Origin of the sequence: Sphaerisporangium sp. NPDC051011 (assembly GCF_040653595.1) — a bacterium.
Classification (GTDB): domain Bacteria; phylum Actinomycetota; class Actinomycetes; order Streptosporangiales; family Streptosporangiaceae; genus Sphaerisporangium.
The window spans coordinates 57672-114518 of record NZ_JBFAGG010000015.1; the positions used below are offsets into that span (position 1 = coordinate 57672).

The window sequence follows — 56847 nt, forward strand, 5'->3', positions numbered from 1 at the left end:
ACACCCACCGGCTGATGATGGCGGCGCTGGACGTGGTGTTCGACCAGATCGACGAGGTCAGATCCGGCGCCGAGGACCGCTGGCCCATGATCATCCTGCGTACTCCCAAGGGGTGGACGGGGCCCAGGGAGGTCGACGGGCTGCCGGTGGAGGGCACCTGGCGCTCCCACCAGGTCCCGCTCAGCGCGGTACGCGACAACCCCGAGCACCTGGCGCAGCTGGAGGAGTGGATGCGCTCCTACCGGCCCGGCGAGCTGTTCGACGACCAGGGCGGCCCGGTGCCCGAGGTGCGCGCGTGCGCGCCGCGGGGCACGCGCCGGATGAGCGCCAACCCGCACGCCAACGGCGGCGAGCTGCTCAAGCCGCTGGCGATGCCCGACTTCCGCGACTACGCCGCCGAGGTCAAGGCCCCGGCCGCATCCACCAGCGAACCCACCCGCCTGCTGGGCGCGTTCCTGCGCGACATCACCGCCGCCAACCCCCGCGACTTCCGCCTGATGGGGCCGGACGAGGTGGCCTCCAACCGGCTGTCGGCGGTGTTCGAGGTCACCGGCCGCGCCTGGCAGGCCGAGCGGCTGCCCACCGACGAGGGGCTGTCGCCGGACGGCCGGGTGATGGAGGTGCTGAGCGAGCACCTGTGCCAGGGCTGGCTGGAGGGCTACCTGCTGACCGGCCGTCACGGCCTGTTCACCTCCTACGAGGCGTTCATCCACATCGTGGATGCGATGTTCAACCAGCACGCCAAGTGGCTGGAGTCCTCCCGGAAGATCCCCTGGCGGCGGCCGGTGGCGTCGCTGAACTACCTGCTGTCCTCGCACGTGTGGCGCCAGGACCACAACGGGTTCAGCCACCAGGACCCGGGCTTTCTGGACGTGGTGGTCAACAAGAAGGCCACGGTGGTGCGGGTGTACCTGCCGCCGGACGCCAACTGCCTGCTGTCGGTGGCCGACCACTGCCTGCGCTCACGCGACTACGTCAACGTGGTGATCGCGGGCAAGCAGCCGGTGCTGGACCTGATGCCGATGCCCGAGGCCGTCGTCCACTGCGCCCGGGGGGTGGGCATCCTGCCGTGGGCCTCCACCGACGAGGGCGCCGAGCCGGACGTGGTGCTGGCCTGCGCCGGGGACGTGCCCACCCTGGAGGTGCTGGCCGCCGCCGACCTGCTGCGCCGCCACCTGCCCGAGCTGAAGGTCCGCGTGGTCAACGTCGTCGACCTGATGCGCCTGCAACCGCCGTCGGAGCACCCGCACGGCATGCCCGACGCCGAGTACGACGCGCTGTTCACCACCCACAAACCGGTGATCTTCAACTTCCACGGCTACCCGTGGCTGATCCACCGCCTCACCTACCGGCGCACCGGCCACGACAACCTGCACGTGCGCGGCTACAAGGAGGAGGGGACGACCACCACCCCGTTCGACATGGCCATGCTCAACGACATCGACCGCTACCACCTGGTGATGGACGTGATCGACCGCGTCCCGGGTCTTGGGGAGCGGTGCGCGCACCTGCGCCAGCGGATGGCCGACGACCGGTTGCGCGCCCGCGCGTACACCCGCGAGCACGGGGAGGACCCGCCGCACATCCGCGACTGGACCTGGCCGCACGCCGAGCCGCCCGTCAGCCCGGCGCCCGGCCGGGAGGGGTAGGGGCGAGCGGGGCCGAGTACGGGGTCAGCCGCCGCTGCCGTAGGGGCGGGTGATGACCTCCAGGGCGTGGCCGTCGGGGTCGTCGAAGTACACCCCGCGGCCACCGTCGTTGTGGTTGATCCGCCCGGGGCCCTGGTGCAGCGGCCCGGCCCAGTAGTCCAGGCCTGCCTCGCGCAGCCGGGCGAAGACGGCGTCGAACTCCTGCTCGCTCACCAGGAACGCGTAGTGCTGGGGGGTGATCGAGCCGGCGGGGGAGTCGGCGAAGTCCAGTGTCACGCCGTTGGAGGTCTCCACCGGCAGGAACGGGCCGAAGGGGTCGCCGACCTGCAGGCCGAGGATGCCGGCCAGGAACGCGGCCGAGGCCCGCTTGTCGGTGGCGTGGACGATGGTGTGGTTGAGCTGGACGGACACGACCGGATGCCTCCCTTGCGGACGATCCTCGCGGACGTCCCTTGCGGACAACGGACCGGTGACGCGCGGTACCGGGCGCCGGGGGCGTGCCGGCGCCGCGCGACCGTCCGGGCCCGCGACGCCCCCTGCCATTTCGACTATAGGCCGCCTGCGGGCCGCCTACCGGAGGCCGATTCGTCGCAGCGGCGAATCGGCTGTTCTGGCTGCGCTACGTGGGAGGGTCCGCTTCACCCCGGGCCCTGAAGGCCGCGACACCGCGGATGAGTCCGGTGGGTCAGGCGCGGCGGGCCACCAGCGCGATCAACGGCTCCACCAGCCGCGCCGCCAGCGGCCCGAACGCCGCCAGGATCAGCACGTACCCCGCCGCCAGCGGCCCGAGATCCGGGTGCGCCCCCGCAGCCACGGCCAGCCCCGCGATGACGATGTTGAACTCCCCGCGCGGGACCAGCGCGATGCCCGCCCGCGCCTGCCCGGCCCGCGCCACCCCCGCCCGCCGCGCGGCGTACATGCCGGTGGCCAGCTTGGTCGCCATGCTCACCACCGCCAAAAGCCCCGCCACCCCGGCCATCGGCCAGATCGCCGCCGGGTCGGTCTGCAGGCCGAAGAACACGAAGAACACCGCCGCGAACAGATCCCGCAGCGGGATCAGCAGCGCCCGCGCCTCGTGCGCCAGCTCCCCCGACAGGGCGATCCCGACGAGAAAGGCCCCGACCGCGGCCGAGACCTGAAGCTGCTGGGCGACCCCCGCGACGGCCAGCGCCAGGCCCACCACCTTCAGCAGCAGCACCTCGGAGTTGGGGGAGGCCACGAACGCCTCGATGAACCGCCCGAACCGCAGCGCCACCACCAGCACGACCCCGACCGTGGCCAGCGCGATCGCCACCGTCACCGCGCCCATGGCAAGGCTCACCCCCGCCAGGATCGCCGTCAGCACCGGCAGGTACAGCGCCATCGTCAGGTCCTCGAACACCAGCAGCGACAGCACCACCGGCGTCTCGCGGTTGCCGATCCACCCCAGATCCGACAGCACCTTGGCGGTGATGCCCGAGGAGGTCGCGTACGTCACCCCGGCCATCGCCACCGCCGCCACCGGCCCCCACCCGAGCAGCAGCGCCGCCACCGCCCCCGGGGCCGCGTTCAGCACCAGGTCCACCAGCCCGCCGCGGGCGTTGCCCCGCAGGCTGGTCATCAGTTCGTCGGCGTTGTACTCGAGACCGAGGGTGAGCAGGAGCAGCACCACGCCGAGTTCGGCGCCGACCGCGATGAAATCCTCGCTGGTGGCCAGCGGCAGGATGCCTCCCTGCCCGAACGCCAGCCCCGCCAGCAGGTACAGGGGGATGGGGGAGATGCCGACGCGCAGCGCGAGCGCGCCGAGCACGCCGAGAGCCAGAACGATTCCGCCGAGTTCGATGAAGATTATCGCCGTGTGCACGCGAGCTTATCCATGGGTCAGGATGTCGGCGACCGCGGTCGTGCTCTCGGGGCTTCCCACCACGACCACCACGTCCCCCGCATCCAGCCCGAAGTCGGGGGCGGGGCTGGCGTGCACCTGCCCGCCGCGCACCACCGCCACGATCGAGGCGCCGGTACGGGTGCGGGCGCGGGTGTCGCCCATCGGCCGCCCGGCGTAGGGCGAGCCGCCGGCGATGGGAAGCTGGACGCTGACCAGGCCCTCCACCTCGCGGTGCAGGGCGTTGAGCCGCTGGACGATGCGCGGGGCGCCCAGCAGTTCCACCAGCGCGTCGGCTTCCTCGTCGTTGAGCTGGACCGCCTCGCACGCCCGGTCGGGATCATGCTTGTCGTAGATCACCACGTCCCGGCGGCCACTGCGGTGCGACACCACCGCGATCCGGCGCCCCGACTGGGTGGTGAACTCGTGTTTTAACCCGATGCCCGGCAGCGCGGTCTGTTCGATCTCCACCGAGCCCTCGCCCCATCCTCGACGACCACGTCCGATCCGCCCACACAAGACGGGAATATGTCCATTTTTGGGGCGGTGTTTCCCTGAGGCTAGCACGACCGCCCCGCCCCCGGCGCACCTCAGAACAGGTCAGAACAGGGGACCCGTCAACGCGCCGACGCCGAAGCCGCCGTCAAGCAGCCGGCCGCCGAGGCTTTCCCGTCACCGACGAGCTGATCGCCCGCCTCCCCGCTCCAGTACGACCACATCAACTTCCTCGGCCGCTACGCCTTCACCCGCCCCCGGCTCCGGGACCGCGGCAGCCGCGCGACCCGCACAGCGACGACAAGACGGACGATGGCGAGGACGGACAGCCGCAGGCCCGTACAGTCGAAAGCGGTACGGTCCGGAGCCACCTATGACTCCGGACGCCTCTCGCTGGTGTCTCGTGCCGGCGGCGGCGAACGTTGAGCCGGCCCCCATCGGGATTCGGCGAGCTGGGAGGTTCCGGGCCAGATCGCTTGGCTCGTGTCGAAGCGGAGAGGAATCTCATGCGCCCATTGCCTGATCCCGTGGTCGAGCTGGTACACGCGCTCGCTGCGTCTCCTGGCGTGGTCGGGATTGTGCTGGGCGGTTCTCGCGCCCGCGGGCGAGAACGCGAGGGATCGGACATCGATCTCGGGCTCTATTACAGCGCCGACGACTTCGACTGGGACGCCCTGGTGGAGGTTATGCGTCGGCACGACGATGCGGGCGCGCCGAGCGGACTCGCCTCGCCCGGCGAGTGGGGGCCGTGGATGAACGGGGGTGCCTGGCTCTGCGTCGGCGGGCTCGCCGTTGACGTATTGCTTCGGGACGCGGGGTTCGCCGAACAGACGGCGTGCGAGGCACGTGAGGGGCGTTTCTCCAGCAACTACCTCCCGGGGCACCCGCACGGGTGGCAGAGCTTCATGCTGGTGAGTGAGATCGCTCACAACGTGCCGCTCGCCGGCGACGAGGAGCGGCTGGGGAAGCTTCGCGCCCTGGCCGAGCCGTACCCCGAGCCGCTCAGGGCGGCGATCCTGGACCGATTCCTCTACGAGGCCCACTTCAGTGCTCTGCTGCTCGGCAAGCTGGCCGGTCGGAACGACCTTGCCCAGGAGATCGGGCTTGCCCACCGAGGCGTGCTGTGTCTCGTGCACGCGCTCTTCGCGCTCAACCGTGTCTACCTGGTCAACGAGAAGGGAAGCCTCGAGGTCGCCGCAGGATTCCCCGACCTCCCAGACGGTGGTGCGGAACGGATCACTGCAGTGCTCACGGCAGCGACCCCGGAACGCAGAGCCGAACTGCTGGCAGATCTCGCGCGGGAGACCGAAGCGCTGGTGAGAGAGCGGATGCCGTCCTGGTCGCCGAGCTGGAACCTCTCGTCGTTCCCCACGGCCTGACCGGATCACCCAGTGTCCGCTGGAGGGTGTGGGGGGCCGGACGTCCCGCTGGAACCGCTCCCTTGCTACCGCTGATTTCCGTAAACGGCGGCGCCGTCAGTGACACGCGACGCTCTCGCGGTCGCGGTGACAGCCGATCTGCCGGGTGCGGCCGGTCATGCCGTCGGCGCCGTCGGAGATATCGGCGGCGGTGACCGGCACCCTATCGGGCGCGCCGGTCACCGGGGGCGGGCAGGGACGGTGCCGGACCGCCGCGGGCGGCGGAGGACGCGGCCAGGTAGTCCTCCACCAGCTCCGGCACCCCGCGCCCGAGGTCGAGGACGATCCCGCGCTCGTCGGGGCCGAGCGGCTCCAGGGCCGCGAACTGCGAGGACACCAGCGAGGCCGGCATGAAATGCCCCGTACGCCCTGCCACCCGCCGCCGGACCTCCTCGACGTCGCCGTCCAGGTGGACGAAGACCACCCGCGGCGACGCCGCGCGCAGCACGTCCCGGTAGGACCGCTTGAGCGCCGAGCAGCTCGCCACCCCGCCCGCACCGTCGTGCGCGGCCAGCCAGCCGCCGATGGCGCGCAGCCACGGCAGCCGGTCGGCGTCGGTCAGCGCGATCCCCTTGGACATCTTGGCGATGTTCGCGGGGGTGTGGAAGTCGTCGGCGTCGGCGAACGCGACCCCGAGCCGCCGGCTCAGCGCCTGGCCCACCGTCGTCTTACCCGACCCGGACACCCCCATGACCACCAGCAGCGGCGCCGAGGTTCCCGCGCCGGCACCCGGGGGAGCGGGGCAACCCGAAGGCACGGCACCGGCGGGCACAAAGGGGTCGACGGAGGTCATCGGCGCTCCAATCCGGACGATGCGACCACAGCGTGTCACGAACCATCATCTCCATCCGCACCGGCCGCGGCTCCACCAGCGCACCCCACCCCGGACACCGCTCCTCCACCTCCCGCCACGCCTCCGCCGGCACGACCCTCCGGACGCACCACCACCTCACCCGTCACCTTCGCCCCCGCGATCCGGTCCACCCGAAACGTCCGCCGCCCCGGATCGGTGACTACCAGCACGAACTCGGCATCATCGACTCCGGCGGCAACCCCCGGCGTGATGCACGACCAGCACTACCTGGACGGCCTCGCCGCACACGGCGACCCCTGACGTCCTCACCCGACCGCCCCCGGCCGGTGAACACCAAGGACGCGGGGAGGGGCGCCGGTGAAAACGCTCAGCGCGGCGCGCGCCGGACGTGCACATGCCCCTCACGCGGAAACGGGGACCTGGCCGGAACGACCTCCTCCAGGACGTACCCGCACTTCTGCGCCACACGGCACGACGCCACGTTGTCCACCAGATGCAACAGACGCAGACACTCCAGCCCCCCAGCCGCGAACCTCCCGAACACCCACCCCGTCAACGCCTCCACGGCCCGCCCCGCGACCCCCCGGCCCCGCGCGGCGCGCGCCGTCCAGTACCCCACCTCCGCCGACGACGCCCCCGCGACCAGGCCCTTCACCGCCACATTGGCCACCAGACGCCGCACCTCGCCGCCCGCGTCCGGCTCGGTCACCGCGAAACTCAACCGGCCGCCGTCCTGCCAGCCCCGCCACTGCTTGTCCAGCCACCGCCGGGCGTCGGCCTCGTCCTCCACATGGAACCTGGTCCAGCGGCGCATCACCGGATCCCGGTAAGCCTCCACCAGCTCCGCGACGTCCCCCGCCGCCCACGCCCGCAACAACAGCGGCCCGCCGTCCCCCTGCGCGGGAACGCGCAGGACCAACGTCATGTCACTCACATCACCGGACGACGACACCCACGTCACCCACCGATCAAACAACACCGCACGTCCCGGCCGGCTCCCCGAGCCGCCCGCACGAAACCGCCCGCCGACCGGGACGCGACCCCCGCCGCGCAGCGCGACCGTCCCGCTGCCACCCCGCCAGACCCGCGTCCCGCCCCGCACCTCCGCGACGGCGGACACCGCGCCGTCCGCGACGATCCCGTCCAGCTCCGCCCGCAACTCCGCGCCGCTCGCCGTGGCCGCGCTCGCGGGAACGGCCACAGGCCCCGCCGACGCCACGCACAGACAGGCCACGGCCGCCACACGTCCCATCTTCACGTCTTCCTCCGAACCCGGAAACCACCCTCGTGGCCTCCCCGGAGAAAACGATCAACGATACGGCCGTGCCGGAGCATCAGAGGCATCACCCACACCGCCCCCGATCCACCAGCCCCGACTCAGAACAGAGGAGGAGGCCAACCGGCCGCCCAACTCACAGCAAGCGGAGGACCCTGAAGGGCTGTCACGGCGCCGCCGGGCGACGGCGACGGGCGACGAAGGCGAGCGCACCCCCAGCAGCAAGCGCCACCAGCCCGGTCAGGGCGAGCACTGTCGTCATCGAGGAGTCGAGCGCGGCGGGGCGTCCTTGGCCGCGCTTGGCCGGGAAGGTGAAGCTGCCCGACACGGTGTGCGTGGTGCGTCCGCTTTGCACGGTGAGCTGGAATTTCCATGGCCCATCGGGAAGCTGGTCACCCAGTGGGACGGTTATCGTGCCCGCCTGGCCGGGGGCCAGGGTCGTGCCGGGAGCGACCCGGTAGGGGCCCGCCCATACTCCGCCGGGGCCGTCGGACAGCGTGAGCGTTCCGACCAGGTCGATGGCCCGCTCGCCCATGTTACGCACGGCGGCTGCGACCGACGGCCGGCCGTCGTCCAGCCGCTGGGGCACCACCTCGCCGATCCGGAACCGCGACGGCGGTTCACCTTCGGGGCCGACGTCGAGATAGGTGCGGACCCCCACCCTGTTGACCAGTGCGATGTTGCGCTTCGCGGTCGGCTTGCCGGTGGAGACCTGGGCCCAGATGACGGCGTACCGCTCGCCCTTGATCGTCGGCTCCGGGACGCTGACGGTCGCCGTCACCTCGCCGCTGCCGTGCGGCGGCACATCGATGGCGGGACGATTGAGCGTGATCCACGAGGTCAGCTCGTTTGGGGTGCGGCCGGGCGCGAAGGTGAATCTGCCGTGCTTGATGTCAGCCGCGGCCGCATACAGCTGCACATGCTGCCGCTGCGGGGAGCTGTTGGTGACCTGCAGGCGCCGGCTGAAGGTCGTCCCCGGGTTGACGTGGTCGACGATGAAGGCACGCGCACGTGGGTCGTCCATCCGGCTTGCCGGCGCCTCAAGCAACCGGATCCCGATGGCGCCCCTGGCATCTGGGCGCCGTGGATCGGCGGCCGCGCCCGCGGCTACGCCGAGCACCCCGGACACGGGGAGGGCGAGCAGCGTGGCCAGCAGGCACGGCCGCAGGAGGGGGTGGTCAGGCGACAGAGTGATCCACCGTCCCGGTGTAGACACCGGCGACCGCACCGGCGGGGACGTTCACCACGATGGTCGGGTTCCAGGTGGCGGAGTTGACGCCGGACCCGGATGTCTTACTGAAGGCGGTGCGTGAGGTGTCGAGTGACTGCGCGGCGGCGGCGTTGGCCTGGCCGGGCACGAAGGTGCCGCTGCCGGTGGTGGCGGTGGCGGCACCCGACCAGTACAGGACATCGCTGTTGGGGATGGTCTCCGGCGCGGTGCCGCCGCCTGTGGTGAAACCGCCGGTGGCCGCGATGACCGACGCGGTCCAGGTGGCGGTGAGCGCGGCGCGCTCATCCGATACCGCGATCGAGCCGAGCTGGCCGCTGATCTGCCCTCCCGGGGCCCCGCTGCCGACGCTGACCGGCCCGTTGGGCACGCTGATCGTCAGCCCGTCGGGTGCGGTGACGGTGAAGTTCACCGTGGTGGGACATGTGGTCGACGCGGGACAGGTACCTGCCCGCGCCGGCAGCGCGGCCATCAAGACCGCCACCAGGCTCGCGACTCCCGAACAGGCTATGCCGAGACGGCGTGCGGACATGGCCGCTCCTCTTTTCATCCGATCCGGGCCCAGGCCCGGGTCTGCGTATGCGGCCTCATCCTGGCTGGCGTGATCGCCGGGGAGACGGGTTCAGGCGGGTGTCTGCCGACTCTTCATCACCACTTGTGCACTCTTGGTGGTCATCCAGTGCCGGGAGACCCCCGGTTCACGCCGGAGACCGGCCGAGCCGCCCGATCCGTTTCGCAACCGCAGCAAGGCTTTCAACCCGACTATTTTGATAGGCGATTACCTCCCCCGGAGAGCACAGGGGAACCAGGCCGGACGCCGATGATCTAGGCTGCCGATCGGTCCTCCCACCATCGGCGAACCGGTGCCCGACGCGCCTCGCCATGAGACATCTGTGAGGAATCACAATGCGCAAGGCCCGTACCGGCCTGGTCGCCGCGCGAACCCCTCTGGCGCTGCCGTACCTGGCCGGCTTGCTGCTCACCGGGGCCGCTCCGGCCGCCTCCGCCTCAGCCCCGGGCGCGCCGGCCCCCTGGACCGTCACGGTCGCCCTGCGCGCCGATCCGCTGGAGATCACCGTGCCCGGCTCGGTGAACCTCGGCAGCGGCACCGCCGGTGGCTCGATCAGCGCGTCCATGGGCACCGTGACCGTGACCGACACCCGCGGGGGAAACCCGCCCTGGACAGCGACCGTGACGGCCACGACCTTCACCACCGGCGCAGGATCACCATCACAGACGATCAGCAACAGCGACGTCGCGTACTGGTCCGGCCCGGCCACCGCCTCCTCCGGCGCCGGCGCCGGCACCCCCGGGCAGCCGACCGCCGCCCAGCAGGTCCCTCTGTCCTCGACGGTGACCGCGTTCAGCGGGCACAAGACGGGGGAGGACCCCTACTCCGTCAGCTGGGCGCCCACCCTCGTCGTCACCATCCCAGCCACCGCCGCCCCAGGCGTCTACACCGGGGTCGTCACCCACTCCGTCTCCTGAACACCGCCCCATGCTCGAACCGCAGGCGAGATGAGCGCATATCCGTCATCACTCCCTCACCCCGCCACCTCCACCCGGGACTCCGTCTCAAGCACCGCCCACACGATCGACGGGTACGCGCCGCAACGACACACGTTGCCACTCAGGCGCTCACGCACCTCCCCGGCGTCCAACTCCCGCGGCCGGCGAAACCAATTGACCGCCTGGAACACGCGGCGGCCTGCGGGCGGACTCCATCCACCAAGCTCGCGGCGTTCGACGACGCCGCCCTCCAGCAGGCACGGAGTGTGCCGGACCCCGGCATCCGGCACACCCATCCCACGGCCGCGCGTCGCGAGAACGGCCGGCCGCCCACGCGCTCAACACGGCGAGCGCAGCACCCGCTCCGGCACGACCGCGGACGCGGGCGGCGCCTGTGCACCGGAAGCGGAATCCAGGACACGGGCGAGCCAGTCCTTGCGCGCCCGGCGCGCCGCGACCGAAATCCTCACCTCTGGATACAGCGCGTCGAATCCATGGAAACCCCCCGCCCACACATGCAGCTCCGCCTGCCCGCCGGCCGCCCAGATCCTGGTGGCATAGTCGACGTCCTCATCACGGAAGACCTCGGCCGAACCCGCGTCGACATAAGTTGTCGGCAGCCCCGAAAGATCATCGGCCGCCGCCGGTGAGACGTAGACCGGCACGTCCCCGCCGGCGAGATCACCCAGCACCGACCGCCATCCGTACTCGTTCATCTCACGAGTCCAGACACCCGGCCCACCGGAGTACTGCCGGCTGGAGGTGGTGACGTTGCGATGGTCGAGCATGGGACAGATCAGCATCTGGGCGGCGACCCCCGGAGCGCCGAGGTCACGTGCCATCAGCGTCACTCCAGCGGCCAGGCCACCACCCGCGCTGGCACCCGCGACCACGATACGAGCCGGGTCGACGCCCAGTTCACCGGCATGCTCGGCGACCCAGACAAGGCCCTGGTAGCAGTCATCGACGAGAGTCGTACCGGTGACCTCCGGCGCCAGCCGGTAATCCACCGAGACGACGACGGCACCGAAAAGCTCGAGCCACTCCAGCGGGATGTCGATCTGCGAAAAGCGATCACCCATGACCATGCCGCCCCCGTGGATCCAGTAAACGCACGGCGCCGCCGCGGAACGACCCGCCCCGCCGGGACTGAAGATCGACATCGGAAGCCGCGCACCGTCCAGGGCGGGGATCACCAGCTCCCTACGGTCCACCGCGCGGCCGACGAGAAAGGCGTCGACCGGCGCCGACGCAAGCCGGCGCATCTGCTCGACCGCCTCAGGGCTGAGCTCGGACATGAGCGGCATCTCCGCGAGCAGCGCACGCAGCTCGGGATCGAATTCGGGACGTGCCGATGCCATGGTGGGTCTCTTTTCGCCGAGGTCGGCCGGGGTCTCAGAAAGCGGCCTTGCCACCGACGGGCACCTCATCGGTGTACCGGGAGTCACCGGCCAGCAGCGGCCGCAGCCTGGCGACCAATGCCTGCGCCTGCTCGGACGCGAAGAACCTGGCGTGAGCCTCCCGGCTGGTCCAGCCCTCGGTGACATGGACGGTGTCCGGGTCACCGGCCGAGCGGCCGACCAGGAAAACGACACAGTCCTCGCTCGACAGAGACGGCGCGTCGAGCAGGAACTCGACCAGTTCGTCACCCTTGCCGGGCTGCGCGGTCATGGTGGCATGGAAACCGTGGCCGACGACCATGGGCTCTCTCCTCATTCGTGGAGCGGATCACGCACTCCTGGGAAACCAACAAACCCATGAAAACACCACTACCAGCGCAAACGTTAGAACGATGCTGCTGACGTCTTGCCCGATCCTATCGTTGCAGCGAGTATCGGCTGATGCTTCAATCGGTTCATGGACCTCGACGAACTACGTTCCCTACTCGCGCGCCACGCCCGGCCCGACACGACCACCGCCATCAACGATGTCCTGATCTCGAAGGTCGAGCGGCGGGCTCCACCATCGCCCTCGATGTCCGGCACAGTGCTGGCACTCATCGCCCAAGGCGGAAAACGGATCGCACTAGGCGACCGCGTCTACGAGTACCACGCCGGGCAATACCTCATCGCCTCGGTCGACCTCCCGATCAACGGCCATTTCACCGAGGCCAGCCCCGAGCGGCCGGCCCTGGGCCTCGGCCTGACCCTGCACCCCGCCGCCGTGGCCGAGATACTGCTGCAAGCCGCCCCCGGAGACCTCCCACCCAGCACCGGCGGCGCACCCTCGGGCCTCGCCGTCAGCACCGCCTCCATCGAGCTCCTCGACGCCGTGATCAGGCTGGTACGCCTGCTCGACCGGCCACGCGACATCACAGTGCTCGCGCCCCTGATCAAACGCGAGATCCTCTGGCGGCTCATCACCGGAGAACAAGGCGCCGCCGTCCGCCAGCTCGGCCTGGCCGACAGCGGCCTCAACCACATCGCCCGCGCCGTCCAATGGATCCGCGACCACTACATGCGGTCCTTCCGCGTGGAGGACGTGGCACAGCTGTCCGGTATGAGCGTGTCCGCCTTCTACCGCAACTTCCAGGCGGTCACCGCGATGAGCCCCATCCAGTTCCAGAAACAGATCCGGCTACAGCAAGCCCGGCTCCTGCTCGCCACCGCCCCCAACGACGTCACCGGCATCAGCCGCCGCGTCGGCTACGACAGCCCCTCCCAGTTCAGCCGCGAATACCGCCGCCAATTCGGCACACCACCCAGCCAAGACGCCGCCCGCCTCCGAGGCTCGACACCCGGCACCGCAGCAACCCTGGCCTGACAGCCGAACCACGCCCGGAAGTCCGGCACGGAGGAGCGATTCGCCGCACACAGAGCACACAGAGAAGCGTCAGGAGGTCGCGCCGAAACCGCAGGCGCAGGCCAAGCAACCGGGACGTCGCATCTGGCGTGAGGCGAATCGGGGGAGTGGGCAGGATGCGCGCCCAGCAGCGACGCATCAGTGGTGTCGCACTCGTTCCTTGCGCCCGCGTATCGAGCACCCGCACAGTCAGGGGGTCCCCGTTCTTGGGGCGTCGGTAAGAAACGTGTCACCAGCCCCAAACGAGCGGGACTCCGCCCGAGCGGGCTCGCGATCGTGTCGGCCCCCAGGCCCGTAATTCATCGTGATCTTGTGAGGACGGGCATGCCGAGCTGGGCTGATCAACCGATCCCCGAGAGGGTGCTCCGGACCTGGGGGCGTTCCGCCTGGAGCTGGTGCTCGCCGATGCGGCTGCGCGGCGACCACCCGCACGCGCCGGGCGTCGTCTACCTGGTGGTGGTCGATGAGGCCGACACTCACGCAGTGGGCGACACGATCAACGCCGACGCCGAGCGCGTCAGCGAGCTCTACGGGCGCCTGCACATGAGGCTGATGAGGGACACCTGATGAGGCGAGTGCCGACGCAAAGACATAGAGCAGAAGGGCTGGCCAGAGGACTCAGGTCCAGTCGCCCGAGTCGTCGTCATTGTCGGCATACCACACGTTGGTGCATTGCCGGCCGCCGTTGTGCAGGATGCACACTCGCACGGCTCGATGGGCTCCGTCGATCCTAGGCGTCGAATAGGTGCCGTTCGAGGTGGCGGTGACCTCGCAGTAGTCCCATGTTCCGCGCGCTTCGACCTCGTGGGTGCGCAAAAAGTTGTGGTCGGAGCGCGGGCCTGTGACAGTGAAGTTGGAGCGGTCGATGCCCATCACGTCACCTTTGCTGAGCTTCGCCTTCGCGAAGGCGGAAGCGTTGGCCCGGTTGGTGTAGAGATGCACAGTTGTGCCGTGGAGGGTCGCCGGGTATTTGAGATCGCCGGTGGGGCCCTCGTCATATTTGACCTCTCCGTCGCCTTTGGCGTTCCAGGCTCCGGAGTGACAGGCCTTATCGGCGTGCGCGGCCGATGGGGCGCTCACCGAGACTGCGACCGATAAGGTGGCGCCGAGCAGAGCGGCCCAGGCAACGTGGCTGGCCGTCGTGGTCTTCGTGCGACGAGTCATTGGGGATCCCTCTATCTGTTCGATTCCTTGTGCAGTGCCTTGTATGGCCGCAACCGGACGAGTCAGGGAACAGGCTGAGGGGGCGGTACCCGCCCTGGCAAGAGCGGGGACGACTTCTGGGATGGTGGGATGACACCCGGCCGTTGAGCTGCGCTGATCCCGACCTCTGGGATGAGCTGTCGTGCCATCGGGCAGCTGGGGCGCGGGTGGCGGCTTTGGTTGCCAGCGCGGGGGTGGTAACCGCGGTTACCACCGGACATGCGACCGGCCCGCCTCCAGGAAACGGGAAACGGGCCGGTGATCTAGTTGGCTAGGGCGTCAGCTCTCCTGGTTCCAGGCCCTCCACTCGGGTCCGTGCGATGAGCCCCAAAGTAGCTGTTCGTAGTGGGAGTAACGACGCGTACAGCAGAGCGCCGCCCTCGATGCCGAGATCTCCGGAGCGGCCGAGCGCAAGGCGCACCGGGTCTACGCCGCCAGGGAGTGCGATAGGTTGCCCGCCAATGACTGAGCTTGGACCCGTCGCCTGGCCACCTGCCCCGATCAGGACCGAGCGGCTCGTGCTCCGTGAGCCCGAGGCCCGGGACCGTGCGGCGCTCATCGACCTGTTCACCTCGCCGGAGGTTGGCACCTACATCGGTGGCCCTCGACCGCGTGATGAGTTCGAGCGCGCGGTGCCCGAGGTGCCCAGGCGGCGCCCCGGCCTTTTCGTGGCCGATCTGGACGGAGCGGTGATCGGCATCATCACGCTCGACCGACGCGACGCGGAGCGTCCGGGGCACGTCCGTCCGGGCGGCGGTGAGGCCGAGCTCGGCTACATGTTCCTGCCGGAGGCGTGGGGACGCGGGTACGCCGCCGAGGCGTGCGCGGCGGTACTCGACTGGTTCACCGGCGCGCTTCCCAGCGAGCCGGTGGTGCTCTGCACCCAGACCGCCAACGACCGCTCGATGCGCCTCGCGGCGAAGCTGGGGTTCACCGAGGTGGAGCGGTTCGAGGAGTTCGGCGCCGAGCAGTGGTTCGGCGTGTGGTCCTCGGCCACGCCGTCTGGCTGACCTCGTGCTCTACAGGGCGTGTGCGTGCCCCGGCGTATCGTCGCGAAGTGGCGATACCTTAGCACTGAGTGGATCTTGGTTGATCTGGGGTGCTCGTCGTCCTGGCCGTGGTCCAGGAGTGCGCCGGCCCGCCGTGCACGTGCGGAAACCGAGGTGGGCGCGGATCTGGCTGCGGTGGTATTCGATCGTCGACCCGGACCACTCATAGGAGGCCAGGTCCGCAGCGATCACGCCGACCTGCTTGGCCACGTGCTCGACCGCCGCCTCCGGAAGTTCCCCGCGCCGGCGCGGGAACCGGCCGTAGCGGGTGTAGAACTTCAGCAAGATCACGAAAGCGAGGCGGGTGGCACCGCGCTTCCCGGCGATCAGATCTCCTCGTCCAGGATCGTCCAGTGCTCGACCAGTTCGTCGATCTTTCTGGTCGACGCTACGCGGCACGATCTTTGCTGGGTGATTCAGGCGGCGTGTGCTGCCTGCGGGGGAGGGGAGTGTCGGCTGCGTTGGATGGATGTGCCGAGAGGCTGGCCAGGCGACTGGGCGGAGGCGTACCAGCGGAGCCGGTGTGCGGAGACGCGGTCATGGGCGGGGCTACTTGGTGGGAAATGGGCGGAATCCTGAGGGTATTGGGCAGTCCGTTTGTGGGCGTTATATGCTTAATGTACTGTTACCCTGCTAACCAGTCAGAATCGAGCTTCTGTCCGGTTAAGTATTATTCGTACTGGTCAGGGCATTGTCAGTACATCCGTCCAGGCGTCTGTTCAGTGGACTTCACCTTCTCGTCCCCGCCGAGAACTCGTCGGCGCGCCGACGACGGGTACGCCGGGACGATCTGACCATGATCGATAGAACAAGATCGGAATATGGAGAGGTGCACACCTCGAGGGAGATCCGTACGGATCTCCAGGCCCGCCCAGTAGCCGGGCGCTCGAGGTGGTTGACGGGCGCGCGGCGACCGAGACGGCCATACGAAGGCATTCGGCCCGAAGCCGGCGCCTGACTACGAGCGACGCCGCCCGGGCCAGGCCGTTCGCCGCGCTTGTGGCCTTGGCCGGGGTTCGCCTGGGCGTGCGTCCAGTGGTCGCGCGTCGGTATGCAGGTCTCCGCGTGAGGCCGGAACGCCGGTGCGTCACGGGCCGCGCCGAGGCGTCTTCGGCGGCGGCGTGTGGCGGCGGCTGTCTGATGCGCGGCTCCGGTCGGGGCCTTTCGGAGCGTCTCTCGTCAGGCCGTTTCCGAGCGTTTGATGCATAATCGCACTTATGCATCAAACATGAGCGCCTCCCCTCGCAAGACTTATCGGCCGTCACGAGGCGTCCAGGTGCCCTCTGGCCCGGGCTTGGAGTTTGCACGCCGACAGCGCCCGGCCCTGGAGGTTGCGCTGCGGCGGCTGATGCCGGGCCGGGCGCTGTCGGCGAGGTGGTCGGATCGCTTGCGCTGGGATCGGGTGCACTCCCTCCGCTACCGCGAGGGCGGCTTCCGTCTTGCCTCCCCACGGGAAGCTCGATCACCATCCAACCGGCCGATCCCCTAGCACGAGCGAGCGACACCGTTCGCTTCACGCGCCGGCCGGTTGGCCGCCCGCAGCCTTGGGCGACGGCTGCGTCTACTGGTTCACCAGCGGGGGCCGGGGCCTGGACGGCGACGCGCTTTCGGCTCTCCCCTCCCTGGTTCTCCCCCGGTTCGCCCGTCGTCTTTCGCTCCCCTGCGCTGTGGGGCCGGCGGTGCGAGGAGGGTCTCGTGGCTGTCTGTGCGGGTGGGTGGCTGGGCGTGCGGGTGGGGCGGGGTGAGGGTGTTCGATCCGGCGGGGTGTGGTTTTAGGCCTTGTGAGGGGTCGGGGGTCGAAGCTACGATCACGACAACTCTTAGGAAACTTTCCTAAAAGAAAGTGTGACCCTGACACGCCACACCCACCCCCCACAGGCCGAGGACCCCCATGCGCCCCAAACGAAATCCCATCGTCCTGCTCCTGACCCTCGTGCTGGCAGCGGCGGCCGTGCTCCTCACGCCAGGGGCCGCGAGCGCGGCCTCCCCCACCGCGACCTTCGTCAAGACCTCCGAGTGGGGGTCGGCGTTCGAGGGCTCGTACACGATCAACAACGGCGGCACCACCTCCATCAACGGCTGGTCGGTCGCCTTCGACCTGCCGTCGGGCGCCTCGATCTCCTCCGCGTGGGACGCCACGATGTCCCGCAACGGCCAGCGGTTCACCTTCACCAACCTGGGCTGGAACGCCACCATCGCGCCGGGCGCCTCGGCCAAGTTCGGGTTCATCGCCAGCCCCGGCTCGGCCGTGCCGGCCAACTGCACGCTCAACGGCGCGTCCTGCGGCGGCACCACCGACCCGTCCGTCCCCGGCAAGCCGGGCACGCCCACCGCGACCACCACCAACTCGTCCATCGCCCTGTCGTGGGCCGCCTCGACCGGCACGGTGACCGGGTACCGGGTGTACGAGGGCACCACCGTCAAGGCCACCGTCACCGGCACCAGTGCGACGATCGCCTCCCTGGGCACCTGCGAAAGCCACACCTACACGGTGAAGGCGTACAACGCGCAGGGCGAGTCCCCCGCCAGCGACCCGGTGACCGCCACGACCACCGGGTGCACCAACCCCGTGCCGGGCAAGCCGGGTACGCCCACCGCCACCACCACCGGCTCCTCCATCGCCCTGTCCTGGGGCGCCTCCTCCGGCACGGTGACCGGATACCGCGTGTACGAGGGGACGACGGTCAAGGCCACCGTCACCGGGACGAGCGCCACGATCTCCTCCCTCGGCGCGTGCGAGACCCACACCTACACGGTGAAGGCGTACAACGCCCAGGGCGAGTCCCCCGCCAGCGACCCCGTGACCGCCACCACCACCGGATGCACCGGCGGCGGGCCGCTGCCCAAGCACTTCCTCACCGGGTACTGGCACAACTTCGTCAACCAGGCCGTCGCACTGAAGCTCAGCGCGGTGCCCGACGAGTACGACCTGGTCGCGGTGGCCTTCGCCGAGGCCACCGCGACCGCCGGACAGCTCTCCTTCCACCTCGACCCCGGGCTGGCCAGCGCGGTAGGCGGGTACACCGAGGCGCAGTTCAAGGCCGACATCCAGGCCCTGCACGCGCGCGGCAAGAAGGTGATCCTCTCGGTGGGCGGCGAACTCGGCCGCGTACAGGTGGCCAGTTCCCAGGCGGCGACGGCGTTCGCCGACAGCGCCTACGCCCTGATGCAGACCTACGGGTTCGACGGCGTGGACATCGACCTGGAGAACGGGCTCAACCCGACCTACATGGCCGAAGCGCTGCGCAACCTGCGTACCAAGGCCGGGGCCGACCTGATCATCACGATGGCGCCGCAGACGATCGACATGCAGTCGACCGGCGTGAGCTACTTCCAGCTTGCGCTGGCCATCAAGGACATCCTCACCGTCGTGCACACCCAGTTCTACAACTCCGGCTCGATGCTGGGCTGTGACCAGGCGCAGGCTTACAGCCAGGGCACCGTGAACTTCATGACCGCGCTGGCGTGCATCCAGCTGGAGAACGGGCTGCGTCCTGACCAGGTGGCCCTGGGCCTGCCGGCCGGGCCGGGCGCGGCCGGTGGCGGGGTCGTGGCGCCGTCCCTGGTCAACAGCGCGCTGGACTGCCTGGCCAAGCGCGTCAATTGCGGCACGTTCGTCCCCCCGCGCACCTACCCGGGCATCCGCGGCGCGATGACCTGGTCGATCAACTGGGACGCGTCCAACAACTGGAACTTCTCCCGCACCGTCAAGCCGCACCTGGCGACCCTGCCGTAGCCCCTGGCCGGCCGGGCGGTGGTGCGCCCGCGAGCGTCGAGGCCGTACCCGCGACCCCGGGTGCGGCCTCGGCCCATGCGCGGCGCGGGGTTCAGCCGGCGTCGGCCGGGGCGTGCCGCAGCAGGCGCTCCACCCGTGACAGGGTCTCGCGGACGTTGTCCTCGGATGTCGTCTCCATCGCCTGCTCCACCGGCAGCCAGCGCAGCGGCGCCGAGGCGTTCTCCGGCCGCGCCGCCTCGGGGGTGCCGGTGCGCAGGAGGTAGCGCAGGTCGGCGTGCTCGTGCGCCGGTTCGTGCCCTCCGGCGGCGACGGGGACGATGGCCAGGTGTATCAGGGAGGATCCCGGCCACAGGGCGAGGTCGGCCAGCCCGGTCTCCTCCTGCCCCTCGCGCAGCACGACCTCCAGCGGGTCGCTCTCCCCCGGGTCGGCGTGCCCGCCGACCTGCAGCCAGGTCTGCTGGCGGGCGTGCCAGCGCAGCAGCACCCGGCGCGTGGCCGGGTCGGCGATGACGGCTGACACCGTCACGTGCAGGGGTGTGGCGCGGCTCCATGGGTCACCGCCGGTGGCCAGCAGTGCCCGTAGGCGCTTCAGGTCGGCGGCCTCCTGCGGCGTGGACGGCCGGTACCCCGCCAGTGCCTCGTTCAGTGGTGTCCCGGCGGCCCCGGACATCTCGGCGTTCCGTACCACTCCCCCAGCCCCCGCTCTTCTCGTATCGGCGATCCGCCCGTGGCGGTCTCGGCCGAGAGACTTCCACACCGTGCCCGGCCCAGGCAACGCGATTACGCGCCGCCCGGGGCTGTCCGGCCCCCGGGGAGGGAACGGGGATTGGCGGTAGGCGCTGAGGAGGGGCAGACCAAGCAGGTCCGAAAGGGCAAGGGCCGGTGAGCAGGTGTTCGGCGGGGGCGGCACCGGTGCCACGGGGTCGTGCTCGGGAGTGCTGCGCCGCGGACGCCTCAGCGTGTCCGTGCTGAGGCGTCCGCGGGGAGATCTCAGGAGGCCGTTTCCATTCCGAAGAAGTGGAGATAGCCCGAGGCGGGCTTGGGCAGCTGGACGATGTCGATGGTCTTGTTCGGGTCGATGGGCACCGAGGTAGAGAAGAGGTAGGTGCTCACACGATCCAGGCCTGACGCGCTGTTGCGGTAGGTCATCTTCGCCACGACGCCGTTGCCCGGCAGCGCGCTGGCGCGGCCGCCGTTCAGCGTCCAGTCGCTGAAGGAGAGCGTGTACGTCTGGGTCGTGCCGTCGGTGTACGTGATCGTGCCCGTGCCGGTCGAGGGTCCGTTGGAGGACGAACCCAGGAAGGCGAGCTTCGAGCCCTTACCGGAGAACTCGACCTTCTGTCCGGTGGAGTTGACGTTGTCCTCGACACCGGCCGGCAGGTTCGGCCAGGTGAAAGTGGCTCCCTCTGCCGTGACGGTGGTTCCCGGGATCAGGCGCTGCGCCGCGAGCGCCTGAGCGGAGTAGCTGTGGCGGGTCGTGTCGAAGCCTCCCACGGAGGTGTTCTTGTCGTCGGTGGTACCGGGGTTGTTGAACGCCGCGGCGAGAGAGGCGTACGGAACGTCGATCGAACCGGTGCCCTCGTCGCTGACCTTCGCGTTCCTGAAGGTGGCTTCAGCGGACAGTGCGTACAGGCCGGACGTCGCGTCCGCCGGGGCGGTGACGGTCCAGGTGGTCTTCACCGACTGGCCGGGCTTGACCGAGCCGAACGTGGCGGGCGAGGTGGCTTCGGCCGTCCAGCCGCTCGGCACGGTGAGGTCGACGGAGGCCTTCGAAAGCGCCAGGGGGCTGCTGTCGTTGGTGTAGGTGGTGGTCACGGTGGCGGTGGCGCCGGGCTTGACGGTCGAGGGTGTGTCGACTGTGAGCGAGTGGGGCGCGTTGTAGCCGGGCACCAGCCACTTCTGATTGATCGTGCCGTCGCAGTTCCGGAGTTCCGCCGAGGTTCCGTTGGCGACCTTGGAGCCGGGGACGGTGAGGCATCGGCCGGATGCCGGGTTGAGCAGGGAACCGTCGGTGCCGGGCTGCCAGGTCTGCGCGGGGGTGCCGTCGCAGTCGGCGAGTTCGGCCTCGTTCCCGTTCGGGGTGGCGGCCAGGCACTTGCCGGACTGGCGGATCGTGCCGTCCGCGTGCCTGATCCACTGCTGGTCGGCGGCGGCTTCGCAGTGCCACAGGCCGAGCGTGTCCGCATGCCCCTGACCGGTCTGGTGGTTCTCCAGGCATCGCCCGGCGCCCTGCAGGCGCTCGGTCGTGGACAGGTCCCACACGTCGATGATCGTCGAGATGTCCGCGTCGGCCGTGTGGTTGATGTGCTCCAGGCCGTACATGTCCAAAAGCGTGCGCAGCACGCTGTAGTGGTTGATCTTCTCGCTGTAGTCGCCGGCCTTGGCCATCGGCCCGACGAAGATCGTCGCGATGCGGTTGAGCGGGGTGAAGTCGTCCTCGTCCCAGGTCAGCACGAAGAGGCTGTTGTTGGTCTTGGCCCACTGGATGTAGGGGTCGAAGGTGTCCTTGAGCCAGGCGTCGCCCTGCGCGATGGTGCCGTCATGCATGCTCTGCACGCCAGTGCCCACGTAGAAGGAGACGGTGGGCAGACCGGCGTAACCGGCCGGGGTGGTCGGGAACTCCTTCAGCCTCTTGTCCATCGGGTTCAGATTGCCCGGGGTGCCCGGAATGTTCTTGAAGCGGAGCCACTGCGTGGGGAGGCCCTGGTCGGCGTAGTCCGCGAAGCTGTACCCGTGGGTCACCAGCTGGTTGGGGAGGTTGTCGGTATCGACGGACTGCGGAGCCGGCCAGTCATTGGTGTTCACGATGTCAGAGGCGGACAGGAACGCGTAGTAGTTGGGCAGGCTCGGGTGCGTAATACCGTACGACTGGGTGAACGACGCGCCCTGGGCGGCCAGGGACTTGATGTACGGGGCCTGGTCCTGCGGCCTGGTCGACGGGTTCCGGAGGATCTGGTCGTATCCCTTGTTCTCCATGAACACGATGACCACGTGGTCCGGCTTGGGAACCGCGGTGGATCCCACGACGACCGAAGAGCTGGTGTCCGGACTCGGCGCGTCCGGACTCGCCTCGGCCGCTGAAACCGTGCCTGTAAGGGCGATGCATGCCAACAGGGCCGAGGCCATCACGCCTCGGATATTTGGGCGCGGTATGCGCACGGTGATCCTTCCTTGTGGCGACAGCACATGGCCGACACCGCGCGGCCGACACCGCGACCAAGACCACCGGAAAGGCATACGGCGGTGTCTCCTATGTGCTTCGCGTCCATTTCTGCCAGCGAGCAACCGTAGACACGGCCCACTTCGCACCCGGTAACGATCAGTGAACCTCCCCCGAACACGGGCAGACAGACATGTATTGCCATATGTATGTCCAAGTAGGGCGATCCGGTGGTAACGGAACGAATGGATGCGATGGGCGCTGGGCGATGACCGTCGCCGCGGTCACGCTCCGCTGCTGATCGTCGTGTTCATCCTCGTCCAGCCCCTGTCGGCGGCCAGGGCGAGCCGAAGCCCCTTGAGCACCTGACACAGGCCGGCTTCGAAAACGAACCACGACCCTCCCCGACCGGCGCACGCGACCCCTCCAACGACGACCACACCCACCGCTGGTGCGGCGCGGAGCGGATGATCGTGTCGACCTGTGCCGCGGTCGGCGGCTCGATTGAGAACATTGAAAGGGTCGTGTATCGCATCTTTGCTGTGCGACCGCCGGTGGGCGGCCGGCCCACTGCGCCCAGGGCTCGGCGATCAGTGTGATTCGTTGGTGTCGTTCTGGTTAGGTTTCGGTTCGGGCATTCGTAGGTAGAGGTTGGTAAGTACCTTTCCGGCTTTGAGCCAGTCGAGCTCTTGCGCCTCCAGCGCGGCGATCGCTTCCTGCTCACCGGCGAACTCACGGTCGAGCTGGGCGCCCTGGAGCCCGGTCGCCCAGCTGCTGCCCCACACTCCGACGGCGAACTCGCCGCTGTACTTGCGCATGACAGAGCCGCGTCTGGGGTCTGACCAGATCGGAACCCGCCGGAACGACCGCGGCAAGGAGGCGGCGAAGTCCTCGACCAGTCCGGCCGCTTCCTCAGCTGTCGACGGCGACAGCCAGACCGAGTAGTTCATCTCGGCCTCACCGCGAGACGTGTAGTAGGTGCCCTCCACGAGCAGCACGTGGCGCCCGTAGCGCTGCGCCGCTCGGTAGTTGTGCTTGCCGGAGAAGGCCACTATCTGCTGGTCACATCTGGTCGCGTCGGCGACGAAGTCGACGTCGCTGGCGGGGCTCAGGGTGAACGGCACGGGCGAGGCGGCGACGGACCGGCCGTCGAACACAACCACACTTGCGCGAAATAGGTCGATGTACCAGACCCGGTTGGCGGCACGCTGGGCGAACAGCCGAAAGAACGGATGGCGCTGTGCGGTGACCCACGCGACCAGCTTGACCGCCTGCTCCGGCCAGTCGGCGGCCGGACCACCCGCGTCGAGCAACTCGGCGGCGGCCCGGTCGAAACCGCCACCGGCGAGCCGGTCCATGTCGCCAACGCAGTCCGGGCAGTCGTCGACGCCGCCCTCCATGAACGTGTAGAACCCACGGTGCCTGCGAAGCGGCCCGCCGGTCTTGCACCGACGCCACAGCGCATACCACGCGGCCGCCCGGCCCCGGTCGTACCGACGCGCCGCGGCCTCGACCCCGTGCCCGAGGATGCGTACGGCCAGCTCTGAATCGGTCCCCTCCGCCCAGCGTTCAACCCAGTAATCGGTGGCCTCCATGACCTCCCGATCATTGCGCAACTCCGTCCGCCGTCCCGACCGATACGTCCCGGGCGTCTTGTGGATACCGAAGACGTACTCGTAAACGGTGCGCGTCCTCGGCCCGGACCCGGCCCGCAGCCGGGCCATCACGGACCTATGAAGCTCGGGCGTCCACACCCGACCCATGCCCGCCGGCACGTCGGCGTCGTCGTCGAACAGCGCATCAACGTAGCGGTCCAGATCGCTCATTGGCCCCTCCCGGCGCGACGCCCACGCCGGCGACCGCCAGGCGCGACAACAGCAGCGATGGTACGGCCGGGGAGCAAGGAATTCTTGCGGATGAATTTTCGACCATCCGCTCATCGGCATGTCCAGACGTTGCGCGGGCTCCGACGAGAAGATCAGCACCCGCCTGCGGGTCCGCCTTCCCCGCGATGGCGGAGACGGAGCGGGAGAACATCCGGGAGTCGACGCTGGAAAGGCTCGACACCGCGGCCCGCAAGGGCAAACACGACGGTCGGCCTCCGGTCATCACCGACGACATGCTGCACACCGTGCCGCGGCGCCGGGCCAACGGCGAGTCCGTCGAGCAGATCCAGCCCGACCTCATCATCCCCACCGGCAGGCGCAAGGGCCAGACCCCTTCCGTCGCCGGCATCTACATGGAGATCTCCAGTCCAAAGTAGATACGCGCCCCCTGAGGTTCCCCCTTCGATCCGAAGGCCGCCGACGGGTTACTTGTCACCTGGTTTGCCGCTCGTTAACGGCAGCCCTGTTCGTCGGTAGAGTCTTCAGTCCTTAAATGATCTTGGTTTTGGCCAATACCGATGGCCTTTACATTGTAGATCAATCCAGCGGGGTGGCCATCATCTGCTCGACCAGCGAGGTGGTGTGCTTGGCGTACCGGAACAGCGGGTGGGTGAGCACCTCCCGCAGGAACGCCACGTTGGTGCGCACCCCCGGCCCCCGGACGGCGAACTCCCCCAGTGCCCGGTCCGCCCGTGCCAGCGCCTGCGCCCGCGTGGGCGCCCAGACCGAGACCTTCGCCAGCAGCGGGTCGTAGTCGGCGGTGATCCGCGTTCCGGCGGCGGCGTGGGTGTCGACGCGGGTGAACGGCCCTCCGGGTGGCACGAACCCCTCGATGAGCCCGGGCGTGGGCAGGAAGCCGCGTGCGGGGTCCTCGGCGTTGACGCGGCACTCGATGGCCACCCCGGCGCCGGTGAGGTCCTCCTGCCGCAGGGACAGGCGCTGCCCGGCGGCGGCCAGCAGTTGCTCGCGGACCAGGTCGACGCCGGTGACCATCTCGGTGATGGGGTGCTCGACCTGCAGCCGGCAGTTGACCTCGATGAAGTGGCAGGCGCCGTGCTCGTCCAGTACGTACTCGAAGGTGCCGGCGCCGACGTATCCGGCGGCGCGGGCGGCCCGTACGCTCAGCTCGCCCAGGTGCTCGATGGTGGCGGCGGGCAGGCCGGGGGGCGGGGTCTCCTCGATGAGCTTCTGGCGGCGGCGCTGCACCGAGCAGTCGCGCGCGCCCAGGTGGACGACCTCGCCGTGGGCGTCGGCCAGGATCTGCACCTCGACGTGGCGGGCGGCGTCGAGGTACTTCTCGACGTAGACGCGCGGGTCGCCGAACAGGGCCGTGGCCTCCTGGCGGGTGGTGGCGTAGGCGCGGGCGAGGTCGCCGGGGTCGTGCACCACCGTCATGGCCCGTCCCCCGCCGCCCGCGGAGGCCTTGAGGACGACGGGGTAGCCGACGGCGTCGGCGGTGCGGGCGGCCTCGGAGACGCTTTCGGCCGGTCCGGGGCTGCCGGGCAGCAGCGGCAGGTGTGCCTCGGCGGCGAACGCACGGGCCGCGACCTTGTCGCCCAGGCGCGCGATGACGCCTGCCGGCGGGCCGATCAGGGTGATGCCGTGCGCGTGGCAGATCTCGGCGAACTCCGGGCTTTCCGACAGGAAGCCGTAGCCGGGGTGGATCGCGTCGGCGCCGGTCTGCTGGGCGGCGGCGATGATCGCGGCCGGGTTGAGGTAGCTGTGCCGCGGCGAGGCCGGTCCGATCTGAACGGACTCGTCGGCCTGGTGGACCGCCGGGGAGTCGCGGTCCACCGTGGAGTGGGCGACCACCGTGCGGACGCCCATCTCGCGGCACGTCCGAAGCACGCGCAGGGCGATCTCGCCCCGGTTGGCGATCAGAACTGTGGTGAACATCGCGCTCCAGGTTCCGGGCTTTCGAGGAAAACGATCAGATGGGATGGCCGGCGGCTGTGCCTATGGCCGAGCCTTCGACTCAGCGGTTCGGGAGTTCGGGGCGCTCCTGAGGCGGCGTTGACAGGTCAGGGGGCGTCGCCGGGCACCAGGGCCAGGAGCGGCTCCTCGTACTGCACGGGCGTGCCGTCCTCGGCGACGATCTCGCTGACGCGGCCGGCGTGCTCGGCCTGCACGGCGTTCATGAGTTTCATCGCCTCGATGACGCCGATCTGCTGGCCTGCCTCGACCAGGTCGCCGACCTGGACGAACGGCGGTGCTCCGGGTTCGCGGGCGCGGTAGAAGGTGCCGACCATGGGCGCGGTGACCAGCATCGTGCCCGTGCCGTCGGCCGTGCCCGCCGGATCGGCCGCGGTGCCCAGTGGTGTCGCGCCGGAGTGGGCCGGGAGGTGGGCGGCGTCCTGGGCGGGGCCGTGGCCGCCTGGGGCCGGTCCGGGTGGGGGTGACCACTGGACGTCGATGGCCAGGGTGGCGGTGGAGACGGTGATCCGGCGCAGGGGTGCCTGGCCGGCCGAGCCGAGCCGGGCGGCGTGCCGGACCACCCAGTCCAGCACCTGCTCGCGTTCGTCCTGGCCGGTGGTTTCGGGTGTCATGCACGTCCTCCTTCGACGCGGTGCCGGACGCGGTATCGGTCGCGGTGTCCGGGTGATGTCCGGCGCGATGTCACGGGTGCGGGGACGGGGACGGGGCCGGGCGCCGGGTCAGGCGCGCAGGCCGAAGCGGCGGAAGCGTGCCCGGCGGTCGGCCACCAGGCGGGCGGGGTCGGCCGGTACCAGTTCGTGCAGCGTGGCGGCGACCGCCTGGCCGACCAGGCGGGCGGTGAGGGCCGGGTGGCGGTGGGCTCCGCCCTCGGGTTCGGGGACGACGGCGTCGACGATGCCCTGGCGCAGCAGTTCGCGGGCGCCCAGGCGAAGCGCGGCGGCGGCCGTGGGCGCGGCGGCGGCGTCGCGCCACAGGATGGCGGCGCATCCTTCGGGGCTGATCACCGAGTAGACGGCGTTGCCCAGGGCCAGCACGCGGTCGGCGACGCCCAGGGCCAGGGCTCCGCCGCTGCCGCCCTCGCCGGTGATCACGGCGACGATGGGGACGGGCAGGCGGGACATCAGGCGCAGGTTCTCGGCGATGGCGTGGGCCTGTCCGCCTGCCTCGGCCTCGACGCCGGCGTGGGCGCCGGGGGTGTCGATGAGGGTGAGGATCGGCAGCCCGAGCTTGGCGGCCAGGCGCATCAGGCGGGCGGACTTGCGGAACCCGGCGGGTGATCCCATGCCGAAGTTACGGGCGACCAGTTCGCGGGTGTCGTGGCCTTTCTGGTGGCCGATGAGCATGACCGGGACGGGTCCGAGGCGTCCGATACCGCCGACGATGGCCGGGCAGTCGCCCGAGGCGCGGTCGCCGCGCAGTTCCTGGAAGTCCTCCAGCAGGTGGCCGGCGTAGTCCAGGGTGGTGGGGCGGCCGGGGTCGCGGGCCAGGGTCACGGTGGCCCAGGCGGCGGTGTCGTCCTCGGGCAGGTCCTCGGCGCGGCGTGCCAGCGGCGGGGCGTTGTCGCGCCATTCGGCGGGCATCGGGCGGCCGCGGCGGGCCCAGGAGGCCGCCGCCAGCAGGCGGGTCAGGGCGGCGGCCAGTTCGGGGCGGCGCAGGACGCCGTCCACCAGGCCGCCGGCCAGCAGGGTCTCGGCGGTCTGGAAGCACTCGGGGAGGGTCTGGCGGAGGGTTCCGGCGATGACGCGGGGCCCGGCGAAGCCCATGTGGGCGCCGGCCTCGGCGAGGATGACGTCGCCGAGGGTGGCGTAGGAGGCGGCGACGCCCCCGTAGGTGGGGTCGGTCACCACCGAGACGGTGAGCAGCCCGGCGTCGTCCAGGTCGGCGAGCGCCTGGCTGGTCTTGGCCATCTGCATCAGGGCGAGCGCGCCCTCCTGCATGCGGGCGCCGCCCGAGGCCGAGACGATCACCAGCGGGGTGCCGGTGGCCAGGGCGTGCTCGGCCGCGGCGGTGACCTGCTCGCCGACGGCGCAGCCCAGGCTGCCGCCCATGAACGCGAAGTCCATGACGGCCAGCACCAGCGGGTGGCCGTCCCGGGTGGCGGTGCCGCAGAGGACGGCCTCGCTCAGGCCGGTGTCGCGGCGGGCCTGCTCCAGGCGGTCGGGGTAGGGGCGGGTGTCGGTGAAGCCGAGCGGGTCACAGACGGTGGGCGCGGCGGCCAGGGGCCGGTAGGAGCCGGGGTCGGTGAGCTGGCCGACCCGCTCGGCGGCGCCGAGCCGGTCGTGGTGGGCGCAGGCCGGGCAGACGCGCAGGCCGCGGCGGAAGTGCTCGCCGTAGACGGGCGCGGCGCATCCGGGGCAGTGCACCCACAGCGGGGCGGGCTCGGCGGGCGCGGGAGGCGCGAAGGGTGTGGGAGTGCGGGACGCCGGGGCGGCGGAGGTGGCGGTCATGCGGGGCGCTCCGCGCGGGCCGCGGGTCGGGCGTGTGGTCGCATGGCATTCCTCCCGTCACTGCCGGAGGTACGCGGGCCGGCGGCGTGGTGGCGTATCTCCTTGTCCGCACACCCTCCCTCTGGGCGCTGGTCGGGTGCTCGCGGGGCGATGGAGGCGCCCTGGACCGGACCCCGCACCGGGCCGGGAACCGCGGGAAGACCGTGCGAAGACGGGGCGGGGACCGTGCGGGGACGGGGCCTGGCGGTGGGTCGGGACGGCAGGGGCGCGGCGGGGTCTCCCCCAACCCGACGGCCTTTATGCCGAAATTATGCGCTATTTCACATCAAAACGGGCAGCGATGCGGCGGCGAATCCGTACGAAGATCCGCTACTTCACTATTCGGGAAATAAGCGCGAGGTAAAGAATATAGTACCAGACCAGGACTTTTTCGCAGATTTTGTCCTCATGAGCCATCTCTCCGGAAGTTCCGATAAGCGAGTTCATCTAAATTCGAGAGGTCCACCAGCGCCGGGCGTGCACCGGCGCCGCGCACCGGTCGGGGCTCGCACGACTTCGACGATCATCAGGCGGAGATCACATGGAATTCCGGGTGCTGGGTTCGCTTCAGGTCGTCGACGAGGGCGCGGATCTGACTCCGAGCGCCGCCAAGGTGCGCGCGGTGCTGGCGATGCTCGTCCTGCGACACAACCAGATCGTGTCCACCCGCGAGCTGATCGACGAGCTGTGGGGCGAGCGGCCGCCGGCCACCGCGCTGCCCACGCTGCACACCTACGTCTACAAGCTGCGCAAGATGCTCGGCACCGGCGGTCCCGCCTCGGTGGTCACCCAGCCCTACGGCTACCTGCTGGCCACCACACCCGAGACCATCGACGTGTTCCGCTTCGACCGCCTGGTCGCCGAGGGGTGGAACGGCCTGGAGCACGGCGACCCGCAGCACGCCACCGACACGCTGACGCAGGCCCTGGCGCTGTGGCGCGGACCGGCGCTGGCCAACCTGGCGGCAGGGGAACTGCTGTCGGCGCAGATCACCCGGCTGGAGGAGGGCAGGCTGCGCGCCCTGCAGCTGCGCCTGGCCGCCGACCTGCGCCTGGGCCGCCACCGTGAGCTGATCAGCGAGCTGAAGGAGCTGATCGCGACCTACCCGCTCAACGAGGACTTCTACGCCAAGCTGATGACCGCCCTGTACCAGGTGGGGCGGCGCGGTGAGGCGCTGGAGGTGTTCCAGACCCTGCGCCAGGTGCTCATCGGCCAGCTCGGCCTGGAGCCCTCCCCCGCGCTGTGCCGCCTGCAGCAGCGGCTGCTGTCGGCCGACCCGGGGCTGGAGCAGCCGGGCCTGGACCATCCCGAGCTGGCCGACCCGCTGCCCGAGACCGCCTCCCCGGCGCCGTCCCCCTCCCCCGTGCTGTTCGCCGCGCCGGCGGCCAGGGCGATGGAGGTCAGGCCCGCCCAGCTCCCGCCCGACATCGCCGACTTCGTCGGGCGAGCCCAGGTGACCGACCGGATCGCCGCGGTGCTGGCCGGCGGCGGGGCGGGCGGCGAGCCCGGCACGGCCGTCCGGGTGCTGTGCCTCAGCGGGATGCCCGGCATCGGCCAGACGGCCCTTGCCGTGCACGCCGCACACCGCGCCCGGGCCGCGTTCCCCTCGGGCCAGCTGTTCGCGGGCCTGGGCGGCGGCTCGGCCCCGGCCGACCCCGGCGAGGTGCTGGCCGGGTTCCTGCGCGCCGCGGGCGTGGCGCCCGGCGACGTCCCGGCCGACCGCGACGAGCGCAGCAAGCTGTTCCGCACCTGGTGCAGCGACCGGCAGGTGCTCATCGTGCTGGACGACGCGAGCGGCGCCGCGCAGATCCAGCCGCTGCTGCCCGGGTCTGCCGGATGCGCGGTGATCGTCACCAGCCGCTTCTCGCTGCACGGCTTCGCCGGCGCCTGCATGGTGGAGGTGGACCCGCTCACCCAGGAGGAGGGGCTGGAGCTGCTGGGCCGCATCGTCGGCCCGGCCCGCACCAGCGCCGAGCGTCACGCGGCCGAGCGGATCGTCCGCCTGTGCGGGCGGCTGCCGCTGGCGCTGCGCTGCGCCGGGTCGCGGCTGGCCGCCGGGCAGGGGCTCACGCTGGGCACCTTCGCCGACCGGCTGGAGGACCCGCGCAGCCGCCTGGCCGACCTGTGCGTGGCCGACCTGGACGTGCGCACCGCCTTCCGCGGCACCTACGAACGGCTCGGCGACCCCGAGCGCAGCCTGTTCCGGCTGCTCGGCCTGCTGCAGACCCCCCACATCACCCCCCGGCAGACCAGCGCGCTGCTGGGCTGCGAGGACGACCACGCCGAACGGCTGCTGGCGCGCCTGGCCGGCTGTCACCTGCTGTCGGCCAGGCCCGGCCCGCCGGGCGAGGTGCGCTACGGCATCCACGAGCTGGTCCGGCTGTACGCGCGCGAGTGCCTGGAGCGGGAGCTGGACACCTTCGGCGAGCACGCCGGGGACACCCGGCAGGGCGAGGCGGGGCAGGTGGCGGCCGGTGCGCCGGTGGTACCGGGGCAGGCTCCGGGCCAGGGGCCGGCGGAGGCGCGCGGCGGGCGGGAGGGGGACGGCGGCGGGGAGGTCTCCCTGCCGGTGCTCGCGCGGCCCGCCGGGTGCGTCAACGGCGGCCCGGCGCGCGTCCTCGGCCCTTGACGTGCTCTTCGGCATGAATGCCGAAGATTCAGTACCGCACCTGCGCGGCACCTCTGCGGCTTCCTGCTTCACCGACCCGCGCCGCTGAAGTGGTCTTACCGGGTCTCCACAGGCTTCGAGTCCGCAAGGACCCCGTTCCCGCCCGTCCGGCGGTACCTGACACGGATCACCCGCCGGGACACCGAAGCGCCCCGGCGGCGAAATGGCTTTATCAACCGCTCGGCGCGGTGGTGCCAGGCCGGCACTAGCCCTGCATCAGCGGCACTCCAGATGTCCCGGACAGCATTGCCGTCTAAGGACGAAAGGAGACGTCTGGTGCATCGGACGCTAATCGTGGCACGGATGGAGCCCTCCGAGACGGAGGCCGTCGCCAAGATCTTCGCGGACTCTGACGCGAGCGACCTGCCCCACATCATCGGGGTGTCGCGGCGCACGCTCTTCCGCTTCCACGACCTCTACTTCCACCTCGTCGAGGCCGACCAGGACATCACGCCGAACCTGTACAAGGCGCGCAGCCACCCCCTGTACGGCGAGATCAACCAGCGGCTCGGCGAGCACATCCGCCCCTACGACCCGAACTGGCGCGAGCCCAAGGACGCCATGGCCGAGCCGTTCTACACCTGGGAGGCCGACGGCCGTGACTGAGATCCGCCTCAACAAGATCACCGCCGGGGACGTCGAGCCCAACCGCCGCCGCGGCGGCGACATCCGGGTCATGCTCAGCCCCAAGACCGTCGGCGCCGCCTCCGGCTTCATGGGCGCCGCCTACCTCAAGCCCGGCGAGCACTTCATCGAGCACTACCACCCGTACTCCGAGGAGTTCATGTACGTGGTGCGCGGGACGGTGCGGGTGCGCGTCGACGGCAGCCAGGAGATCGACCTGTCCCCCGGCGAGGCGCTGATGGTGCCGCGCAACGTCCGGCACCGGGTGGAGAACCACGGCCACGACGAGGTGTGCATGGTCTTCCACCTCAGCCCTCTGGCGCCGCGGCCCGAACTCGGGCACGTGGACACCGAGCCCAACCCGCACACCGGCAAGGAGCCCGAGGTCGGGCACGCGGGCCGGCCCGGCGGCGCCGGGGAGGCCGTGGCAGGGAGCCCGCGGTGAACGCCGCGGACGCCGCCGGCGCGCCGGGCACCGCACTTGCGGGGGACACCGGCCGCTCGGCGGGCGCAGTGAGCACGGTTGCCGCAGGGGGCCGGGCGGGCACGGCCGGCGCCGCGGAGCCCCGTCCGGGCGCCCGGCGCCGCACCCGTGCCCGCCCCGGCGCGCGGCGCTCACGCCACGCCCGCACCGGCCGCCGCGTGGTCATCACCGGGATCGGCGTCGCCGCGCCCGGCGGCATCGGCACCGGGCCGTTCTGGGACCTGCTCACCGCCGGGCGCACCGCCACGCGGGCGATCACCCTGTTCGACGCCACCGGGTTCCGCTCCCGCATCGCCGCCGAGTGCGACTTCGACCCGGCCGCGCACGGGCTGTCCCCGCAGGAGGTCCGCCGCATGGACCGCGCCGCGCAACTCGGCGTGGTCAGCGCCCGCCAGGCCCTGGCCGACAGCGGCCTGACACCCCGCGACGTGCCGCCCGAACGGCTCGGCGTCACCGTCGGCAGCGCCGTCGGCTGCACCATGGGCCTGGAACAGGAGTACGTCGTGCTCAGCGACGGCGGCCGCCAGTGGCTCGTCGACCCCGCCTACGGGGTGCCCCAGCTCTACGGGTACATGATCCCGAGCACCATCGCCACCGAGGTCGCCTGGGCCGGCGCCGCCGAGGGCCCGGTCGCGCTCATCTCCACCGGCTGCACCGCCGGCCTGGACTCGGTCGGCCACGGCTACCAGCTCGTCCGCGAGGGCGGCGCCGACGCCGTCCTGGCCGGGGCCTCCGACGCGCCGATCTCGCCGATCACCGTCGCCTGCTTCGACGCCATCAAGGCCACCTCGCCCAGCAACGACATCCCCGGCACCGCCTCACGCCCCTTCGACCTGGACCGCAACGGCTTCGTCCTCGGCGAGGGCTCGGCCATGATGGTCCTTGAGGAGCGCGACGCCGCCCTGGCCCGCGGGGCACGGGTGTACGCCGAGATCGTCGGCTTCGCCAGCCGCAGCAACGCCTACCACATGACCGGCCTCAAGCCCGACGGCCGTGAGATGGCCGAGGCGATCCGCACCGCCCTGCACCAGGCCCGGCTGCGCCCCGGCCAGGTCGACTACGTCAACGCCCACGGCTCGGGAACCCGCCAGAACGACCGCCACGAGACCGCCGCCTTCAAGGCGGCCCTCGGCGAGCACGCCTACCGGGTCCCCGTCAGCTCCATCAAGTCCATGATCGGGCACTCGCTCGGCGCCATCGGATCCATCGAGGTCGCCGCCTGCGCGCTCGCCATCACCCACAACGTCGTCCCGCCCACCGCCAACCTGCACACCGCCGACCCCGAATGCGACCTGGACTACGTCCCGCTCACGGCCCGCGACACGCGGGTCGACGTCGTGCTCAGCGTCGGCAGCGGGTTCGGCGGCTTCCAGACGGCGATGCTGCTCGCCCGCGGCGACAGACCCGGCCAGGAAGGCGGCCGTGAATGACCGAACCCGCACGCGCACACTCCCGCGCACGCTCCCGCACACCCGCACGTCACGACGACCGCCCGGTGGTGACCGGCATCGGCGTCGCCGCGCCCAACGGCCTGGGCACCCCGGCCTACTGGGCCGCCACGCTCGACGGCAAGAGCGGCCTCGGCCGCATCACCCGCTTCGACTCCGACCGCTACCCGGTGCGCGTCGCCGGGGAGGTGTCGGAGTTCGACGCCACCGATCACGTGCCCAGCCGCCTGGCCGTCCAGACCGACCACTGGAGCCACCTCGGCCTCACCGCCGCCGACATGGCGCTGCGCGACGCCGGGGTCGACCCCGCCGCACTGCCCGAGTACGAGATGGCCGTCGTCACCGCCGGCTCCTCCGGCGGCACCGAGTTCGGCCAGCGCGAGATCGAGAAGCTGTGGTCCCAGGGCCCCGGATACGTCGGCGTCTACCAGTCCATCGCCTGGTTCTACGCCGCCACCACCGGGCAGATCTCCATCCGCTACGGCATGCGCGGCCCCTGCGGCGTCATCTGCGCCGAGCAGGCCGGCGGCCTGGACGTGCTCGCCCAGGGCCGCAGGCTGCTGCGCCAGGACGCCCGCGTGGTGGTCACCGGCGGCACCGACGCCTCCCTGTGCCCCTACGGCCTGGTCGCCCAGATCTCCACCGGGCTGCTCAGCACCCGCGACGACCCCGAGCGCGCCTACCTGCCCTTCGACGACGACGCCTGCGGGTACGTCCCCGGCGAGGGCGGGGCGATGCTCATCATGGAGGACGCCGACGCCGCCCGCGCCCGCGGCGCCCGCCCCTACGGCGCCGTCGCCGGCTACGCCGCCACCTTCGACCCTCGTCCGCTCCCCGGGCAGGAGCCCCGCTCCAACCTGCGCCGCGCGATCACCCTGGCCCTGCGGGAGGCCCGCATCGAGCCGGGCGAGGTGGACGTCGTCTTCGCCGACGCCCTCGGCGTGCCCGCCCACGACCGGCTGGAGGCGCAGGCCATCTCGGCGGTCTTCGGCCCGCACGGGGTGCCGGTGACCGCGCCCAAGACCATGACCGGCCGCCTGTACGCGGGCGGCGCGTCCCTGGACGTCGCCACGGCGCTGCTGGCCATCCGCGACGGGGTGATCCCGCCCACCGTGGGGGTGCGCGCCGCCTCCCCCGCCTACGAGCTGGACCTGGTGCGCAGCACGGCCAGGGAAGGGCCGGTGCGCAACGCGCTGGTCCTGGCCCGGGGCCACGGCGGGTTCAACGCGGTGCTGCTGCTCACCGCCACCTGAACCCGGCACGGCCTCTCACCGCGCCTCCCGCGGCGCCACCCCTGGTGGCGCCTTCGGCGGCGCCCAGCCCCGATCCGATCCGCTCCTATCCGCGACAACGGAGGACGACATGACCACGTTCACCCTCGACGACATGAGACGCATCATGGGCGGCTGCGCCGGCGTGCCCGAGACCCTCGACCTGGCCGGGGACATCGGCGAGGTGTCGTTCGCCGAGCTCGGCTACGACTCCCTGGCCGTGCTGGAGATGGCCGCCCGCATCCAGCAGCAGCTCGGCGTCCGCATCCCCGACGACGCCGTCGACGAGATGAAGACCCCGCAGGCGGCCGTCGACTACGTCAACCGCCGCCTTGCGGCCTGACATCGGAGGAACCATGGCAGGACACACCGACAACGAGATCATCATCGCGGGGCCGATGGACCTGGTCTGGAACATGACCAACGACGTCGAGGCCTGGCCCACGCTGTTCAGCGAGTACGCCGCCACCGAGATCCTGGAGCAGCGCGGGCCCACCGTACGCTTCCGGCTCACCATGCACCCCGACGCCGAGGGCAACCAGTGGAGCTGGGTCTCCGAGCGCACCCCCGACCCGGCCACCCGCACCGTGCGCGCCCACCGCGTCGAACCCGGCTGGTTCAAGTACATGAACCTGTTCTGGGAGTACACCGAGGTCCCCGACGCCGTGCGCATGCGCTGGGTCCAGGACTTCGAGATGAAGCCGGACGCGCCGCTCAGCGACAAGCAGATGACCAAGCGCCTCAACGACAACACCGTGATCCAGATGAACCGGATCCGGCAGCTCGTCGAGGAGGCCGCCTCCGCCTCACCCGCCCGGATGTGACCCCTTCCGGGCCCGCCATCCGCCGGACACCACACCTCGCCGTCCGGTCCGCTCTCCCCGGCACACCGTCCCTTCCACACTCATCAGGCCCACCAGCCAGTACGACGGAAAGAAGAGAGCAGGCATGAACGCCAAGGACTCCAAGGACCAGCGCAAGGACCACGCCCGGTCCACCACCCGCGACACCGGCGCGCGCGAGACGTCCAACGGGCGCAACGGGCGCAACGCACAGCAGGGCCAGCAGGGCCAGCAGGGCCGGTCCGCGCAGCACGGCTCCGCCGGCCAGGGCACCGGCGGCGGCCGCGGGGGCGACGACGGCGCGGTGTACCGCGTCATGGTGAAGATGCGCGTCCACCCGGGCATGGAGCGCGACTTCGAACGGACCTGGCGCGAGATCGCCGCCACCATCGCCCGCCAGCCCGCCAACGTCGGCCAGTCGCTGGCCAAGAGCCCGGACGAGGACGGCGTCTACTACATCGTCAGCGACTGGGAGAACGAGGAGAAGTTCCGCCGCTTCGAGCACAGCCCCGAGCACGCCGCCAACCGCATGCGGCTGGACCCCTTCCGGGACTCGGCCGGCACCTCCATGATCCCGATGGTGGTCGCCGAGCGCCTGGGCGGCCGCCCCGCCCTCACCCCGGGCCGGGTGCGCGTCGCGCTGTACCTCAACGAGCCCGAGTCCGACAAGGGCTCGATCGAGAGCGCCTACCACCAGATCAGCACCACCCTGGCGGGCAGGACCGGCCTGCGCGGCAACGAGCTGCTGCGCTCGCTGCGCGACCCGCGCCGGTACGCGGTGCTGAGCGAGTGGGACGACGTGCCCACCTACCGCGAGTGGGAGCGCAGCCCCGAGCACCTGCCCACCACCTCCCCGCTCGCCCGCTACCACGACAAGGGCCTCGGGATCTTCGGTTCCTACGAGGTCGTGGCCGCCTACTGAGCCGCCCGGCCGGCTTGCCGAGCCCTACCCAGCCGGCTACCGGGCCGGCTGCCGAACCCCGGCCGCCCGCCCAGGCCGGCGGGTGTGCCGTCCGGGCGGGCGTCGGCCGCGGGGATCGCTCCGGCACCGGGCGATCCCCGCGGCCCGCACGACCCGCCGAGATCTGCCACGACCCGCAACGACGTGTCCCATGGAGGTATCCGATGCCCTACGCGATGATCACTTTCCGCGTCGAACCCGGCCACGAGGACGAGCTCGCCGACGTCTTCGGCGACGCCCCGGCCCTGGAATCGCCCATCGTCACCGACGAGCACGGCCGCGAGACCGCCCGCCTGCTCGGCACCGGCGTGTTCGTCAAGGACGACGTACTGGTCCGGGTCATCCACTACGAGGGCGACTTCGCCGGCATCGCCCGGCACCTGGCCTCCCAGCGGCACGTGCACGCCGTCGAGGACCGCATCGTGCCCTACCTCGCCGACGCCCGCGACACCGGCACCGCCGACGGCTTCGCCGCGTTCTTCCGCAACGCCACTATGCGCTGCCTCACCCAGTCGTCCGCCGAGACCCAGCCGACCCGGATGTGACACCGCCCGCCGGCCCGCCGCGACGCCGCCCCGCACCGGCGGCCCGATCGGCGGGACGGCGAGCCGGTGAGCATCACGCTCCGCCGTACCCGGGCCCGGACGCCACACCGGCGGCCGGGCCCCGCCGCGAAGGGAGTGACCGCGACCATGGCCAACGACTCCACCCCGCCCCCGCGACGACCCGGACGGGCGCCCCACCGCACGGCCCGAGACCAGACCCGCGCACCACACCGGTCGGCCGGCCGTAGGAGCACGGAGAGTGAGGACACCGGCGAACCGGCCCGCCTCGAAAAGCACGGCCGGCCCGGTGAGCACGGCGACGCGGGCGTCGGGGTCCTCGAAGCCGTCGAGCGCGAAGCCGCCGCCCTGTTCGCCCAGGCCCGGCGGCTGGTCGAGGCCCTGGCCGCCCGCGCCGGGCTGGAGCCGGAGGAGTTCCGCTGCCTGTGCGCGCTGTCACGCCAGGGGCCGCTGCGGACGCGCGAGCTGGCCGCCGCGGCCGGCCTGTCCGGCGACGGCGCCGCCCGGGCCGTGGACCGGCTGGAACGCCGGGGCTGCGCGGCCCGCCGCGGCACGCCGGGCCGCGTGCTGGTCCACCCCGACCTGCCGGCGTACCGGGCGCGTGCCGAGCCCGCCCTGCGGGAGCTGCGCGAGACCTGGCAGTCCCGCGCCCGCCTGGCCTGCGATGATCTGGCCCTCGTTGCGGGGTTGCTGGCGGAGGGCCGCAGGCTCACCGACCTGGTCGTGTCGATCGGTACCCGACCGGACGCCTTTACAATGTAGATCAACAAGAGGGGGATCGGGAGACCCGGCGGATGCGGGCCGGTCTAAGATCGTCACGTGGACGCACCCGCCGTACGCGACCCCGGGCCCGGCGCGATCGCGCGCGACGGCGACCCCTACCGGGTCTACCTCGACTCTCTGACCGGCGCCGAGTCCCGGCGCACGATGCGCGGCTGCCTGGACCGGGTCGCCCGGGTCATCACCGGCGACCAGGCGGCCACCGGCGCCGGCCAGCCCTGGCACCTGCTGCGCTACGAGCACACCGTGCGCATCCGCACGATCCTCACCGAGCAGGGCTGGTCCCCGGCCTACGTCAACAAGCATCTGGTCGCGCTGCGCCGGGTCATGCGCGAGGCCTGGCGCCTTGGCCAGATGACCGCCGAGGAGTACCACCGCGCCGCCGACCTGCCCACCGTCCGCCACAGCCGCCTGCCCGCCGGGCAGCACGTCCCCGCCGAGGTCGCCGGGGCCGCCCTGGCCGCCTGCGACCGCGACGACTCCCCCGCCGGGGCGCGCGACGGCGCGCTGCTGGCGGTGCTGTACTCCACCGGCTGCCGCCGCGCCGAGATCGCCGGGCTGGCGCTGGACGACTACGACCCCGCGGCGCGTTCGCTGCGCGTGTGCGGCAAGCGCGACAAGGAACGCCTGGTCTACCTCACCCGCGAGGCCGTGGCGCGCATCGAGGCCTGGCTGGCGGTGCGCGGGGCGGCGCCGGGGGCGCTGTTCCCGTCGATCAACAAGGCCGGGCGGCTGCGCGCACCCGGCGGGCGGCCGGCCGCGATGACCGGGCAGGCCATCGCCGACATCCTGACCCGCCGGCTGGCCGCGGCCGGGGCGGCCAAGCGCACCCCGCACGACTTCCGGCGTACGTTCATCGGCGAGCTGCTGGACGCCGGGGTCGACCTGGCCACGGCGCAGGCGCTGGTCGGCCACGCCTCCCCCGTCACCACCGCCCGCTACGACCGCCGCCCCGAGTCCCGGCGCCGCGAGGCGGTGGACCGGCTGGAGATGCCCGCCGCCCGCCCCCTCAGGCCGGGCGGGTGAGGCCCCCTGGCGGCGCTCAGCCCGCGGAGGGGGCGCGGCGGCGCAGCCAGTCGGCGGCGCCGAGCCGGTAGAGCACGTGCGGGCGCACAGGATGGCCCGGCGGGACGCTCGGGTGCTCGAAGTCCTCGGCCGGGTCGCGCGTCATGCCCAGGCGCCGCATGACGGCCTGGGAGCGCAGGTTGGACACCGCGGTCATGGAGATCACCTCCGTCAGGCCCGCGGGCCCGAACCCGTGGTCCAGGGCCGCGCCCGCCGCCTCGGTGGCGTACCCCCGGCCCCACGCCGCGCGGCGCAGCCGCCAGCCGACCTCCACCGCCGGGGTGAACGGCGCCTGGAACCGCTGCCAGGCCAAGCCGGTGAACCCCGCGAACTCCCCGGTCTCGCGCACCTCCACCACCCACAGGCCGAACCCGTGCTCCTGCAGGCGGGTGCGGGCGCGTTCGGCCAGCGCGTCACTCTCGGCCCGGGTCAGCGGCGCCGGGAAGTGCTCCATCACCTCGGGGTCGGCGTTCATCTCGGCGAAGGGCTCGAGGTCCTCCTCGCGCCACTGGCGCAGGATCAGTCGTCCGGTCTGCGGCATGGCCCCATCTTGGCCCTTCGGGGAGGATCGGACCGGATTTTGGCGCTACGGCCGAACCTCTGCCGACCCGCCATCTGGACGCTGGAATCGGCCGCAATGTAGCTACGCGTAGCGCTTGTGACTCTTCGTGTTCTCAGAAATGACCAGTTCTGCGAGAACCGGCAACCGCCCGACGAGTGTCCGGTTTCCGAAGACGATCACCACGATGGCGACGACGGTGAGCAGGGTACCGCGTTGCTGGGACAGGAACGCCCCTGCGGTCGCGGCGAACACGCCGAGCGGTACGAGCGTGGTGACGAGCCCGAGGTAGAACACGCCGGTGCGGGCCACCAGGAGCGCGGGCCGGGAGAAGGCGTAGGCGAAGAAGGCTGGCAGCAGCATGGCCGAGCACGGTGACAGCAGGCTCAGCAGGCCGCCGAGAAACGCGCCGAGGTAGCCGATGTCCATCTCAGCCCTTCCCGGCCTCGGCCAGCTGGGCGTCGATGAGTTGGCGGAACACCTCGATAGGCTGCGCGCCGTTGACGACTTCCTCCCCGAGCACGAACGTGGGAGTGCCGGTCACACCGAGCGCGGCGGAGGTTTGCGCCTCCTTCTCCACGAACTGCGCGACGGCGGGGTCGTCGAGCGCCTTGGTGAACGCGGGCACATCCAGCTTGTCGATGGAGGCGGCGATGTTGATGAGCTCCTTGCGGCTCCAGTCGGAGTTTCCGGCGAAGGTGCGCGCATACAGGGCCTCGTAGTACTGCCAGAACAGGTTCTGTCGAGCGGCCGCGCGGGCGGCGAGCGCGGCATTGACCGAGTGCTGGCTGAGCACGGGCGCATCCCGCCATTCGATGCGGAGTTTGCCCTGCTCGACGTACTGCGCCAGGAGGGCGGGCAGGGTCTGCTCGGCGAAGGCGGCGCAGTACTTGCAGGTGAAGTCGGCGTACTCGATGAGCACGACGGGAGCGTCCACCGGGCCGGCCGCGGCGGGGTCGTTGGGGTCGCGCCGTACCAGTTGCGCCCGTGGGCCCTGGCTTGTTGTCGTGGTGGGAGTGGCGGCCGGTGTCGCGGCGCTGGTGTGCGGCTGGGACACGGTTTGCTGCGACGTTTGTGCCAGGATCCCGACCACGGCGACAACGAGTATCCCGAGCGACACGGTGATCAGCCGCACGGTGCGTGAGCGGCTCTGCTCGGCGCCGGTCGGGGTCTTCGTCGTACTGGGGGTCGACGTGGTGCGCTCGCTCACGTGAGGAACTCCACGAGGTCGGCCTCCAGGGTGTGCCCGGCGGCTGTCTGTTGCAGGATCCGGGCCATGGCTCGGTATGGGGCTGGCCATGCCACCTCGGTGTCCGCTGGCATAGGGCTGCCGGCGACCAGCACCTCCTGCTGGATGGTCTGGTCGATCACGTCTCGCATGTGAGGCATAGATGTGCTTTCAAAGGTCCATAGTGGGGCGGAAAATTACCGGGCGAGCCGACGGCTCGGCCGGTGGCGATTGGGCGTGAGCGGCAGGGACAGAGCGCGGCTGCGGCTTGGCTGGATCGGCGATGCTCACGAAGCTGCTCGGGGCCCAGACGCTCATGACCGGCGCGTGGGTGTGATCATGCGTTCCATCCGCAGACGACCAGGTATCCGTCGATGGTGGTGAGCCGATCGGAGATCGGGGCGTCGGGCAGGGCGTGGCCGAGGTCGCGGTTGCGGACCTCGCCGATCCAGCGGTCGTGCTGGTACTCGTGGTTGATGATCGCCATGAGCAGGGCCTGCGCGATGATCTTGAGCTGGGCGGGGGCACCGACGTCTCCGGCTCCGATGGCGTTCATGCGGGCATGGACCCGTTCGCCGACGGTGGCCCGGAAGTCGGCCAGTCGCCGGGGGTCCGGCAGGGGCAGCCGGTTGGCTTCCGGGTTGGCGGAGTCCATGAGGTCGTCCAGGTCGGGTGCGGGGCTCGGTTCGGCCGCGGTGAGGTTACGGATCATGAAATGCGCCACGTGCGCCTGGTGCCCGAGGTGCCAGCCAATGGGGCTGAAGTTCTGCTCCGGGCGCCAGTGCAGTTCCTCGGCCGTCAGGTCGCGCCAGAGCTCGTCGGTGTAGGCACGGGCGCGGTCGTACTCCGCCAGCAGATGCGGGATCTCATACATTGCGGTCACATCCGATCGTCGTGCGGGTGGTCACGAGGACGCCGGCCTTGGGGCAGGGGTGTGGCGCGTGCGGTGGGGCCGGGTCGGCCTGTACGGCTGGCGGGTGGGACGCCCCGCGCCGAGCCGTCACCATGATCTCCCGAGCCCGGCCGCCGGTCTCGCACCGGCTCGCTGCGCGGTATGGGCTGCGAGGACCGCGTGGGCGGCCTGCTCGCCGGCGAGGAGGGCGCCTTCGACGTGGCCGGCGTGGCTGGTGGCGGTTTCGGTCGATGCCCAGTGCAATCGGCCGGCCAGCGCGGGCCGCTGGTAGAGCGGATGCCCGAACAGGCCGTAGTCCGTCAGGTGCTGCGCCCCGGGCGGCGAGGTCCACCGTTCGCTGCTCCAGTCATGCACGTGCAGTGCTTCGAGCTGGGCCGCCTCCTGGCCGAACAGCTGCGCCAGCTGGGCGGTCACGGCCGTCGCGAATCCGGGACCGGCGGCGGGAGCGAACCCGAACAGGGCGGCCGGCGAGCCGTCCGGGCCGGACATGTCATGGATCTCCCGCAACGGGCCGGTCCAGCTGATCGCCGCTCCCGCCAGGCCCGCTGCCCGCCAGAACGTGGTGCGGTAGGTGGCCACGACCTTGACGAAGCCGCCCATCCAGACCGGGGTGGCCTCGGCGAGACGTGCCGGCTCCGGCTCCAGTGCGCCGTGGAAGTCGATGTTCGCCGTAGCGAGTGCCGACGGGATCGCCGGCACGACCTGGCCGGCGTTCAGGCACCCGGCAACCGTTCGCACCTCGACCGTGCCGCCGTTGCGGCGGATACCCGTGGCCGGGGTCGACAGCGGCAGCGCTGCGTCCGGCAGCTGGGCCGCAAGGCCGGAGGTCAGCGCTGCGGCGCCCGGCCGGTACCGGTAGGCCGGCACGTCGATCGGGTTGCCGGTGACCCGCTGGATACCGGCGGATTGCTGCGCGATCGCATCACCTGCGCGGTGCTGCTCGAAGAGGGCGACATCGAGCCGGGCGGCGAGCGCGGCGACTCGTGGTTCGCCGTCCCAGAACCAGGTGGCGCCCAAATCGAGCCCGTCAGCGGTGGTTGCCAGCCTCCCTCCGGTGCGGTCGCGTGCCTCCACGCACACCGTGTCGAGCCCGGCCGCGTGCAGGGCGGCCGCCGCCGTGAGGCCGGCCGGGCCGGCACCGATCACGACGACGTCGTGCTGAGAGGTGGTAGGCGACATGTGCGCCTCCCTTCCGAGCTGCACGCGCTGACGGTGGGGCCAGGACGATGACGGCGACCGCTGGGCGTGCGGTTCACGCGCTCTGGCGGGGTGAGGGCACGGCCGGCCATGAGGATGGTCAGCGGAACGAGCGCGATGAGGGCCAGGACGGACAGCAGGGAGAAGCTGCCGGCGGCCAGCAGCGGGCCGGCCGCGAACGCCGCGGTCGCCCCGCAGAAGTTCGACAGCGCATCGACCCCGCCCTGGGACGAGGCGCGGGTCTCGGTGGAGACGACGGCGTTGAACAGCGCGGACCCGGCGACATTGACGAAGGACCAGCCGATGCCCAGCAGGATCAGCGACGTGATGATCCAGCCGGTGTCGTCGGGTTTCACGGCGCCGATCACGAGCGAGACGGCGAGGATGCCGAGCCCGGCGCTGATCGCCGACCGGTGACCGTAGCCGTCGGCGATCAGGCCGACGAGCGGGGCCGGGGCGTACATGCCGACGATGTGCAGGCTGATCGTGATGCCGACGATGGTGATCGAGCCGCCCTGGTGGGTGACATGGACCGGCGTCATCGTCATGATCGCGACCATCACCGCCTGGGCGGTGAGAATCGCCACCACCGCCACCCGGGCCCGCTGGTTGACGCGCAGCTCGGCGAGCACCTGCCGGATGCGGCCCTGCCGCCTGCCACCAGGACCCGCGGGTGATGCCGGCGTGGTCTGCCCGAGGAACAGCAACGGGTCGGGACGCAGCCACACCCACACGATCAGACCGGCGATGGCCAGGCAGACCGCGGCGATGAGGAAGGCGCTGGCGTACACGGTGAGGCCGGTGGCGGTGCCGATGATCTCGCCGGGCGCGCCGAGGTTCGGGCCGAGTACGGAGCCGAGGGTTCCAACCCAGACCACCAGGGCCAGCGAGCGTGCTTTGTGGTGCGGCTGCGCGAGGTCGGTGGCGGCGAACCGTGATTGCAGGCTCACCGCCAAACCGGCGCCGATCAGCAGCAGGCCGGCGAAGAGCGGGACGATCATGCTCCACTGCGCCGCAGCGACCAGCACCGCGCCGCCGGCGGCTGCCGTCCACCAGCCGCCGGCGAGGGCGGCGCGGCGTCCTCGGCGTGCGGCGAGAGTGCCCAGCGGCAGGCCGAGCAGCGCCGCGCCGAGCGTGCTCGCGGTGCGGGCCAGACCCGCCCACGCTTCGCTGTTGGTGACCGCGCCGGCCAGCAGGATGCCGATCGAGGGTGCGACACCTACCCCCACGGTACCGATGATCTGTGCGAAGACCAGCACGGTCATCGTGCGCCGCTGGACAGCATCGATGGCCGCGCTGGCCGGGACGGGAATTATGGGGCCGGTGCCGGCGAGGGGTTCGGGCTCAGGCAGGGGAGTCCTTGTCTGCGGGATGTGGGGCGGCTGGGGCGGCGCCTGGTGATGAGGTGTGAGACGAGGCCGAATTCGCCGACGGGATGGGCGAGCGGCGGTTGCCTGGCGGGCGCGTTCCCAGGCGCGATGCGAGGGCCTGCCCCGGTGCGGGCAGTGTGTTCGGCGGGCGCGTCACCGCCGTGCACGGTTCCAGGTCAGGGTGCGTGCCCCAATGGTGGCGCCGACCTCGTGATGGGACGCCACCGTCTTACGGCGCCCGCCTCAGGCGGTCTCGTAGATGCGCACGTCTGGAGCCCCGTTCAGGTAAGGCTGCAGAGCGGCGACGACGTCCTGGGTGAACAGCTCGCTGGACAGGTACGCCTTTGCGTCAGCGGCTGTGGCGAACCCGTGCAGGACCTGCACGTCCTCGTCGCGAACCAGCAGCTCCTTGCTCTTCGCGCCCGCGACCGTGTCCAGGAACGGCTGCTTGTACCGCTGGTAGACACCGGCCGCCGCGGCACGGTCGTCCGCGCCGACGTTCAGAGTGATCTGAAGGTAGGCCATGGGTTTCCTCGCTTCGGGTCCGAACACGGCGCCACGGCATGAGCCGTGGCCATGCGCCGAAGCTATGCCCGAGACCGAGCGGCCGGTAGGGCGGCGATGCGAATACGGCTATAGGCGGCGGTTATCGCCCAGCGAGGCGACGAGCCGGCTCAGATCGGCCGCGTAGCGTGAGGTGGGATCCCACACGGCCTCGTAGAACAACTCGACCGGCAGGCCGTCGTCGACCAGCGGGCGGGCGGTGAGGCCAGCGTCCGACAGCTTGGACTCGGGCAGGATCGCCGCCCCCAGCCCGAGACCGACCCACTGCTCGAGGACCTGGTAGCCGCCGGCCTCGCCCGGGTAGGTGCGCAGCGGCAGGTCGTGCTCGCGGAACAGCTGAGTGGTGAACCGGGTCAGGCCACACGCGTCGGGAACCAGGATGAACTGCGCATCGGCGGTATCGCTCAGCTCCACCGCCGACGACGCTTGCGCGTGGGCGTCGATCACGACGACCCGCTCGGAGTGGATGACGCAGTGCTCGAAGCGGGGCAGCGGGTTCACCGACGGGATCAAGATGATGTCGAGATCCCCCTGGGTGAGCGCGTCGTGCAGGTCGGCCATGTTCGCCTCCCGCAGCACCAGATCCCCCGGAACCGGTAGCCGGCGGACGGCGCTGAAGGCCCGGGCGACCAAATCGGGGCTGATCAGCGGGGACACGCCCAGGTGAATGCGGGGCGCCTCCAGGTCGGCGATCCGCCGCGCCTCGGCAGTGATCGCATCCAGCGCCGACAGAGCGGTGTCGACCAGCGGGATCAGCCGCACCGCCTCGGCGGTCAAGGTCACGCCCCGGGTGGACCGCTCGAACAACCGCACCCCGAGGCGCTCCTCCAGCCGGGCGACCGCGTTCGACAACGCAGGCTGCGTGATCCCGTGAGCGCGCGCGGCCGCCGAGAACGACCGGGCGTGCGCCACCGACCGCGCATACCGCAACGCCTCCAGGTTCAACCGCTCAGCCATAACCGGAGGCTACCGCCCGATTCACACTGGACACCTACCCGCACCCACCAGGCCGCCCATATCGTTCATGAATGCCCGGAGCGCGTGCGCATGCGTTTCGATGAAAGATCGAGACGGCAGCTGTGCTGCCCTCATCAACGCAGCCCTCCCGTCTCCCACCCGCTGACCGGCCTTCCCGGCACTACAGGACAGGCAACGCCATGAATGACGAGCGGGCGCACGCCGCCCCTGCGGATGGCCGCCCTGCCGATGGCGGTGCCAGCGGCCGGGCCGTGCCGGTGGTACTGGACGGCGGTGACCGCCGCTGCGTCCAGCTGCTGATCGAGCTGAGCCGCCTGGTGGCCGGCCTGCCCTCGGGCCGTGTCGTACACCTCATCGCCACCGATCCGGCCGCACCGATCGATCTGCCCGCCTGGTGCCACCTGACCGGCCACCACTACCTCGGCCCTCTCAGCAGCAACGGTCGTCCCATCTACGCCCTCACCGTCCGCGCCGACGCCCGCCGTACCGAGCCCCATGCCCCGTGGCGGTCAACCACAGCCTGACCCACTTCCCTCAACCGGCGCCCGCTAGCGCTCAACCAGGGCAAACGGCCCTCGTCACCGAATCGCCGTCAAGATCGACTCTCTAGCGCCAAAATCCGGTCCGATCCTCCCCGGAAGCCTCTTCGCGCCGCGCCGCGCCCCGCCCGCGCGCCCGCGATTTTCCCGGCCGGGCGCCCTGACGTCCGCGTTTCCCGGTGCCGCCCCCGGTGTCCACCACATCGACATCACGGGATACCCCTGTCGGCGGCAGGTCTGGAGGGACGACCCCCGGAAGTGGGCTAAAGTCGGTGGTAGCCGATGTGGTTTGTGTCCCCCGGGCCGCAATTACCGCCTTCACGGAATACCGTTCGGCTGGAGCCGTGTTGTGCCTCTCGCCGAGGAGGCGACCGCCACATCGGCCACAACGAAAGCGCCCCGCGAGCCCGTCTCGCGGGGCGCTTTCGTTGTCGGCGGATGTAACAGTTTGTGCGCTCCCGTAACACATCGTTTCCCCCCGGCGCCGTATGGTGGTCATTGGCCGTTCGCACACCGGGAGAGTCCGTGCTGTATCGCATCACCAAGATGGTCAGCAGTCCGTTCCTGCGGCTGCTGTGGCGACCCGAGGTGACCGGGGCCCACAACGTCCCCACCTCGGGCGCGGCGCTCCTGGCCTCCAACCACCTGTCGATCCTCGACTCGGTGTTCCTGCCGCTGATGCTGCCCCGGCAGGTCACCTTCGTCGCCAAGTCGGAGTACTTCACCGGCAACCGGCTGATGGCCATGTTCATGCGCGGCACCGGCCAGGTGGCCATCGACCGCGAGAGCGCCGCCGCGGCCCAGGTCATGCTCGACACCGCCCTGCGGGTGCTCAAGGGCGGCGAGCTGTTCGGCATCTACCCCGAGGGCACCCGCTCCCCCGACGGGCGTCTGTACCGCGGCAAGATCGGCGTGGCGTGGCTGGCGCTGACGGCCGGGGTCCCGGTGGTCCCGGTGGCGATGGTCAACACCGACCGCGTGCTGCCGCCGGGGGCGACGGTGCCGCGCATCGGCAAGATCGGCGTCCGCATCGGCGAGCCCCTCACCTTCACCGGCGACCCGGGCCGCGCCCAGGACCGGCGGGCGGTGACCGACGAGGTCATGAAGGCCATCCAGCGCCTGTCGGGCCAGCAGTACGTCCCGGCCTACGCCCAGAGCCTCAAGGAGGCGCCGCGGCGCGCGGCCTGAGCCCGCGCCCGGCGGCCTGTACCGCCGCGTGCCCCGCGGACCGGGCTCTGAACCCCGCGCTCTGGACCCGCGCTCTGGATCGCCGCCCGGCGAGGCGGTGACCAGCACCGTTTCCGGCGTCCCCCACAGCCGGCGCACCGGCCGCGCTAAGCTCGTGCCGACGTCGAGACACCGGGGGGCTTCGTGCGGCGCGGCCGTATCATCGCGATCACGTCCGTCGCGACCGTGCTGGTCGCCGGCACCGCAGCCGGTGGCGCCTACTACGTGCTGCACACGCGGGGCAGCGCGGCCGAGACGGCGGCCCGCTTCAGCGCCGCGTGGTCCCGCGGCGACCTGACGGCCATGCGCGCCGACCTGGCCGCCCCGGCGAGCGGGTTCGAGGCCGCCTACGCCGAGCCGGTCAAGAACCTCGGCGCCACCCGCACCGCCGTGCGGCTGGGCCCGGTCACCGAGACCGGGGACGACCGCGCCAAGGCCGCCTACACCGCCACGCTCACGCTGAAGAACATCGGCCGGTGGACCTACACCGGCTCCCTGGACCTGGTCGTGACCGACCGCCACTGGAAGGTCGCCTGGACGCCCGCCGCCGTGCACCCGGCGCTGACCGGCTCCACCCACCTGGCCCTGAAGACCACCTGGCCGCAGCGCGCCGCGATCGAGGACGCCTCCGGGGCCCGCATCGACGGCACCGGCGCCGGCGGCTCGGTGCAGCAGCTCGCCGGTTACCTGGACAAGGCCACCGCCAAGGACGTCGCCAAGCTCGGCTCCGCCTACAAGGCGGGCGACCCGGTCGGCAGAGGAGGGCTCCAGGAGACCTTCCAGAAGGATTTGGCCGGGGTGCCGACCACGCGCATCGTGGTGACCGACGGCTCCATGAAGACCCTGCACACGCTGAAGACGATCGAGGGCTCCCCCGGTAAGCCGGTGCGCACGAGCCTGGATCCGGGGGTGCAGCGCGCCGCGGCCGCCGCCGTCCGTGACCTGGACAAGCCCACCTCCCTGGTGGCGATCCGCCCGGCCACCGGCGAGATCCTCGCCGTGGTCAACAACCAGGGCGGCTTCAACCGGGCGCTGGACGGCCGCTACCCGCCCGGGTCGACGTTCAAGACCGTCACCGCGGCCGGCCTGCTCGCCGAGGGGCTCACCCCCGCGCAGAAGGTCACCTGCCCCAAGCAGGTCAACGTCGGCGGGCTGCCCATCCGCAACTCCGACCACGAGTCCTTCGGCTCGCTGACCTTCCAGGACTCCTACGCCCACTCCTGCAACACCACCTTCGCCCCCCTGGCCGCCGAGCACCTGAACGGCGGCGGGCTCCAGCGGTTCGCCACCATGATGGGCTTCAACCAGCCGCTCGCCATCGGCGTCCCGGCCACCAAGGGCAGCATGCCCAGGCCCACCGGGCTCGCCGACCTGGCGGCCGAGTCGTTCGGGCAGGGCCGCATCACCGCCAGCCCGCTGGTGATGGCGGGCGTCGCCGCGGCCGTGGCCGACGGCACCTGGCGCCCGCCGACGCTGGTGCCCTCGCTGGCGCAGAAGGCCCAGCCGCAGGAACTGCCGGCCGGGGTCGCCGAGAAGCTGCGCGCCATGATGGCGGCGGTGGTGAACGAGGGGACGGCCAAGGGCGCCGGGCTCCCGGCCGGCACCGCGGGCAAGACGGGCACCGCGGAGTTCGGCACGGGGCCCAAGCTCGACTCCCACGCCTGGTTCATCGGCTTCCGCGGCGAGGTCGCCTTCGCCGTGGTGGTCGAGGCCGGAGGCATGGGCGGCGCGGTGGCCGCCCCGGTCGCCGCCCGCTTCCTACGGGGCCTTCCCGGCTGACCCCCGCGGCCCACGGGCGCGGACCGGCTCGCACGGGCCCGGGTGTCACATGGGCAGGGCCGCCGCGTCGCCGCGGAACACCATGATCAGCAGCGTCGCGATGAGCGTGGCGATCAGCATCCAGCTCACCAGGATGATGATGGTCGACCTGCTCGGACGTCTGCGGCGGCGGCGGGCGCGGGCGGCGCGCTTGCGGTCGCCGGCCTCCTTGCGCACCACGCGCTCGTTGAACGACTCCAGCCGGGCGGCGAGCCTGGGGTCGTCATCGGTGAGATAACTCTCGATCTGGGCAAGCATTCGCTCCTCGTCCTGCGACCAGGCCATGCCTAACCTCCCGGCAACGCAAGCGGTGTGACGACGTTTGTCCCCATCATGAAGATCTTTAGCCATTTGTTGAACCCCTTTTTGCCCGGCGGCTCCGGGAGTTGCGATCTCAATCGAATGCCTGTTCTAATCAAGCTCATGCGCTGGGACAACCTGCGCCTGACCGGCCCGCCGGAGTCCTCAGAGCCCTCACCGGCCTGCGGGCCCGCGGGCCCGGCCCCGGGCGCGCCGGCCGTGCCGCCGATCGCCCGCGGCGTGGTCGCCGAACGATTCGACACCCCGGAGTTCCGGGGCATGACCTTCTACGAGATCCAGGCCCGCTCGATCATCAACCGGGTGCCGGCGACCGGCCGGGTTCCGTTCGAGTGGACGATCAACCCCCCCTTAAATAGACATATGGGTGATTGACTGCGGTGATGGGTATTTAATGCCGGTGATGCACGCTTTATGGTGCATTGTCATGCAATAGCAGGCCCATGCGTTCGGGGGGAAACATGGCCGGAACACGAAAGAAGTCCGCCAAGGCCACCGGAAAGGCCAAGAAAGCGGCCATCAAGGCCACGCGCGAGACCAAGCAGAATAAACGCGAGGACGAGGACAAGCGCGAGGCGCGGCCCGACGAGGCCCGATGACCTGACCGGGCATCACCCCCGGCCGTCCGCCCGCCCCCGAGGGCGGACCCGGTGATCCCCGGTTCACGGGCAGGTCCCTGTTCAGGCACCCGCCGCCGGACCGGCGTACGGCCGTGTTAGCTTTTCGTGCTATATGACCGTATTCGCCGGGTACGTGGTTTCCCTTCGCGGCGAAGAGAGCCGTTCACGTCTCGACGTGAACGGCCCGGGTGCCTGATCATGGAAACCCCCGTCCCCCCGAACGCGAGGATCGATGTCCGCATACGCCCGCTTCCCCACGATCTTCGGTGACGAGATCGTCTTCGCCTCCGAAGACGATCTCTGGATGGTGCCCGCCGCCGGCGGCCGCGCCTTTCGCCTGACCGCCGGGGTCGCCGAGGCCGGATATCCCCGCTTCTCCCCCGACGGCACCCAGATCGCCTACGTCGGGCGGGAGGAAGGCCCCGAAGAGGTCTACGTCATGCCCGCCGAGGGCGGCGCCGGGCGCCGGATGACCTACGACGACGCCATGTGCACCGTAACCGGCTGGGACCCCGTCGGCGCGATCGTCTACGCCAGCGACGAGGGCCAGCCCATCGGCCGCCGCCGCTGGCTGTACCGCGTCGACCCGGCGACCGGCGTGCGCGAGCGCCTGCCCTACGGCCCCGCCAACACCGTCTCCTACGGCCCGGGCGGGGCGGTCGTCCTCGGCCGCAACACCGCCGACCCCGCCCGCTGGAAGCGCTACCGCGGCGGCACCGTCGGCGACCTGTGGGTGGACCGCGACGGCGGCGGCGAGTTCAGCCGCCTGATCACCCTGGCCGGCAACCTCGCCTCCCCCTGCTGGGCCGGCGAGCGCGTCTACTTCCTGTCCGACCACGAGGGCGTCGGCAACGTCTATTCCTGCACCCCCGAGGGCCAGGACCTGCGCCGCCACACCGACCACGCCGACTACTACGCCCGCAACCTCTCCGGCGACGGCCGGCGCCTGGTCTACCACGCAGGCGCCGAGCTGTACGTCCTGGACCCCGACGACGGCGAGGCCCGCCGCGTGCACATGCGGCTGGGCAGCCCGCGCACCCAGCGCAACCGCAGGTTCGTCCCCGCCGCCCACTACCTCGACAGCGCCACCCTGTCCCCCGACGGCAGCGGCCTGGCCATCACCACCCGCGGCAAGGCCTACTCCTTCGCCGGCTGGGAGGGCCCGGTCCGCCAGCACGGCGAGCCCGACGGCGTCCGTTACCGCCTGCTGACCTGGCTGAAGGACGCCGAACGCCTGGTGGCCGCCGCCAGCGACGAGGGCGACCGCGAGGTGCTGGTCGTGCTCACCGCCGACGGCAGCGCCGCCCCCCTGCGCCTGGACCACCTGGACACCGGGCGCGCGATCTCCCTGACCGTCTCGCCCGCGGCCGACCGCGTCGCGCTGACCAACCACCGCAACGAGCTGCTGGTCGTCGACCTGCCCGCCGGTGGGGAGGCCACGCTGACCGTCGCCGACCGCAGCGGCTTCGGCCGCATCGAGGACCCCGCGTGGTCCCCGGCCGGCGACTGGCTCGCCTACACCCGCCCCGAGTCCGCGCAGACCACCGCGATCCGCGTGTACGAGCTCGCCACCGGCGAGTCCCGCCTCGCCACCCGGCCGGTGCTGCGCGACCGCGCGCCCGCCTTCGACCCCGAGGGCCGCTACCTGTACTTCATCGGGGAACGCGTCTTCAACCCGGTCCGCGACGAGCTTCAGTTCGACCTCGGCTTCCCGCTCGGCACCCGCCCGTACGCGGTGGCGCTGCGCGCCGACGTCGGCTCGCCCTTCGTCCCCGAGCCGAAACCCCTGTCCGGCGACGGCGGCAAGGACGGCGACGACAAAGCCACGGACAAGGGGACGGCCGGGGGCAAGGGCGACGACTCCGGCAAGCAGGCCCCCGCGGGCCCAGACGGGGCGCAGGACGCCGCAGGATCCGCCGGGCAGGACGATCCGGACCGTCCGCGCCTGCGCATCGACTTCGAGGGCATCGACCGCCGCGTCGTCGCCTTCCCGGTCGCCGAGGGCCGCTACGACCGCGTGGCCGCCATGAAGGACAAGGTGCTGTTCACCTCCTCCCCCGTCGAGGGCAGCCGCGGCGACGACTACGCCGACCCGGTCACCGGCACCCTGCAGGCCTACGACCTGACCCGGCAGAAGCTGGAGACCCTGGTCTCGGGCGTCACCGAGTTCCGGCTCGGCCGGGACGGCACCACCCTGCTGTACCGCGCGCGACACCGCCTGCGGGTGATCAAGGCCGGCGAGTCCCCCTCCGACGACGACTCCCCGAGCAGGGCCGGCGGCTGGATCGACCTGGACCGCGTCAAGGTGTCGGTCAGCCCCGACGCCGAATGGCGGCAGATGTTCCGCGAGGCCTGGCGGCTCCAGCGCGAGCACTTCTGGGCCGACGACATGTCCGGCATCGACTGGGACGCCGTCTACGACCGCTACCTGCCCCTGGTCGACCGGGTGGGCACCCGCGGCGAGTTCTCCGACCTGCTGTGGGAGGTGCAGGGCGAACTCGGCACCTCCCACGCCTACGAGAGCGGCGGCGAGTACCGCCCCCGGCCGCACTACTCCCAGGGCAAGCTCGGCGTCGACTGGTCCTACGCCGACGGCGCGCACACCATCGCCGCCATCGTCCGCGGCGACCCGTGGGACCCGGACGCCACCTCCCCGCTCAACCGCCCCGGCCTGGACGTGCGGCCCGGCGACACCGTCGTGGCGATCAACGGGCGGCCCGTCGAGGGTCCCGACGGCCCGGCGCGGCTACTGGTCAACCAGGCCGGCCAGGAGGTCGAGCTGACCATCCACCGCGGTGACGCCCCACCGCGGCGCGTCACCGTCAAGGCGATCGCCGACGAGCAGCCCGCCCGCTACCGCGACTGGGTGGAGGCCAACCGGCGGCGCACCCACGAGCGCACCGGCGGCCGGGTCGGCTACATCCACATCCCCGACATGGGCGTCGACGGCTACGCCGAGTTCCACCGGGGCTTCCTGGCCGAGTACGACCACGAGGGCCTGGTGGTGGACGTCCGGTTCAACGGCGGCGGCAACGTTTCCAGCCTGCTGATGCAGAAGCTCGCCCGGCGGCGGCTGGGGTACGACTTCCCGCGCTGGGGCGTGCCCGAGGCCTACCCCTCAGAGTCCCCGCGCGGCCCGATGGTGGCGATCACCAACGAGTTCGCCGGCTCCGACGGCGACATCTTCAGCCACACCTTCAAGCTGCTCGGCCTCGGCCCGCTCATCGGCAAGCGCACCTGGGGCGGCGTGATCGGCATCTGGCCGCGCCACCGGCTCGCCGACGGCACGGTCACCACCCAGCCGGAATTCTCCTTCGCCTTCGACGACGTCGGCTGGCGCGTGGAGAACTATGGCACCGACCCCGACATCGAGGTCGACATCACCCCGCAGGACTACGCGCGCGGGGTGGACACCCAGCTGGAGCGCGCGATCGACGTCGCGCTGGAGCGGCTGGCCGAACAACCCGCCCACACCCCCCGCCCGGCGAGCCGCCCCCACCTGGCCGTCCCACCACTGCCCCCACGCACCTGACCGCCCCGCCGATGTTCCCGCGCCCTTCGGACACCGCGCGGGCGTTCGGTTCGTTGTGAGAGTGGGCGTGGTCCGGATTCTCCAGGGAGGGGTGAACCCGGACCACGCCCTTTACAATGTAGATCACATACGCGCCTCCCCCGCCTTCCCGCTTCCGACCTGGACGAGGGCTTCACCCGACATGCCCGATCGCGCTGGACGAGTGCGGCCCCGTGGCGATCGGGATGGCGGGGGCGTCCACGACGATCGTGCCGGTGGGCAGGCGGCGAGCCGGGACGGGCATCTTGCCCTCCCGGAACCACCGGTAGGCGGTCTGCGGGTGAATTCCCTGCGACTGCCCCCACTCAGCCTGGCCTCACGCCGTCATCGAAACATGCGTTCGCTCGTATCCGCTCACGATCGCGAGCGGTTCCTTGCCCCCGCCGGGTGCCGTCTACCGGCCCTGGCGGCCCGAGGCGAGCGGCTCGCTGGTGAGCGTTCCGGGGTCCCACGGGAAACCGGCCTTGAACGTCGCCCGGGCGAGCGCCTGCTGGCCGTCGGCGTTGGGGTGGAAGAAGTCCCACTTGCTGACCTCGTCCAGCGTGAAGGGGTAGGCGAAGACGGCGCCGCCGTCGGTCCTGCACCCGGGCCCGTACGCGGCGCACGCCTCGGCCAGCGCCTCGTTGTAGTCGCGCACCCGCTCGCGGACGCGGTCGCGGCGGGCCCGGTCCTTCTTGGCTGCGGAGGACGCGCGGGCCAGCATCGCCGGGCAGATGTGGCCGATCGCCCAGAACGAGCGGGCCACGACGCTGTCCTTGCCCAGGCGCCAGAGCCGCTTGATGTCGGGGATGCTCGCGGCGAAGACCTTCGCGCCCGTGGGGGCCAGCACGGCCAGGGCCCGCTCGACGCGGGCCCGGTACGTCGGGACGGGCGTCATCCTGGACTCCTCGCCCGCGCAGGCGTCCTGCGCGCCGATCAGGATCGTGACGTAGGCCGCCTTGGCCGCCACGGCCTTCTCTGCCTGGGCGGCCAGCTCGGCGCTGGTGGATCCGGGCACGGCGAAGTTCAGGTTGTGCCCCTTGACGGCCGGGTCGATCGCGAGCATGCGCAGGTAGTGGCTGTTGACGCCGGCGTCGTCCCCGGACGACCACGACCGCGAGGTGCAGGGGACGTACCAGCCGCAGGCGTTGAAGCCCGCGCTGATCGAATCGCCGAGCGCCGCCATCACCGGGGGCACCGGATCGGCGGCCGCCGCGACGGCCGTCACGGGGGCGCACACCACCGCGGCTGCCAGGACCAGTGCGATCTTTCCGACCATGGTCACCTCTATCTGGGACGATCGATCCTGAGCAAAAGATCGGCTACCAAGGTAGAGATCACCGGCGGCCCGCTCTATGACCTGTGGGCGAGGCGTTGCTACCGTTGACCGAGTTCCTATCGTGGCTTGACAGGGCCTGCCACGTGTGTAGACGCGGATGACGTCCGATCACGCCGTCCCGCGGGGGCGGTGAGACCGGCACCCGATGTCGAACACGTTCAGATTCCGAATAAGGTGGGCAGAGTGAGTGTCGCGCTCGGGATAACCCGCCCCCCGCTGGTTCGCAGCGTCCCCGTCCATCACGCGGAAGATCTGATCGCGCGACTGCCGCAGGCCCCCCCGTACGCCTGGGTGCACCAGGGCGAAGGGCTGGTGGCCTGGGGCGAGGCCGCCCGGGTCTCCGTCCCGCCCGGCGCGGGCCGCTTCGAGTGGGCGCGGCGCTGGCTGGCCGAGGTGTTCGGCGAGGCCCACATCGACGACGACGTGCACGTGCCCGGGTCGGGGCCGGTCGCCTTCGGGTCCTTCACCTTCGACCCCGACGCCGCCGGGTCGGTGCTGGTGGTGCCGCGCGTGGTGCTCGGCCGCAGGGACGGCCGCGCCTGGCTGACCACGGTCGGCGAGCCGCCCATCGACCTCATGGCGCCCGCCGTGCCGCCCGGCCGGGTGGTGTACGGAGACGGGTCGCTGTCGGCGCCCGGCTGGCAGCACGCCGTGGCGCGGGCGGTGAAGGACATCCGGGCGGGCAGGCTGGAGAAGGTCGTTCTGGCCCGCGACCTTCTCGCCACGGCCGAGCGCGAGATCGACCCGCGCGTCCTGCTGGAGCGCCTGGCCCGCGCCTACCCCGACTGCTACACCTTCTCGTGCGCCGGGCTGGTCGGCGCCACGCCCGAGCTGCTGGTCCGGCACACCGGCGAGTCGATCGAGTCGCTGGTGCTGGCCGGCACGACCTACCGGGGCGCTACCCCGGCCGGGGACCGCGCCCAGGCCGAGGCGCTGTTCGCCTCCGCCAAGGACCGCCACGAGCACGCCTGCGCCGTCGCCTCGGTGCGCGACGCGCTGACGCCGCTGTGCGCGTCGCTGTCGGTGCCCGAGGAGCCGGAGCTGCTGGTGCTGCCCAACGTGCAGCACCTGGCCACCCGCGTGCGGGGGCGGCTCGCGGCCGGGGCGTCGGTGCTGGACGTGGTCGCGGCCATGCACCCCACGGCGGCCGTCGGCGGCACGCCGACGCCGGTGGCGCTGGAGGTGATCCGCGAACTGGAGGGCATGGACCGCGCCGGGTACGCCGGGCCGGTCGGCTGGATCGACGCCCGCGGCGACGGCGAGTGGGGCATCGCGCTGCGCTGCGCCTACGTCGAGGGCCGCCGGGCGCGGCTGTTCGCCGGCTGCGGCATCATGGGCGGCTCCGACCCCGAGGCCGAACTCGCCGAGGCCCAGGCCAAGTTCCGCGTGATGCGCTTCGCCCTGGAGGGCTGAC

At 71.4% G+C, this 56847-nt stretch carries 54 protein-coding genes (1 of these 54 cut by a window edge); 26 read left to right on the top strand and 28 right to left on the bottom strand.

Annotation, left to right across the window (positions count from 1 at the left end):
* Positions 1 to 1649, top strand: partial view of a phosphoketolase family protein gene (locus AB0H21_RS30240; RefSeq protein ID WP_358523289.1) — the 3' portion only. Its footprint begins 706 nt before the window's first position; 1649 of the gene's 2355 nt are visible here — the last part of the coding sequence; its start codon lies off the left edge, out of view; the stop codon is at positions 1647 to 1649.
* A 24-nt stretch (positions 1650 to 1673) separates the two neighbouring features.
* Here AB0H21_RS30240 and AB0H21_RS30245 read toward each other — a convergent pair whose 3' ends face one another.
* The 3 genes from AB0H21_RS30245 to AB0H21_RS30255 form a co-directional block, all read right to left on the bottom strand.
* Positions 1674 to 2060, bottom strand: coding sequence for a VOC family protein (locus AB0H21_RS30245; RefSeq protein WP_358523292.1), 387 nt, complete (start codon positions 2058 to 2060; stop codon positions 1674 to 1676).
* 274 nt (positions 2061 to 2334) lie between these two features.
* A complete protein-coding gene (locus AB0H21_RS30250; protein WP_358523294.1) occupies positions 2335 to 3492 on the bottom strand; it encodes a cation:proton antiporter in 1158 nt (385 codons plus the stop codon).
* 6 nt (positions 3493 to 3498) lie between these two features.
* Positions 3499 to 3981, bottom strand: coding sequence for a cation:proton antiporter regulatory subunit (locus AB0H21_RS30255; protein ID WP_358523297.1), 483 nt, complete (start codon positions 3979 to 3981; stop codon positions 3499 to 3501).
* Positions 3982 to 4532: 551 nt separating this feature from the next.
* Here AB0H21_RS30255 and AB0H21_RS30260 point away from each other — a divergent pair.
* Positions 4533 to 5384, top strand: a complete 852-nt coding sequence (locus AB0H21_RS30260; protein WP_358523299.1) for a nucleotidyltransferase domain-containing protein — start codon at positions 4533 to 4535, stop codon at positions 5382 to 5384.
* Between the two features lie 202 nt (positions 5385 to 5586).
* Here AB0H21_RS30260 and AB0H21_RS30265 read toward each other — a convergent pair whose 3' ends face one another.
* The 4 genes from AB0H21_RS30265 to AB0H21_RS30280 all read right to left on the bottom strand — a co-directional run bounded on the left by AB0H21_RS30265 (position 5587) and on the right by AB0H21_RS30280 (position 9273).
* Positions 5587 to 6216 carry a gluconokinase gene (locus tag AB0H21_RS30265; RefSeq protein ID WP_358523302.1) on the bottom strand — a complete coding sequence of 210 codons (630 nt, stop codon included), beginning with the start codon at positions 6214 to 6216 and terminating at the stop codon, positions 5587 to 5589.
* A 388-nt stretch (positions 6217 to 6604) separates the two neighbouring features.
* Complete coding sequence (locus AB0H21_RS30270; protein ID WP_358523687.1) at positions 6605 to 7489, bottom strand: GNAT family N-acetyltransferase; 885 nt, start codon at positions 7487 to 7489, stop codon at positions 6605 to 6607.
* A 190-nt stretch (positions 7490 to 7679) separates the two neighbouring features.
* Complete coding sequence (locus tag AB0H21_RS30275) at positions 7680 to 8537, bottom strand: hypothetical protein (protein ID WP_358523304.1); 858 nt, start codon at positions 8535 to 8537, stop codon at positions 7680 to 7682.
* Positions 8538 to 8691: 154 nt separating this feature from the next.
* Positions 8692 to 9273 carry a hypothetical protein gene (locus AB0H21_RS30280; protein WP_358523307.1) on the bottom strand — a complete coding sequence of 194 codons (582 nt, stop codon included), beginning with the start codon at positions 9271 to 9273 and terminating at the stop codon, positions 8692 to 8694.
* A gap of 374 nt (positions 9274 to 9647) precedes the next feature.
* On the opposite strand from AB0H21_RS30280, the gene AB0H21_RS30285 reads away from it, so the two are divergent.
* The gene (locus AB0H21_RS30285) at positions 9648 to 10229 is read left to right on the top strand and encodes a hypothetical protein (RefSeq protein WP_358523310.1); all 582 of its coding nucleotides are present in this window, start codon (positions 9648 to 9650) and stop codon (positions 10227 to 10229) included.
* Positions 10230 to 10588: 359 nt separating this feature from the next.
* Here AB0H21_RS30285 and AB0H21_RS30290 read toward each other — a convergent pair whose 3' ends face one another.
* Both AB0H21_RS30290 and AB0H21_RS30295 read right to left on the bottom strand, forming a co-directional pair.
* Positions 10589 to 11665: an alpha/beta hydrolase gene (locus AB0H21_RS30290; protein WP_358523312.1), complete on the bottom strand. Its 1077-nt coding sequence runs from the start codon at positions 11663 to 11665 to the stop codon at positions 10589 to 10591.
* On the bottom strand, positions 11646 to 11951 hold the full coding sequence (locus tag AB0H21_RS30295) for an antibiotic biosynthesis monooxygenase (protein WP_358523315.1): 306 nt from the start codon (positions 11949 to 11951) through the stop codon (positions 11646 to 11648). The genes AB0H21_RS30290 and AB0H21_RS30295 overlap by 20 nt, the downstream gene beginning before the upstream one ends.
* Before the next feature lie 156 nt (positions 11952 to 12107).
* Between AB0H21_RS30295 and AB0H21_RS30300 the strand changes: the two genes are divergently transcribed.
* Positions 12108 to 13013: an AraC family transcriptional regulator gene (locus AB0H21_RS30300; RefSeq protein ID WP_358523317.1), complete on the top strand. Its 906-nt coding sequence runs from the start codon at positions 12108 to 12110 to the stop codon at positions 13011 to 13013.
* A 363-nt stretch (positions 13014 to 13376) separates the two neighbouring features.
* A complete protein-coding gene (locus tag AB0H21_RS30305; protein WP_358523319.1) occupies positions 13377 to 13619 on the top strand; it encodes a hypothetical protein in 243 nt (80 codons plus the stop codon).
* Between the two features lie 51 nt (positions 13620 to 13670).
* Here the strand turns inward: AB0H21_RS30305 and AB0H21_RS30310 are convergent, their stop codons facing one another.
* Positions 13671 to 14216 (bottom strand): hypothetical protein, encoded by a 546-nt coding sequence (locus AB0H21_RS30310; RefSeq protein ID WP_358523321.1) that lies wholly within the window; start codon positions 14214 to 14216, stop codon positions 13671 to 13673.
* A 500-nt stretch (positions 14217 to 14716) separates the two neighbouring features.
* On the opposite strand from AB0H21_RS30310, the gene AB0H21_RS30315 reads away from it, so the two are divergent.
* On the top strand, positions 14717 to 15265 hold the full coding sequence (locus AB0H21_RS30315) for a GNAT family N-acetyltransferase (protein ID WP_358523323.1): 549 nt from the start codon (positions 14717 to 14719) through the stop codon (positions 15263 to 15265).
* 9 nt (positions 15266 to 15274) lie between these two features.
* On the opposite strand, the gene AB0H21_RS30320 is transcribed toward AB0H21_RS30315, so the two are convergent.
* Entirely contained in the window at positions 15275 to 15703 is a 429-nt protein-coding gene (locus tag AB0H21_RS30320) for a DUF4158 domain-containing protein (protein WP_358523325.1), read from the bottom strand.
* A 1492-nt stretch (positions 15704 to 17195) separates the two neighbouring features.
* Here AB0H21_RS30320 and AB0H21_RS30325 point away from each other — a divergent pair.
* On the top strand, positions 17196 to 19040 hold the full coding sequence (locus AB0H21_RS30325; RefSeq protein ID WP_358523328.1) for a cellulose binding domain-containing protein: 1845 nt from the start codon (positions 17196 to 17198) through the stop codon (positions 19038 to 19040).
* Between the two features lie 91 nt (positions 19041 to 19131).
* Here the strand turns inward: AB0H21_RS30325 and AB0H21_RS30330 are convergent, their stop codons facing one another.
* The 3 genes from AB0H21_RS30330 to AB0H21_RS30340 form a co-directional block, all read right to left on the bottom strand.
* Positions 19132 to 19710 carry an NUDIX domain-containing protein gene (locus AB0H21_RS30330; protein WP_358523331.1) on the bottom strand — a complete coding sequence of 193 codons (579 nt, stop codon included), beginning with the start codon at positions 19708 to 19710 and terminating at the stop codon, positions 19132 to 19134.
* Positions 19711 to 20030: 320 nt separating this feature from the next.
* On the bottom strand, positions 20031 to 22064 hold the full coding sequence (locus AB0H21_RS30335; protein ID WP_358523334.1) for an alkaline phosphatase family protein: 2034 nt from the start codon (positions 22062 to 22064) through the stop codon (positions 20031 to 20033).
* A gap of 726 nt (positions 22065 to 22790) precedes the next feature.
* Positions 22791 to 24185 carry a hypothetical protein gene (locus AB0H21_RS30340; RefSeq protein ID WP_358523336.1) on the bottom strand — a complete coding sequence of 465 codons (1395 nt, stop codon included), beginning with the start codon at positions 24183 to 24185 and terminating at the stop codon, positions 22791 to 22793.
* Positions 24186 to 24211: 26 nt separating this feature from the next.
* On the opposite strand from AB0H21_RS30340, the gene AB0H21_RS30345 reads away from it, so the two are divergent.
* Positions 24212 to 24463, top strand: coding sequence for a hypothetical protein (locus tag AB0H21_RS30345; RefSeq protein WP_358523337.1), 252 nt, complete (start codon positions 24212 to 24214; stop codon positions 24461 to 24463).
* 160 nt (positions 24464 to 24623) lie between these two features.
* Here AB0H21_RS30345 and AB0H21_RS30350 read toward each other — a convergent pair whose 3' ends face one another.
* The 3 genes from AB0H21_RS30350 to accA all read right to left on the bottom strand — a co-directional run bounded on the left by AB0H21_RS30350 (position 24624) and on the right by accA (position 28468).
* Entirely contained in the window at positions 24624 to 25982 is a 1359-nt protein-coding gene (locus tag AB0H21_RS30350) for a biotin carboxylase N-terminal domain-containing protein (RefSeq protein WP_358523339.1), read from the bottom strand.
* 125 nt (positions 25983 to 26107) lie between these two features.
* On the bottom strand, positions 26108 to 26632 hold the full coding sequence (locus AB0H21_RS30355; RefSeq protein ID WP_358523342.1) for a biotin/lipoyl-containing protein: 525 nt from the start codon (positions 26630 to 26632) through the stop codon (positions 26108 to 26110).
* Between the two features lie 108 nt (positions 26633 to 26740).
* Positions 26741 to 28468, bottom strand: coding sequence for an acetyl-CoA carboxylase carboxyl transferase subunit alpha (gene accA, locus AB0H21_RS30360; protein ID WP_358523345.1), 1728 nt, complete (start codon positions 28466 to 28468; stop codon positions 26741 to 26743).
* Between the two features lie 592 nt (positions 28469 to 29060).
* Here accA and AB0H21_RS30365 point away from each other — a divergent pair.
* From AB0H21_RS30365 to AB0H21_RS30415, 11 genes are all read left to right on the top strand, one after another.
* Positions 29061 to 31136, top strand: a complete 2076-nt coding sequence (locus AB0H21_RS30365) for a BTAD domain-containing putative transcriptional regulator (protein ID WP_358523348.1) — start codon at positions 29061 to 29063, stop codon at positions 31134 to 31136.
* Positions 31137 to 31451: 315 nt separating this feature from the next.
* Entirely contained in the window at positions 31452 to 31781 is a 330-nt protein-coding gene (locus AB0H21_RS30370) for a TcmI family type II polyketide cyclase (protein WP_358523351.1), read from the top strand.
* Complete coding sequence (locus tag AB0H21_RS30375; protein ID WP_358523353.1) at positions 31774 to 32244, top strand: cupin domain-containing protein; 471 nt, start codon at positions 31774 to 31776, stop codon at positions 32242 to 32244. The genes AB0H21_RS30370 and AB0H21_RS30375 overlap by 8 nt, the downstream gene beginning before the upstream one ends.
* Positions 32245 to 32441: 197 nt before the next feature.
* A complete protein-coding gene (locus tag AB0H21_RS30380; protein WP_358523690.1) occupies positions 32442 to 33713 on the top strand; it encodes a beta-ketoacyl-[acyl-carrier-protein] synthase family protein in 1272 nt (423 codons plus the stop codon).
* Positions 33710 to 34984 carry a ketosynthase chain-length factor gene (locus AB0H21_RS30385; protein WP_358523355.1) on the top strand — a complete coding sequence of 425 codons (1275 nt, stop codon included), beginning with the start codon at positions 33710 to 33712 and terminating at the stop codon, positions 34982 to 34984. Before AB0H21_RS30380 ends, AB0H21_RS30385 begins: the two co-directional genes overlap by 4 nt.
* 109 nt (positions 34985 to 35093) lie before the next feature.
* Entirely contained in the window at positions 35094 to 35345 is a 252-nt protein-coding gene (locus AB0H21_RS30390) for an acyl carrier protein (protein ID WP_358523358.1), read from the top strand.
* Positions 35346 to 35358: 13 nt separating this feature from the next.
* Positions 35359 to 35826, top strand: coding sequence for an SRPBCC family protein (locus AB0H21_RS30395; RefSeq protein WP_358523359.1), 468 nt, complete (start codon positions 35359 to 35361; stop codon positions 35824 to 35826).
* Between the two features lie 124 nt (positions 35827 to 35950).
* Complete coding sequence (locus AB0H21_RS30400) at positions 35951 to 36766, top strand: antibiotic biosynthesis monooxygenase (RefSeq protein ID WP_358523361.1); 816 nt, start codon at positions 35951 to 35953, stop codon at positions 36764 to 36766.
* Between the two features lie 203 nt (positions 36767 to 36969).
* Positions 36970 to 37350 carry a SchA/CurD-like domain-containing protein gene (locus AB0H21_RS30405; protein WP_358523364.1) on the top strand — a complete coding sequence of 127 codons (381 nt, stop codon included), beginning with the start codon at positions 36970 to 36972 and terminating at the stop codon, positions 37348 to 37350.
* Between the two features lie 147 nt (positions 37351 to 37497).
* A complete protein-coding gene (locus tag AB0H21_RS30410) occupies positions 37498 to 38130 on the top strand; it encodes a helix-turn-helix domain-containing protein (protein ID WP_358523367.1) in 633 nt (210 codons plus the stop codon).
* A gap of 57 nt (positions 38131 to 38187) precedes the next feature.
* Complete coding sequence (locus AB0H21_RS30415; RefSeq protein WP_358523369.1) at positions 38188 to 39174, top strand: tyrosine-type recombinase/integrase; 987 nt, start codon at positions 38188 to 38190, stop codon at positions 39172 to 39174.
* A 16-nt stretch (positions 39175 to 39190) separates the two neighbouring features.
* Here the strand turns inward: AB0H21_RS30415 and AB0H21_RS30420 are convergent, their stop codons facing one another.
* The 9 genes from AB0H21_RS30420 to AB0H21_RS30460 form a co-directional block, all read right to left on the bottom strand.
* Entirely contained in the window at positions 39191 to 39754 is a 564-nt protein-coding gene (locus AB0H21_RS30420; RefSeq protein ID WP_358523372.1) for a GNAT family N-acetyltransferase, read from the bottom strand.
* 102 nt (positions 39755 to 39856) lie between these two features.
* Entirely contained in the window at positions 39857 to 40201 is a 345-nt protein-coding gene (locus tag AB0H21_RS30425; RefSeq protein WP_358523375.1) for a cytochrome c biogenesis protein CcdA, read from the bottom strand.
* Between the two features lies 1 nt (position 40202).
* The gene (locus AB0H21_RS30430) at positions 40203 to 40982 is read right to left on the bottom strand and encodes a thioredoxin domain-containing protein (protein WP_358523377.1); all 780 of its coding nucleotides are present in this window, start codon (positions 40980 to 40982) and stop codon (positions 40203 to 40205) included.
* A complete protein-coding gene (locus AB0H21_RS30435) occupies positions 40979 to 41161 on the bottom strand; it encodes a hypothetical protein (RefSeq protein WP_358523379.1) in 183 nt (60 codons plus the stop codon). Before AB0H21_RS30435 ends, AB0H21_RS30430 begins: the two co-directional genes overlap by 4 nt.
* A 176-nt stretch (positions 41162 to 41337) precedes the next feature.
* Positions 41338 to 41874: a DinB family protein gene (locus AB0H21_RS30440; protein ID WP_358523692.1), complete on the bottom strand. Its 537-nt coding sequence runs from the start codon at positions 41872 to 41874 to the stop codon at positions 41338 to 41340.
* Positions 41875 to 42000: 126 nt separating this feature from the next.
* On the bottom strand, positions 42001 to 43092 hold the full coding sequence (locus tag AB0H21_RS30445) for an FAD-dependent oxidoreductase (protein WP_358523382.1): 1092 nt from the start codon (positions 43090 to 43092) through the stop codon (positions 42001 to 42003).
* Positions 43056 to 44375: an MFS transporter gene (locus tag AB0H21_RS30450; RefSeq protein WP_358523384.1), complete on the bottom strand. Its 1320-nt coding sequence runs from the start codon at positions 44373 to 44375 to the stop codon at positions 43056 to 43058. The genes AB0H21_RS30445 and AB0H21_RS30450 overlap by 37 nt, the downstream gene beginning before the upstream one ends.
* Before the next feature lie 348 nt (positions 44376 to 44723).
* Positions 44724 to 45005: a hypothetical protein gene (locus tag AB0H21_RS30455; protein ID WP_358523386.1), complete on the bottom strand. Its 282-nt coding sequence runs from the start codon at positions 45003 to 45005 to the stop codon at positions 44724 to 44726.
* 108 nt (positions 45006 to 45113) lie between these two features.
* A complete protein-coding gene (locus AB0H21_RS30460) occupies positions 45114 to 46001 on the bottom strand; it encodes a LysR family transcriptional regulator (protein ID WP_358523388.1) in 888 nt (295 codons plus the stop codon).
* Between the two features lie 200 nt (positions 46002 to 46201).
* On the opposite strand from AB0H21_RS30460, the gene AB0H21_RS30465 reads away from it, so the two are divergent.
* From AB0H21_RS30465 to AB0H21_RS30475, 3 genes are all read left to right on the top strand, one after another.
* Positions 46202 to 46546 (top strand): sulfurtransferase TusA family protein, encoded by a 345-nt coding sequence (locus AB0H21_RS30465; RefSeq protein WP_358523391.1) that lies wholly within the window; start codon positions 46202 to 46204, stop codon positions 46544 to 46546.
* Positions 46547 to 47086: 540 nt separating this feature from the next.
* Positions 47087 to 47749: a lysophospholipid acyltransferase family protein gene (locus AB0H21_RS30470; RefSeq protein WP_358523393.1), complete on the top strand. Its 663-nt coding sequence runs from the start codon at positions 47087 to 47089 to the stop codon at positions 47747 to 47749.
* A gap of 183 nt (positions 47750 to 47932) precedes the next feature.
* Positions 47933 to 49567: a penicillin-binding transpeptidase domain-containing protein gene (locus AB0H21_RS30475; RefSeq protein ID WP_358523395.1), complete on the top strand. Its 1635-nt coding sequence runs from the start codon at positions 47933 to 47935 to the stop codon at positions 49565 to 49567.
* Between the two features lie 45 nt (positions 49568 to 49612).
* Here the strand turns inward: AB0H21_RS30475 and AB0H21_RS30480 are convergent, their stop codons facing one another.
* The gene (locus tag AB0H21_RS30480) at positions 49613 to 49891 is read right to left on the bottom strand and encodes a DUF3040 domain-containing protein (RefSeq protein ID WP_358523397.1); all 279 of its coding nucleotides are present in this window, start codon (positions 49889 to 49891) and stop codon (positions 49613 to 49615) included.
* A gap of 117 nt (positions 49892 to 50008) precedes the next feature.
* Here AB0H21_RS30480 and AB0H21_RS30485 point away from each other — a divergent pair, with 117 nt between their 5' ends.
* From AB0H21_RS30485 to AB0H21_RS30495, 3 genes are all read left to right on the top strand, one after another.
* A complete protein-coding gene (locus AB0H21_RS30485; RefSeq protein WP_358523400.1) occupies positions 50009 to 50299 on the top strand; it encodes a hypothetical protein in 291 nt (96 codons plus the stop codon).
* A gap of 86 nt (positions 50300 to 50385) precedes the next feature.
* Entirely contained in the window at positions 50386 to 50523 is a 138-nt protein-coding gene (locus tag AB0H21_RS30490; RefSeq protein ID WP_358523402.1) for a hypothetical protein, read from the top strand.
* 253 nt (positions 50524 to 50776) lie between these two features.
* Positions 50777 to 54076, top strand: coding sequence for a PDZ domain-containing protein (locus AB0H21_RS30495; protein ID WP_358523404.1), 3300 nt, complete (start codon positions 50777 to 50779; stop codon positions 54074 to 54076).
* Positions 54077 to 54509: 433 nt separating this feature from the next.
* Here the strand turns inward: AB0H21_RS30495 and AB0H21_RS30500 are convergent, their stop codons facing one another.
* On the bottom strand, positions 54510 to 55373 hold the full coding sequence (locus AB0H21_RS30500; RefSeq protein ID WP_358523406.1) for a GDSL-type esterase/lipase family protein: 864 nt from the start codon (positions 55371 to 55373) through the stop codon (positions 54510 to 54512).
* 243 nt (positions 55374 to 55616) lie between these two features.
* Between AB0H21_RS30500 and AB0H21_RS30505 the strand changes: the two genes are divergently transcribed.
* Positions 55617 to 56846 carry an isochorismate synthase gene (locus tag AB0H21_RS30505; protein WP_358523408.1) on the top strand — a complete coding sequence of 410 codons (1230 nt, stop codon included), beginning with the start codon at positions 55617 to 55619 and terminating at the stop codon, positions 56844 to 56846.
* The last annotated feature ends 1 nt before the right edge of the window (position 56847 follow it).

Coding starts and splice junctions, on each gene's coding strand:
- AB0H21_RS30265 (WP_358523302.1), bottom strand. CDS start 6,216: ATGACCTCCGTCGACCCCTTTGTGCCCGCCGGTGCCGTGCCTTCGGGT.
- AB0H21_RS30270 (WP_358523687.1), bottom strand. CDS start 7,489: ATGGGACGTGTGGCGGCCGTGGCCTGTCTGTGCGTGGCGTCGGCGGGG.
- AB0H21_RS30275 (WP_358523304.1), bottom strand. CDS start 8,537: ATGGACGACCCACGTGCGCGTGCCTTCATCGTCGACCACGTCAACCCG.
- AB0H21_RS30280 (WP_358523307.1), bottom strand. CDS start 9,273: ATGTCCGCACGCCGTCTCGGCATAGCCTGTTCGGGAGTCGCGAGCCTG.
- AB0H21_RS30285 (WP_358523310.1), top strand. CDS start 9,648: ATGCGCAAGGCCCGTACCGGCCTGGTCGCCGCGCGAACCCCTCTGGCG.
- AB0H21_RS30295 (WP_358523315.1), bottom strand. CDS start 11,951: ATGGTCGTCGGCCACGGTTTCCATGCCACCATGACCGCGCAGCCCGGC.
- AB0H21_RS30300 (WP_358523317.1), top strand. CDS start 12,108: ATGGACCTCGACGAACTACGTTCCCTACTCGCGCGCCACGCCCGGCCC.
- AB0H21_RS30305 (WP_358523319.1), top strand. CDS start 13,377: ATGCCGAGCTGGGCTGATCAACCGATCCCCGAGAGGGTGCTCCGGACC.
- AB0H21_RS30310 (WP_358523321.1), bottom strand. CDS start 14,216: ATGACTCGTCGCACGAAGACCACGACGGCCAGCCACGTTGCCTGGGCC.
- AB0H21_RS30315 (WP_358523323.1), top strand. CDS start 14,717: ATGACTGAGCTTGGACCCGTCGCCTGGCCACCTGCCCCGATCAGGACC.
- AB0H21_RS30325 (WP_358523328.1), top strand. CDS start 17,196: ATGCGCCCCAAACGAAATCCCATCGTCCTGCTCCTGACCCTCGTGCTG.
- AB0H21_RS30330 (WP_358523331.1), bottom strand. CDS start 19,710: ATGTCCGGGGCCGCCGGGACACCACTGAACGAGGCACTGGCGGGGTAC.
- AB0H21_RS30345 (WP_358523337.1), top strand. CDS start 24,212: ATGGCGGAGACGGAGCGGGAGAACATCCGGGAGTCGACGCTGGAAAGG.
- AB0H21_RS30350 (WP_358523339.1), bottom strand. CDS start 25,982: ATGTTCACCACAGTTCTGATCGCCAACCGGGGCGAGATCGCCCTGCGC.
- AB0H21_RS30355 (WP_358523342.1), bottom strand. CDS start 26,632: ATGACACCCGAAACCACCGGCCAGGACGAACGCGAGCAGGTGCTGGAC.
- accA (WP_358523345.1), bottom strand. CDS start 28,468: ATGACCGCCACCTCCGCCGCCCCGGCGTCCCGCACTCCCACACCCTTC.
- AB0H21_RS30385 (WP_358523355.1), top strand. CDS start 33,710: ATGACCGAACCCGCACGCGCACACTCCCGCGCACGCTCCCGCACACCC.
- AB0H21_RS30390 (WP_358523358.1), top strand. CDS start 35,094: ATGACCACGTTCACCCTCGACGACATGAGACGCATCATGGGCGGCTGC.
- AB0H21_RS30395 (WP_358523359.1), top strand. CDS start 35,359: ATGGCAGGACACACCGACAACGAGATCATCATCGCGGGGCCGATGGAC.
- AB0H21_RS30400 (WP_358523361.1), top strand. CDS start 35,951: ATGAACGCCAAGGACTCCAAGGACCAGCGCAAGGACCACGCCCGGTCC.
- AB0H21_RS30405 (WP_358523364.1), top strand. CDS start 36,970: ATGCCCTACGCGATGATCACTTTCCGCGTCGAACCCGGCCACGAGGAC.
- AB0H21_RS30410 (WP_358523367.1), top strand. CDS start 37,498: ATGGCCAACGACTCCACCCCGCCCCCGCGACGACCCGGACGGGCGCCC.
- AB0H21_RS30420 (WP_358523372.1), bottom strand. CDS start 39,754: ATGCCGCAGACCGGACGACTGATCCTGCGCCAGTGGCGCGAGGAGGAC.
- AB0H21_RS30425 (WP_358523375.1), bottom strand. CDS start 40,201: ATGGACATCGGCTACCTCGGCGCGTTTCTCGGCGGCCTGCTGAGCCTG.
- AB0H21_RS30435 (WP_358523379.1), bottom strand. CDS start 41,161: ATGCCTCACATGCGAGACGTGATCGACCAGACCATCCAGCAGGAGGTG.
- AB0H21_RS30440 (WP_358523692.1), bottom strand. CDS start 41,874: ATGTATGAGATCCCGCATCTGCTGGCGGAGTACGACCGCGCCCGTGCC.
- AB0H21_RS30445 (WP_358523382.1), bottom strand. CDS start 43,092: ATGTCGCCTACCACCTCTCAGCACGACGTCGTCGTGATCGGTGCCGGC.
- AB0H21_RS30450 (WP_358523384.1), bottom strand. CDS start 44,375: ATGACCGTGCTGGTCTTCGCACAGATCATCGGTACCGTGGGGGTAGGT.
- AB0H21_RS30455 (WP_358523386.1), bottom strand. CDS start 45,005: ATGGCCTACCTTCAGATCACTCTGAACGTCGGCGCGGACGACCGTGCC.
- AB0H21_RS30460 (WP_358523388.1), bottom strand. CDS start 46,001: ATGGCTGAGCGGTTGAACCTGGAGGCGTTGCGGTATGCGCGGTCGGTG.
- AB0H21_RS30465 (WP_358523391.1), top strand. CDS start 46,202: ATGAATGACGAGCGGGCGCACGCCGCCCCTGCGGATGGCCGCCCTGCC.
- AB0H21_RS30480 (WP_358523397.1), bottom strand. CDS start 49,891: ATGGCCTGGTCGCAGGACGAGGAGCGAATGCTTGCCCAGATCGAGAGT.
- AB0H21_RS30485 (WP_358523400.1), top strand. CDS start 50,009: ATGCCTGTTCTAATCAAGCTCATGCGCTGGGACAACCTGCGCCTGACC.
- AB0H21_RS30490 (WP_358523402.1), top strand. CDS start 50,386: ATGGCCGGAACACGAAAGAAGTCCGCCAAGGCCACCGGAAAGGCCAAG.
- AB0H21_RS30495 (WP_358523404.1), top strand. CDS start 50,777: ATGTCCGCATACGCCCGCTTCCCCACGATCTTCGGTGACGAGATCGTC.
- AB0H21_RS30500 (WP_358523406.1), bottom strand. CDS start 55,373: ATGGTCGGAAAGATCGCACTGGTCCTGGCAGCCGCGGTGGTGTGCGCC.